The 55,482-nt window shown below is 67.0% G+C and carries 52 protein-coding genes (2 of these 52 cut by a window edge); 27 read left to right on the top strand and 25 right to left on the bottom strand.

What is annotated here, in order from left to right; genetic code table 11:
• Nucleotides 1-568 carry the 3' portion of a cytochrome c oxidase subunit 3 gene (locus tag JLDANKMP_RS11815; protein ID WP_005412024.1) on the top strand. It extends 308 nt beyond the left edge of the window, so only the last 568 of its 876 coding nucleotides appear in the window; the start codon falls outside the window, past its left edge; the stop codon is at nt 566-568.
• Between the two features lie 20 nt (nt 569-588).
• On the opposite strand, the gene JLDANKMP_RS11810 is transcribed toward JLDANKMP_RS11815, so the two are convergent.
• Nucleotides 589-807: a twin transmembrane helix small protein gene (locus JLDANKMP_RS11810; protein ID WP_005412025.1), complete on the bottom strand. Its 219-nt coding sequence runs from the start codon at nt 805-807 to the stop codon at nt 589-591.
• A gap of 57 nt (nt 808-864) precedes the next feature.
• On the opposite strand from JLDANKMP_RS11810, the gene JLDANKMP_RS11805 reads away from it, so the two are divergent.
• From JLDANKMP_RS11805 to JLDANKMP_RS11785, 5 genes are all read left to right on the top strand, one after another.
• Nucleotides 865-1,578 carry an SURF1 family protein gene (locus JLDANKMP_RS11805; protein ID WP_212561173.1) on the top strand — a complete coding sequence of 238 codons (714 nt, stop codon included), beginning with the start codon at nt 865-867 and terminating at the stop codon, nt 1,576-1,578.
• Nucleotides 1,579-1,686: 108 nt separating this feature from the next.
• A complete protein-coding gene (locus tag JLDANKMP_RS11800; protein ID WP_212561172.1) occupies nt 1,687-2,256 on the top strand; it encodes a hypothetical protein in 570 nt (189 codons plus the stop codon).
• A 10-nt stretch (nt 2,257-2,266) separates the two neighbouring features.
• Nucleotides 2,267-3,430 carry a COX15/CtaA family protein gene (locus JLDANKMP_RS11795; protein ID WP_150359408.1) on the top strand — a complete coding sequence of 388 codons (1,164 nt, stop codon included), beginning with the start codon at nt 2,267-2,269 and terminating at the stop codon, nt 3,428-3,430.
• A gap of 4 nt (nt 3,431-3,434) precedes the next feature.
• Nucleotides 3,435-4,328, top strand: coding sequence for a heme o synthase (gene cyoE / locus JLDANKMP_RS11790; protein WP_005407798.1), 894 nt, complete (start codon nt 3,435-3,437; stop codon nt 4,326-4,328).
• Between the two features lie 146 nt (nt 4,329-4,474).
• The gene (locus JLDANKMP_RS11785; RefSeq protein ID WP_005407799.1) at nt 4,475-5,281 is read left to right on the top strand and encodes a hypothetical protein; all 807 of its coding nucleotides are present in this window, start codon (nt 4,475-4,477) and stop codon (nt 5,279-5,281) included.
• A 107-nt stretch (nt 5,282-5,388) separates the two neighbouring features.
• On the opposite strand, the gene JLDANKMP_RS11780 is transcribed toward JLDANKMP_RS11785, so the two are convergent.
• From JLDANKMP_RS11780 to rpsU, 6 genes are all read right to left on the bottom strand, one after another.
• Nucleotides 5,389-6,360: a bile acid:sodium symporter family protein gene (locus JLDANKMP_RS11780; protein ID WP_005407800.1), complete on the bottom strand. Its 972-nt coding sequence runs from the start codon at nt 6,358-6,360 to the stop codon at nt 5,389-5,391.
• Between the two features lie 31 nt (nt 6,361-6,391).
• Nucleotides 6,392-6,892, bottom strand: coding sequence for a sulfur transferase domain-containing protein (locus JLDANKMP_RS11775; RefSeq protein WP_212561171.1), 501 nt, complete (start codon nt 6,890-6,892; stop codon nt 6,392-6,394).
• A gap of 29 nt (nt 6,893-6,921) precedes the next feature.
• On the bottom strand, nt 6,922-8,661 hold the full coding sequence (dnaG, locus tag JLDANKMP_RS11770; protein ID WP_212561170.1) for a DNA primase: 1,740 nt from the start codon (nt 8,659-8,661) through the stop codon (nt 6,922-6,924).
• A 61-nt stretch (nt 8,662-8,722) separates the two neighbouring features.
• Nucleotides 8,723-9,643: a YihY/virulence factor BrkB family protein gene (locus JLDANKMP_RS11765; protein ID WP_049396179.1), complete on the bottom strand. Its 921-nt coding sequence runs from the start codon at nt 9,641-9,643 to the stop codon at nt 8,723-8,725.
• A 105-nt stretch (nt 9,644-9,748) separates the two neighbouring features.
• Nucleotides 9,749-10,192 (bottom strand): GatB/YqeY domain-containing protein, encoded by a 444-nt coding sequence (locus JLDANKMP_RS11760; protein ID WP_005412032.1) that lies wholly within the window; start codon nt 10,190-10,192, stop codon nt 9,749-9,751.
• Between the two features lie 134 nt (nt 10,193-10,326).
• A complete protein-coding gene (gene rpsU / locus JLDANKMP_RS11755; protein ID WP_002808376.1) occupies nt 10,327-10,542 on the bottom strand; it encodes a 30S ribosomal protein S21 in 216 nt (71 codons plus the stop codon).
• 166 nt (nt 10,543-10,708) lie between these two features.
• Between rpsU and tsaD the strand changes: the two genes are divergently transcribed.
• Complete coding sequence (gene tsaD / locus JLDANKMP_RS11750) at nt 10,709-11,734, top strand: tRNA (adenosine(37)-N6)-threonylcarbamoyltransferase complex transferase subunit TsaD (protein WP_032966370.1); 1,026 nt, start codon at nt 10,709-10,711, stop codon at nt 11,732-11,734.
• A gap of 33 nt (nt 11,735-11,767) precedes the next feature.
• Here the strand turns inward: tsaD and JLDANKMP_RS11745 are convergent, their stop codons facing one another.
• Complete coding sequence (locus JLDANKMP_RS11745) at nt 11,768-12,304, bottom strand: hypothetical protein (RefSeq protein ID WP_100437257.1); 537 nt, start codon at nt 12,302-12,304, stop codon at nt 11,768-11,770.
• Nucleotides 12,305-12,775: 471 nt separating this feature from the next.
• On the opposite strand from JLDANKMP_RS11745, the gene folB reads away from it, so the two are divergent.
• The 4 genes from folB to JLDANKMP_RS11725 all read left to right on the top strand — a co-directional run bounded on the left by folB (nt 12,776) and on the right by JLDANKMP_RS11725 (nt 17,471).
• Nucleotides 12,776-13,129, top strand: coding sequence for a dihydroneopterin aldolase (gene folB, locus JLDANKMP_RS11740; protein ID WP_005407807.1), 354 nt, complete (start codon nt 12,776-12,778; stop codon nt 13,127-13,129).
• 91 nt (nt 13,130-13,220) lie between these two features.
• Entirely contained in the window at nt 13,221-14,492 is a 1,272-nt protein-coding gene (locus tag JLDANKMP_RS11735) for a mechanosensitive ion channel domain-containing protein (RefSeq protein ID WP_005407808.1), read from the top strand.
• A gap of 128 nt (nt 14,493-14,620) precedes the next feature.
• Complete coding sequence (locus JLDANKMP_RS11730) at nt 14,621-16,795, top strand: glycoside hydrolase family 3 N-terminal domain-containing protein (protein WP_212561169.1); 2,175 nt, start codon at nt 14,621-14,623, stop codon at nt 16,793-16,795.
• Between the two features lie 130 nt (nt 16,796-16,925).
• A complete protein-coding gene (locus JLDANKMP_RS11725; protein WP_005407810.1) occupies nt 16,926-17,471 on the top strand; it encodes a hypothetical protein in 546 nt (181 codons plus the stop codon).
• A gap of 64 nt (nt 17,472-17,535) precedes the next feature.
• On the opposite strand, the gene JLDANKMP_RS11720 is transcribed toward JLDANKMP_RS11725, so the two are convergent.
• Complete coding sequence (locus JLDANKMP_RS11720; protein WP_005407811.1) at nt 17,536-18,705, bottom strand: PQQ-dependent sugar dehydrogenase; 1,170 nt, start codon at nt 18,703-18,705, stop codon at nt 17,536-17,538.
• Nucleotides 18,706-18,873: 168 nt separating this feature from the next.
• On the opposite strand from JLDANKMP_RS11720, the gene yiaA reads away from it, so the two are divergent.
• Nucleotides 18,874-19,326 (top strand): inner membrane protein YiaA, encoded by a 453-nt coding sequence (gene yiaA, locus JLDANKMP_RS11715; protein ID WP_012478947.1) that lies wholly within the window; start codon nt 18,874-18,876, stop codon nt 19,324-19,326.
• A gap of 87 nt (nt 19,327-19,413) precedes the next feature.
• On the opposite strand, the gene JLDANKMP_RS11710 is transcribed toward yiaA, so the two are convergent.
• The 6 genes from JLDANKMP_RS11710 to JLDANKMP_RS11685 form a co-directional block, all read right to left on the bottom strand.
• Nucleotides 19,414-19,737 carry a hypothetical protein gene (locus tag JLDANKMP_RS11710; protein ID WP_212561168.1) on the bottom strand — a complete coding sequence of 108 codons (324 nt, stop codon included), beginning with the start codon at nt 19,735-19,737 and terminating at the stop codon, nt 19,414-19,416.
• A gap of 110 nt (nt 19,738-19,847) precedes the next feature.
• Complete coding sequence (locus tag JLDANKMP_RS11705; protein ID WP_212561167.1) at nt 19,848-21,149, bottom strand: amino acid permease; 1,302 nt, start codon at nt 21,147-21,149, stop codon at nt 19,848-19,850.
• Nucleotides 21,146-21,907, bottom strand: coding sequence for a L,D-transpeptidase family protein (locus tag JLDANKMP_RS11700; protein WP_212561166.1), 762 nt, complete (start codon nt 21,905-21,907; stop codon nt 21,146-21,148). Before JLDANKMP_RS11700 ends, JLDANKMP_RS11705 begins: the two co-directional genes overlap by 4 nt.
• 15 nt (nt 21,908-21,922) lie before the next feature.
• Nucleotides 21,923-22,771: a MurR/RpiR family transcriptional regulator gene (locus JLDANKMP_RS11695; protein ID WP_212561165.1), complete on the bottom strand. Its 849-nt coding sequence runs from the start codon at nt 22,769-22,771 to the stop codon at nt 21,923-21,925.
• 598 nt (nt 22,772-23,369) lie between these two features.
• Nucleotides 23,370-24,464 carry a dipeptide epimerase gene (locus tag JLDANKMP_RS11690; protein ID WP_005412042.1) on the bottom strand — a complete coding sequence of 365 codons (1,095 nt, stop codon included), beginning with the start codon at nt 24,462-24,464 and terminating at the stop codon, nt 23,370-23,372.
• Complete coding sequence (locus JLDANKMP_RS11685) at nt 24,465-25,901, bottom strand: SH3 domain-containing protein (protein ID WP_212561164.1); 1,437 nt, start codon at nt 25,899-25,901, stop codon at nt 24,465-24,467.
• A gap of 132 nt (nt 25,902-26,033) precedes the next feature.
• On the opposite strand from JLDANKMP_RS11685, the gene JLDANKMP_RS11680 reads away from it, so the two are divergent.
• From JLDANKMP_RS11680 to JLDANKMP_RS11640, 9 genes are all read left to right on the top strand, one after another.
• Nucleotides 26,034-27,506: a transglutaminase-like domain-containing protein gene (locus JLDANKMP_RS11680; protein WP_212561163.1), complete on the top strand. Its 1,473-nt coding sequence runs from the start codon at nt 26,034-26,036 to the stop codon at nt 27,504-27,506.
• A gap of 51 nt (nt 27,507-27,557) precedes the next feature.
• Nucleotides 27,558-30,581: a TonB-dependent receptor gene (locus JLDANKMP_RS11675; RefSeq protein ID WP_012478953.1), complete on the top strand. Its 3,024-nt coding sequence runs from the start codon at nt 27,558-27,560 to the stop codon at nt 30,579-30,581.
• 55 nt (nt 30,582-30,636) lie between these two features.
• Complete coding sequence (locus tag JLDANKMP_RS11670; RefSeq protein WP_212561162.1) at nt 30,637-32,190, top strand: serine hydrolase domain-containing protein; 1,554 nt, start codon at nt 30,637-30,639, stop codon at nt 32,188-32,190.
• Nucleotides 32,123-32,836 (top strand): M15 family metallopeptidase, encoded by a 714-nt coding sequence (locus tag JLDANKMP_RS11665; protein WP_212561161.1) that lies wholly within the window; start codon nt 32,123-32,125, stop codon nt 32,834-32,836. The genes JLDANKMP_RS11670 and JLDANKMP_RS11665 overlap by 68 nt, the downstream gene beginning before the upstream one ends.
• Before the next feature lie 398 nt (nt 32,837-33,234).
• A complete protein-coding gene (locus JLDANKMP_RS11660) occupies nt 33,235-33,606 on the top strand; it encodes a hypothetical protein (protein ID WP_049403718.1) in 372 nt (123 codons plus the stop codon).
• A gap of 232 nt (nt 33,607-33,838) precedes the next feature.
• Nucleotides 33,839-34,255, top strand: coding sequence for an EF-hand domain-containing protein (locus JLDANKMP_RS11655; RefSeq protein ID WP_005407824.1), 417 nt, complete (start codon nt 33,839-33,841; stop codon nt 34,253-34,255).
• Nucleotides 34,256-34,339: 84 nt separating this feature from the next.
• The gene (locus tag JLDANKMP_RS11650) at nt 34,340-35,092 is read left to right on the top strand and encodes an HAD family hydrolase (RefSeq protein WP_012478958.1); all 753 of its coding nucleotides are present in this window, start codon (nt 34,340-34,342) and stop codon (nt 35,090-35,092) included.
• A gap of 31 nt (nt 35,093-35,123) precedes the next feature.
• Nucleotides 35,124-35,612: a hypothetical protein gene (locus JLDANKMP_RS11645; RefSeq protein WP_212561160.1), complete on the top strand. Its 489-nt coding sequence runs from the start codon at nt 35,124-35,126 to the stop codon at nt 35,610-35,612.
• A 166-nt stretch (nt 35,613-35,778) separates the two neighbouring features.
• Complete coding sequence (locus JLDANKMP_RS11640) at nt 35,779-37,140, top strand: VOC family protein (RefSeq protein WP_212561159.1); 1,362 nt, start codon at nt 35,779-35,781, stop codon at nt 37,138-37,140.
• 144 nt (nt 37,141-37,284) lie between these two features.
• Here JLDANKMP_RS11640 and JLDANKMP_RS11635 read toward each other — a convergent pair whose 3' ends face one another.
• Nucleotides 37,285-38,799 carry an acetyl-CoA hydrolase/transferase family protein gene (locus tag JLDANKMP_RS11635; RefSeq protein WP_212561158.1) on the bottom strand — a complete coding sequence of 505 codons (1,515 nt, stop codon included), beginning with the start codon at nt 38,797-38,799 and terminating at the stop codon, nt 37,285-37,287.
• Nucleotides 38,800-39,220: 421 nt separating this feature from the next.
• On the opposite strand from JLDANKMP_RS11635, the gene glnE reads away from it, so the two are divergent.
• Nucleotides 39,221-42,016 carry a bifunctional [glutamate--ammonia ligase]-adenylyl-L-tyrosine phosphorylase/[glutamate--ammonia-ligase] adenylyltransferase gene (glnE, locus tag JLDANKMP_RS11630; protein WP_212561157.1) on the top strand — a complete coding sequence of 932 codons (2,796 nt, stop codon included), beginning with the start codon at nt 39,221-39,223 and terminating at the stop codon, nt 42,014-42,016.
• A gap of 857 nt (nt 42,017-42,873) precedes the next feature.
• Here the strand turns inward: glnE and JLDANKMP_RS11625 are convergent.
• The 6 genes from JLDANKMP_RS11625 to JLDANKMP_RS11600 all read right to left on the bottom strand — a co-directional run bounded on the left by JLDANKMP_RS11625 (nt 42,874) and on the right by JLDANKMP_RS11600 (nt 46,812).
• Nucleotides 42,874-43,434 (bottom strand): queuosine precursor transporter, encoded by a 561-nt coding sequence (locus JLDANKMP_RS11625; RefSeq protein WP_005412055.1) that lies wholly within the window; start codon nt 43,432-43,434, stop codon nt 42,874-42,876.
• A gap of 75 nt (nt 43,435-43,509) precedes the next feature.
• Complete coding sequence (locus JLDANKMP_RS11620) at nt 43,510-44,022, bottom strand: hypothetical protein (protein ID WP_212561156.1); 513 nt, start codon at nt 44,020-44,022, stop codon at nt 43,510-43,512.
• A gap of 32 nt (nt 44,023-44,054) precedes the next feature.
• On the bottom strand, nt 44,055-44,549 hold the full coding sequence (locus JLDANKMP_RS11615; protein ID WP_043035716.1) for a hypothetical protein: 495 nt from the start codon (nt 44,547-44,549) through the stop codon (nt 44,055-44,057).
• Between the two features lie 19 nt (nt 44,550-44,568).
• The gene (locus JLDANKMP_RS11610) at nt 44,569-45,420 is read right to left on the bottom strand and encodes a DUF2145 domain-containing protein (RefSeq protein WP_005412057.1); all 852 of its coding nucleotides are present in this window, start codon (nt 45,418-45,420) and stop codon (nt 44,569-44,571) included.
• A gap of 48 nt (nt 45,421-45,468) precedes the next feature.
• Nucleotides 45,469-45,699 (bottom strand): hypothetical protein, encoded by a 231-nt coding sequence (locus JLDANKMP_RS11605; RefSeq protein WP_005407834.1) that lies wholly within the window; start codon nt 45,697-45,699, stop codon nt 45,469-45,471.
• A gap of 153 nt (nt 45,700-45,852) precedes the next feature.
• Nucleotides 45,853-46,812 carry a mitochondrial fission ELM1 family protein gene (locus JLDANKMP_RS11600; RefSeq protein ID WP_049417673.1) on the bottom strand — a complete coding sequence of 320 codons (960 nt, stop codon included), beginning with the start codon at nt 46,810-46,812 and terminating at the stop codon, nt 45,853-45,855.
• A 126-nt stretch (nt 46,813-46,938) separates the two neighbouring features.
• On the opposite strand from JLDANKMP_RS11600, the gene JLDANKMP_RS11595 reads away from it, so the two are divergent.
• The gene (locus tag JLDANKMP_RS11595) at nt 46,939-47,529 is read left to right on the top strand and encodes a malonic semialdehyde reductase (protein WP_212561155.1); all 591 of its coding nucleotides are present in this window, start codon (nt 46,939-46,941) and stop codon (nt 47,527-47,529) included.
• 86 nt (nt 47,530-47,615) lie between these two features.
• Nucleotides 47,616-48,314 (top strand): YceI family protein, encoded by a 699-nt coding sequence (locus JLDANKMP_RS11590; RefSeq protein WP_212561154.1) that lies wholly within the window; start codon nt 47,616-47,618, stop codon nt 48,312-48,314.
• Nucleotides 48,315-48,512: 198 nt separating this feature from the next.
• Here JLDANKMP_RS11590 and JLDANKMP_RS11585 read toward each other — a convergent pair whose 3' ends face one another.
• A complete protein-coding gene (locus tag JLDANKMP_RS11585; protein ID WP_049397243.1) occupies nt 48,513-48,914 on the bottom strand; it encodes a hypothetical protein in 402 nt (133 codons plus the stop codon).
• 182 nt (nt 48,915-49,096) lie between these two features.
• On the opposite strand from JLDANKMP_RS11585, the gene JLDANKMP_RS11580 reads away from it, so the two are divergent.
• A complete protein-coding gene (locus tag JLDANKMP_RS11580; RefSeq protein WP_212561153.1) occupies nt 49,097-49,918 on the top strand; it encodes a hypothetical protein in 822 nt (273 codons plus the stop codon).
• A 411-nt stretch (nt 49,919-50,329) separates the two neighbouring features.
• Here JLDANKMP_RS11580 and JLDANKMP_RS11575 read toward each other — a convergent pair whose 3' ends face one another.
• Together JLDANKMP_RS11575 and JLDANKMP_RS11570 are read right to left on the bottom strand one after the other, a co-directional pair.
• Complete coding sequence (locus JLDANKMP_RS11575; protein WP_212561152.1) at nt 50,330-51,127, bottom strand: siderophore-interacting protein; 798 nt, start codon at nt 51,125-51,127, stop codon at nt 50,330-50,332.
• Between the two features lie 59 nt (nt 51,128-51,186).
• Nucleotides 51,187-51,747, bottom strand: a complete 561-nt coding sequence (locus tag JLDANKMP_RS11570; RefSeq protein ID WP_024957161.1) for a PadR family transcriptional regulator — start codon at nt 51,745-51,747, stop codon at nt 51,187-51,189.
• A 568-nt stretch (nt 51,748-52,315) separates the two neighbouring features.
• Between JLDANKMP_RS11570 and aceE the strand changes: the two genes are divergently transcribed.
• Nucleotides 52,316-55,003, top strand: a complete 2,688-nt coding sequence (gene aceE, locus JLDANKMP_RS11565; RefSeq protein ID WP_212561151.1) for a pyruvate dehydrogenase (acetyl-transferring), homodimeric type — start codon at nt 52,316-52,318, stop codon at nt 55,001-55,003.
• 63 nt (nt 55,004-55,066) lie between these two features.
• Nucleotides 55,067-55,482, top strand: partial view of a dGTP triphosphohydrolase gene (dgt, locus tag JLDANKMP_RS11560; RefSeq protein ID WP_212561150.1) — the 5' portion only. Its footprint extends 1,129 nt past the window's final position; only the first 416 of its 1,545 coding nucleotides appear in the window; it begins with the start codon at nt 55,067-55,069; its stop codon lies beyond the right edge, outside the window.

Raw genomic sequence — 55,482 nt, 5'->3', positions numbered from 1 at the left:
CGCGCTGTTCTACACCCGCAACCTGGGCCTGTCGTGGCTGAGCGGCGAAGGCCGCGGGGTGATGACCAACGAGCTGCTCTGGCAGGGCTATTCGGCAGGTTGGCCGACTAACGGGCCGGCGGCGATCGGTGGCGCGTTCCAGACCATCCCGGCCTGGGGCCTGCCGCTGATCAATACGCTGATCCTGCTCACCTCCGGCGTGACCCTGACCATCGCCCACCACGCGCTGAAGGCCGGCAACCGTCGCCAGCTGCTGATCTGGCTGGGCCTGACCGTGGTGCTTGGCCTGGGCTTCCTGACCCTGCAGGCGGAGGAGTACATCCACGCCTACAAGGAACTGAACCTGACGCTCGGCTCGGGCATCTACGGTTCAACGTTCTTCATGCTGACCGGCTTCCACGGCGCGCACGTGCTGCTGGGCACGATCATGCTGATCGTGATGTGGCTGCGTTCGGCCAAGGGACACTTCACCCGCGACAACCATTTCGGTTTTGAAGCGGCCGCGTGGTACTGGCACTTCGTCGACGTGGTGTGGCTGATGCTCTTCATGTTCGTCTACGTACTTTGACCGCGCACGCATCGGTGGCTTCAGCCGCCGATGCCGTGCGGTTTGATCCAGCCCATGTAGATGCTCACGATCACCAGCAGGATCAACGCAACCGACACCGCGATGCGGCGCGTCAGTGCGTTGACCGTGCGCTTGGTCTGGCCGCGGTCGACCAGCAGGTAATACAGGCCGGCGCCCAGATTCCAGACGATGACGATCAGAAACGCGATTACCAGCAGGGTCTTCAGCGAATCACTCATGCGCGGCTCGAGGGCAGGGTGGATGCGCCTATCTGACCGCGTTTGCGCGGACTTGTCATGATGCGCCAGCACACGCGCGTGATCGGATGGCTGCTGGCGGTGCTGGCAATGGTCGGTTTCACCGCATTGGGGCTGTGGCAGCTGCAGCGCATGCATGCCAAGCAGGCAATGTTGGATGCACAAGGTCCAGCCGCAGCGCAGGCACTGCCACTGGCGCAGGCCCTGGCTGCACCTGGCGCCTTGCACGGCGTGGCCGACCACGGTCGCTTCCTGCCCGGCGTGGTGCTGCTGGACAACCAGACCCGGGACGGCCGCGCGGGCGTGAAGATCTATCGCCCGTTCCGCAGTGACGGGGGCAGCGTGCTGCTGGTCGATCTGGGCTGGCGCGCGCTGCCGCCCGATCGCACCCTGCCGGAGCTGCCGGCACCGCCTTCGCCGGTGGCGGTGCGTGGCCTGCTGGCGCCGCCGCCGTCGGCGGGGCTGGCCCTGGGCCCGGCGTTCTCCGCTACCGATGAGGCCGGGCGTTGGCTGGCCAGCCGCTTGCCCGCCGAGGGCCTGGCGGCGGCGCTTGGCCTGCCGGCATTGCCCGATCGCGTCCTGCGACTGGACCCGGCGCTGCCCTTCGGCGACGAACGCGACCTGGACCTGCTACCGAACACGCTGCCGCCGCAGCGCCACCTGGGCTACGCCGTGCAGTGGTTCGGCCTGGCCCTGACCGTGCTGGTGGTCGCGCTGGTACTGGAGTGGCGCAGGCGACGTGCTGCCCGGTAGTGCCGGCCGCTGGCCGGCAACCCCCGCATTCCTGGATGCCTGCCGGCGGCCGGCACTACCGCGGCGTCACACCCGCATCCCTCACCCAACCATGAGAAAATGCCCCGCATGAACACTGCTACGTCCCCGCAGGCGCGCGGCTCCGGCCGCCGGACCCTGGTGCTGCTGTTTGCCGTGTTCTTCGGGGCGATGGCGCTGGCCGCCGTGCTGCGCTTCACCGGCTGGCAACCGACCGGGCACCGCAATGCCGGCCAGCTGCTGAAGCCGCCGGTGGACCTGCGCCAGCAGGCGCCGACCCTGGCCAACGGCCAGCCGTACCCGTGGAACCCCGAAGCCCGCACCTGGCGCCTGCTGGTGGCGCCGGCCGGTGCCTGCGACGCCCAGTGCGTCACTTTGTCGCAGGGACTGGGCAAGGTGTGGCAGCTGTTCGGCCATAACGCCGATAATGTCGAAATCCTGTGGCTGGGAACGCCACCGGCGTCGATCGCCTCGCTGCCCGCGCTGCGGCCGCTGGCTCCGTCGCCAGCACTGCGCGCGGCCCTGCCCGGCGTCGACGATCCGGCTGGCCTGCCGGTCTACGTGATCGATCCGAACGGCTTCGTGATCATGCGTCATGCCCCGGGCACCGACCTCGGTGGCCTGCGCAAGGACATGGCCACGTTGCTGAAACTGAAGTGAGTCCCGTTTGATGAGCCTTTCCGCGCGTCCGGCGCTGCACCGCAATTTCCACCGCCTGGCGTGGTTCGCCATGATCATGACCGCGAGCACGATCATGTTCGGCGCCTTCGTGCGCCTGTCCGATGCCGGCCTGAGCTGCCCGGACTGGCCGACCTGCTATGGCCAGGCCACCTGGCCGCAGCACGTGGAAGAGACCATCGGCCACCCGGCGGCGGAGATCCGCCCGCTGGAGACCCACAAGGCCTGGCGTGAACAGGTGCACCGCTTCCTGGCCGGCGCACTGGGCATCGAGATCCTGACCCTGGCGCTGCTGGCCACGCGCAAGCGGCGATTCGGAAGCACGGCGGTGGTGACCGCCTGCGTGCTGGTGGCCGCCGGCATACCGCTGTACATGATGGGCTGGCATGGCACCGCCAGTACCCTGGCTCTGATCGGCGAGGCGATCCTGCTGATCGCCGCGCTGCGCTGGAGCAACATCGACCTGGCGCGCGCTGCACTGCTGACCCTGGCCGTGGTGATCTTCCAGGCCCTGCTGGGCATGTGGACGGTGACCCTGCTGCTCAAGCCCATCGTGGTGATGGGGCACCTGCTGGGCGGCATGCTGATGTTCGCGCTGCTGGTCTGGATGGCCTGGCGCGCCACGCACATGCCGATCACCCTGGCCGAAGCACCGAAGCTGAAGTGGGTGCTGCGCATCGGCGTGGCGGTGCTGGTCACCCAGATCGCACTGGGCGGCTGGGTCAGTGCCAACTACGCGGCGCTGGCCTGCGGCGGCGGCAGCGCCTCGCTGGACAACTTCCCGCGCTGTGCCAACCAGTGGTGGCCGCAGCACAACTTCGTCGAAGGCTTCACCCTGTGGCGCGGCATCGGCGTGGATTACGAAGGCGGCGTGCTGGATGGCGCCTCGCGTATCGCCATCCAGATGGCGCACCGGCTGTTCGCGGTGGTGGTGGCCGTCTACCTGCTGTGGCTGGGCGTGCGCCTGTTCCGCTTGCCGAGCATGCGTGGCTGGGCCAGCGCGCTGATCGCGCTGCTGCTGCTGCAGGTCACCCTCGGCATCCTCAACGTGAAGCTGGCGCTGCCGCTGGAAGTGGCGGTGGCCCACAACGGCGTGGCCGTTGCCCTGTTGTTCGTGCTGGTCAGCCTGCTGGCCCGCCTGCGCGCCCCGGACTGACTCCATGTTTTCCAATTACCGCCAGTACTGGGACCTGACCAAGCCCAAGGTCGTTGCCCTGATCGTCTTCACCGCCCTGGTCGGCATGGTCCTGGCCATTCCGGGCGTGCCGAGCTGGGAGCAGGTGCGCGCCGGCGTGCTCGGTTTCCTCGGCATCTGGCTGGCTGCTTCGGCTGCCGCCGCCATCAACCAGTTGCTGGATGCGCACATCGATGCGCAGATGGCGCGCACCTCGTGGCGTCCGCTGGTGGTGGGCAAGGTCAAGCCGTGGCAGGTGCTGGTGTTCGCCGGCGTGCTGATCGTGCTGTCGATGACCATCCTGGTGCTGTGGGTGAACCTGATCACCGCCGTGCTGACCTTCGCCTCGCTGATCGGCTACGCGGTGATCTACACCGTGTACCTCAAGCGTGCGACCTCGCAGAACATCGTCATCGGTGGCCTGGCCGGCGCGATGCCGCCGATGCTGGGCTGGGCCGCGGTGACCGGCATGCAGGGTTCGTCGGACTGGGCGTACTCGTCGCTGCTGGTGCTGATCATCTTCATCTGGACCCCGCCGCACTTCTGGGCGCTGGCGATCTTCCGCCGCGAGGACTACGCCAAGGCGGAGATCCCGATGCTACCGGTGACCCACGGCGTGGTGCATACCCGCAAGCAGATCATGGTGTATTCGGTGGTGCTGGCGCTGGTCTGCCTGCTGCCGTACCTGGTGGGCATGAGCGGTGCGTTCTACCTGGGCGGCGCGATCGTGCTCAACGCGGTGTTCCTCTGGTATGCCTGGCGCATGCTCAACCCGCCGGACGAATTGTTCTCGATGAAGATGTTCTATTACTCCATCGTGTACCTGATGGCGCTTTTCGCCTTCCTGCTGGTGGACCACTGGATCCTGCCCTGGTTGTGAGGGGCTGCCCTTTGTAGAGTCGAGCCACGCTCGACTCAGGCCCGGTCTGATGGCGGGAGCATCCACGCACGGCGTGGATCTACTTGAACCGCGGTTGCTGCGTCGCCATTGCTGTTCCTGACCGCATAGGAAAGGAAGGCGCAGGGATGCATTCGATCTTCCGTTGGACCACCGCGCTGCTGCTGGCGCTGGGTGTGGCCCTCACCGCGCATGCCGATGACACCGCCGCGCAGATCCGCCAGCATGCCGGTGAGCACCGCCTGCTGGTACTGGGCGAATTCCACGGCACCCGCGAGACCCCGTTGCTGGTACGCCAGCTGGTGGACGACTACAGCCGCAACGGCCCGGTCCTGCTGGCGCTGGAACTGCCACGCGCCGAGAACCCTGTGCTGCGCGACTATCTGGAATCCGATGGCGGGGCCACGGCGCGCCGGCACCTGCGCGGCCGCGCGTTCTGGACCGTACGCGATGACCAGCATGATGGTCGCCGCAGCCGCGACATGCTGGCGATGATCGAAGGCCTGCGTGTGCTGAAGGCGCAGGGGCGCGTGATCGAAGTGGTTGGCTATGACGTCAATGCCAGCAGTGGCGGCAACCAGGCGCGCGATGACTTCATGGCAGCCGAATTGCGACGGCTCTATCGAGGGTTGCCAGACAATGCACGCATGCTGGTGCTGACGGGCAATGTCCACGCCATGCTGCGGCGGCCGGAAGGTATGCCGCCGGAAATGCAGAGGCGGCCGATGGCCTCCCAGCTGCGGGACCTGGATATCTACAGCGTGCGGTTGGGTGCGCTGCGTGGCCAGGCGTGGGCGTGCGCGGACCGTTGCATGGCGCGGCCACTTCCAGAGCAGGTGGCCCCGCGGCTGCGGGGCGATACCCATGCGGAACGGGCGTACGACCTGTGGGTGTGGATGCCGGAGCTGAGCGTCGGCACGCTCGTGGATCCGTAGCGTCAGGCAACCCATCCACGCATGGCGTGGATCTACTGGTGGTTCACGCCATCCGTGGTGTGGAGTAGATCCACGCCATGCGTGGATGATTTCCCCGTCAGGTCAGGTCAGGGCTTGCGCCGCGCATACCGCTGCGCGATCACGCCGCAGACGATCAGCTGGATCTGGTGGTAGATCATCACCGGCAGCACGATCGCGCCCAGGCTGCCGCCGGCGAACAGCACCTTGGCGATCGGCACGCCGGTGGCCAGGCTCTTCTTCGAGCCGCAGAACACGATGGCGATCTCGTCCTCGCGGTTGAAGCGCAGCCGGCGGGCGATGAAGGTGATCAGCGGCATGGCGATGCCGAGCAGCACGGCAGCCACCACGGCCACGGCCAGCAATGAGAGCAGCGGCGTCTTGCTCCACAACCCTTCGGTCACCGCTTCGCCGAACGCCGAATACACCACCAGCAGGATCGTGCCCTGGTCGGTGTAGCGCAGCAGCGCGCGCTGCTTCTCCACCCAGCCGGCAATCCACGGCCGCAGCAGGTGGCCGGCCACGAACGGCACCAGCAGCTGCAGCATGATGCCGCCGATCGCGTGCAGTGGGTCATGCACGCCGCCGGAGGTGCCGGCCAGCGCGGTCAGCAGCAGTGGGGTCAGGAACACGCCGAGGATGCTCGACAGCGAGGCGCTGCACACCGCTGCCGGCACGTTGCCGCGGGCCATCGAGGTGAACGCGATGGACGACTGCACGGTGGACGGCAGGGTGCACAGGAACAGCACGCCCAGGTACAGCTCCGGAGTCAGCAGCCAGCCCGACAGTGGCTTGAACATCAGCCCCAGCAGCGGGAACAGGAGGAAGGTGCAGGCCAGGATGGTCAGGTGCAGCCGCCAGTGCAGCATGCCGCCGATGATCGACTCGCGCGGCAGGCGCGCGCCATGCAGGAAGAACAGCGCGGCGATGGCGACCGTGGTGACGTCGTCGAGCACGATGGCGGCGGCGCCCTTCATCGGCAGCAGCGAGGCCAGGCCGACGGTGCACAGCAGGGCGAGGGTGAAGTTGTCCGGTCGCAGGCGCGACCACCAGCGGGTCATGGTGGGCAGAGTCCTTGGTGCGGAGGGTGGTTCAGGGCGAGGTGACCGGTGTGGCCAGGCGCTGGCGGGTGGCGGCTTCCAGCGACTTCAGGCCGGCGCGCTGGCCGAGCTGAAGCGCCTGCTCCGGGCTGGCATGTTCGTAGCGGGCATTGACCAGGCCGAGCACGGCACCGGCGCGGTTGCCGGAGGCGCAGTGCAGCAGCACCGGCCCCTGGCTCTGCTGCAGGGCCTGATGCACGGCGTGCACATTGGCCGCATCCAGCCCCTCGGCACCGGCCACCGGAATGCGCACATAGCGCAGGCCCAGCGATTCGGCCACGCGGGTTTCATCGAAACCGCGGTCCTCGCCGGGCTGGCGCAGGTCGATCACGGTGCGTACGCCCTGCGCGGCCAAGGCCTGCAGCTGTGCGGCGCTGGGCTGGCCACCGGCATACAGGCCAGGGCGGACTTCGTTGAGGGATGCTTCTTCGGCCAGGGCCGTCAGCGGCAGGCAGAGCGACAACAACAGCAGGCAGGTCAGGCGCAGCAGCATGGTCCTCTCCGTGAAAGCGTTCTGCCCCTCTACAGGCGCAGCCCGGCGCGGGCCTTCAGCAGCTCGCGCAGTTCGTATTTGTCAGTATCGTCCAGACCCTGCTGGCGCTGCTTTGCCAACAACTCCTCCAGACGTTGCACCAGCAGCTGTTTCTCCAGCTGGGCCACCGCGTCGTGCAGTTCCTGGGTCCAGCTGGTCTCGGTGCCGGGCAGCGTCTGTGCCGCCAGTGTATGCAGCGAGGCCTGCTCTTCGCGGCCGTCGAAGTGTTCCAGCAGGGCGCCCGTGCTGATGTCCGGGCGCTGTTCGACCAGTCCCAGCAGCTCCAGCAGCAGCTCCACGCCGGGCAGGCGCAGGCCCTGGAAGTGGTGCTGGCCGCCCAGGGTCAGCGCCAGTGAGGGCTGCTGCAGCAGCACGGCGATCGCGCCGCGCACCAGGCTGCGCCTGGCCACCGGCTGGATCGTGCGCGAAGGCTGGCGTTGCGGCATCGGCGTGCGTGCAGCCTGGGCGTTGCCGCCGAGCCCGGTCAGCTGCGCCAGCTGCTGCTTCATCAGGTCGCCGAAGGCACCGTCGGGAATCTGCGCCAGCATCGGCTTTGCGCGTTCGGCCAGGCGCGCCTTGCCGTCCAGCGTGCCCAGGTTGATCTCGCGGGTCAGTTCATCGAAGAAGAACTGCGACAGCGGCGTGGCCTGCTTCAGTCGCTCGTTGAAGGCCTCGGCGCCTTCCTTGCGCACGATGGTGTCCGGGTCTTCGCCATCGGGCAGGAACAGGAAGAAGGCCTGGCGGCCATCCTTCATGCGCGGCAGCACCGACTCCAGCGCCTTCCAGCCGGCGCGTCGGCCGGCGGCGTCGCCGTCGAAGCAGAAGAACACGTCCGGCGCGTTGCGGAACAGCAGCTCGGCATGGTCCGGCGTGGTTGCGGTACCCAGTGTTGCCACCGCCTGGGTGACACCGAACTGGAACAGCGAGACCACGTCCATGTAGCCCTCGACCACTATCAGCCGCTCGATCTTCTGGTTGGCCTGGCGCACCTGCCACAGGCCGTACAGTTCGCGGCCCTTGTGGAACAGCGCGGTTTCGGGCGAGTTGAGGTACTTGGGGCCGTCGTCCTTCTCGAACACGCGGCCACCGAAGGCGATCACCCGGCCACGGCGGTCGAAGATCGGGAACATCACCCGGTCGCGGAACTTGTCGTAGACGTGGCCGCGGTCATTCTTCGAGAACAGGCCGGCGCGGTCGAGCAGTTTCATGCGCCGCTCGTCCTTGCCCAGTGCATCGCGCAGCCCGCTGTAGCCATCCGGGGCGTAGCCGATCTGGAAGCGCGCGCGGTTCTCTTCGTCCACGCCACGCCCATCAAGGTAACTGCGTGCCTTGTCGCTGCCTTCCAGGTTCTTCTGGAAGAACCGGGCAGCGGCATCCAGTGCCGAATACAGCTCGCGGCTGTCGTCCTGCTGCTGGGGGCTGCGCGGGTTCTCGTTGCGCGGTACTTCCATGCCCGCGCGCTTGGCCAGCTCATCCACCGCGTCGAGGAACTCGAGGCGGTCGTAGTTCATCAGGAAGCTGATCGCGGTGCCGTGCGCGCCGCAGCCGAAGCAGTGATAGAACTGCTTGGTGGGCGAGACCGTGAACGACGCGGAGCGCTCGTCATGGAACGGGCAGCGCGCGGCGTACTCCTTGCCCTGGCGCTTCAACGGCACGCGGCTGCCCACCACCTCGACGATGTCGGTGCGGGCGAGCAGGTCGTCGATGAAAGCGTCGGGGATACGGGCCATGGGCAACAGGGCAGGGCGCGGTGCAGGACCACGCGACGGAACCGGGGGCGGTCGGCCTAGTTTACCCCCTGTCGGGCACCTGGCTGGCGGTTGCCGGATCAATGCCGGCTGCGGCCAGGTGATGACGCGCGCGCAGGCGCTCATCGATCACCGCCGTCATCAGGGCACCAACGAAGAACACGACGGTGGCGTAGTAGATCCAGACCAGCGAGATCACCAGCGCGCCCATCGAGCCGTAGGCACTGCCGGGGGCCACGGTGGCGATGTAGACGCCGATGCCGTACCGGCCCAGTGCGAACAGTGCCGAGGTGATGACGCCGCCGATGAAGGCCTGGCGCCACGCCACGCGACGGTCGGGCAGGTAGTGGTACATGAAGGCGAAGCCGACTGCGTACAGCAGCAGGCTCGTGACGTACCCCAGCGCGGGCAGGATCGAGGGCAGTTGCGCGAAGGCCACCTGCAGCACCGTGGTGGCGGTCATCGACAGGATCAGCAGGAAGCCCAGCGCCAGCACCACGCCGAACGAGAACACGCGCTTGCGCAGCCAGGCCTTGAGGCCTTCCAGGCGCTCGCCGCTGGTGCGGAAGATCAGGTTCAGTGCGTTCTGCAGCTGGGCGAACACGGCGGTGGCGCCGACGAACAGCAGCAGCGTGCTCCACACACCCGCCAGCGAGCCGACATCCGGCTGGTTGTCGGCGTTCTTCAGAACGGTTTCGGCCACGGTGGCCGCGCTGCTGCCGGCCACCGAGCTGATCTGGTCGATCAGTGCCTGCTGGGCCGGTGGGTACAGCGAGGCGGTCAGCCACAGCAGCAGCACCAGCAACGGTGCCATCGACAGCAGGGCGTAGAAGGAGACGGAAGCTGCCTGGGTCAGCACGTCGACGTCGATGAAGCGCTTGGCCACCGCCATCGGGAAGCTGTCCTGCAGGCGCTTGATGTACTTGTGCAGTGACACGGGAACGTTGGGCTCGGGTTCAACCATGTGTGCGGTTGTAGCAGGCGACCGACGAAGGTGCGGTGAAGCGGGTGCATCAATGGGGTCAGAACCCTTCCGCGTCGCGGAAGGGATCCGACCGCAAGTGCTGGATTACGCCAGCAGCTGCTTGACCAGCTTGGAGACCAGGCCCATGTCGGCCTGGCCGGCGAGCTTGGGCTTCAGTGCGCCCATCAGCTTGCCCATGTCGGCCGGGCCGGAGGCGCCGGTTTCGGCGATGGCGGCCTGGATGGCGGCCACGATCTCGGCTTCGCCCATCTTGGCCGGCAGGTAGGCTTCGATGACCACGATCTCGGCGCGCTCGATCTCGGCTAGGTCTTCGCGGTTGGCGGCTTCGTACTGGCTGACCGAGTCCTTGCGCTGCTTGACCATCTTGTCGAGCACGGCGATCACGGCGGTGTCGTCCAGTTCGATGCGCTCGTCCACTTCGCGCTGCTTGATGGCGGCATTGATCAGGCGGATCACGCCCAGCTTGTGCTTCTCGCCCGCCTTCATGGCGGCCTTCATGTCTTCGGTGAGCTGCTGCTTCATGCTCATGAGGAACCTCGTGGTGGTAGGTGGGGCGGGGGCGGATGCCCGAACCCGGAAACGCAAAAAGCCGGCGACGCTCGCGCGTGCCGGCTTCGGCTCCATCGCGACAGGCAGGCCCGCCGCAATGAAGATGCGTCCGATCAGTACAGGCGCTGACGCTTGGTGACGTCGCGCGACGAGCGGCGCAGCTGACGCTTCACAGCAGCGGCGGCCTTGCGCTTGCGCTCCTGGGTCGGCTTTTCGTAGAACTCGCGCTTGCGGGTTTCGGCCAGCACACCGGCCTTTTCGCAAGTGCGCTTGAAGCGGCGAAGAGCAAACTCGAAGGGCTCGTTCTCGCGGACTTTGACGCTGGGCATGGAATCTCCGGGACACAGTAGAACCGGGTCACGCCCGGCGAGCCGCACATTATAGCGGCGAATAGACAAACTGCAAGCGGCCAACCCTGAATACGGGCCGGAAGTTCGAAAGCAGTGAGATCTGCACATCCCCCGAGGGGGCGGCAGGGGCGTCATAATAGCAGGCATGCGAGTCCTTGGCATCGAATCTTCCTGTGATGAGACCGGCGTGGCGGTGTATGACACCGGCCTGTCCGGCAGCGCGGCCCTGCGCGCCCATGCGGTCTACAGCCAGATCGCCCTGCACGCCGAATACGGTGGTGTGGTGCCAGAACTGGCCAGCCGCGACCACGTCCGCAAGCTGCTGCCGCTGGTGCGCCAGACCCTGGCCGAAGCCGGTCTGGGGGTAGGCGATATCGATGGCGTGGCCTATACGGCCGGTCCTGGCCTGGTCGGCGCGCTGCTGGTGGGCGCGGGCGTGGCGCGTTCGCTGGCCTGGGCGCTGGAGGTACCGGCCGTGGGCGTACACCATATGGAAGGCCACCTGCTGGCCCCGCTGATGGAAGACGACCCGCCGGAAGCGCCGTTCGTGGCACTGCTGGTGTCCGGTGGCCATACCCAGCTGGTGGCGGTGGATGCGATCGGCCAGTACCGCCTGCTGGGCGAAACCCTGGACGATGCGGCCGGCGAGGCCTTCGACAAGACCGCCAAGCTGATGGGGCTGCCGTACCCCGGTGGCCCGCAGCTGGCCAGGCTGGCCGAGCAGGGCACGCCGGGCGCGTATCGCTTCGCGCGGCCGATGACCGACCGCCCGGGGCTGGATTTCAGCTTCTCCGGCCTGAAGACCCAGGTCCTGATGGCCTGGCGCGACAGCGACCAGAGCGAGCAGACCCGTGCCGATATCGCCCGTGGCTTTGAAGATGCGGTGGTCGAGACCCTGTCGATCAAGTGCGAGCGCGCGCTGGAAGCAGCGGGCACCAACGTGATCGTGGTGGCCGGCGGTGTCGGCGCCAACAAGCGCCTGCGCGCCCGCCTGCAGCAGATGGCCGAGCGCCTCGGCGGCCGTGCCTGCTTCCCGCGGCCGGCACTGTGCACCGACAACGGCGCGATGATCGCCTTCGCCGGCGCGCTGCGCCTGCAGGCCGGCCAGCACAGTCCGCCGAAGGTGGATGTGACCCCGCGCTGGGACATGGCGACCCTGCCGGCGGTGTGAACAGGTAGCGTCGGGCCACGGCCGGCGGACGCATTACCGATGCACTGCCAACGGCGACGCCGCCAGCACGGTTGTCGCCCGCTCATGGCGCTGCAGCCAGCCCAGCGTGTGTGGGCAGCGGGCATGGATCAGCCGCCCGATCGCGGCCAGGTCGGCGCCGATGTCGCGCTCGAGGATGGGCTCGTGATGGGCGATGCGGTTGCGCAGGTGGCGGATGCGGTCGAGGTCAGCATGGATGTTCGTGCGGACCACGCTGAGAGCATCCTGTGGCGCGTTCGGCAACGCAATCTTCAAGCCCCGCGCCCAGATGGCTCCCTCGAAGCGCCGCGTGAAAAGCTGCTGCCAGAAAGCGAGACGAAGACTGGCGATGATCTCCGGAGTGTCCATCCGAGGATCTGCCTGTCTATGGATATCCTGCAAGGCCGACAACGCGCCATCTGCTGGCATCCGCTGCAGCAGTGCAGGATGCCAGGGCCAGCGCGGCCCGAAGGTATGCGCCAGCGCCGCGGCCACCGCATTGCGGATTACGATTTCACAGACGTGCAGGGGAGATAGCAGCGCGCCGCACATCTGCATGTTCCATACGTAAAGTGAGGCGGCGTCCAAACAGTGCCGGTATGCAATGCGTTTGTACGTCGCCCACCGTGGGCGTGACAGCGCTGCCTGCAGGATTCGTTGCTCTCTCATCAAATACGGGACCACATGGCGGATCACTAGCCTGCGCTGGTTGCCGCAGGCGTGATATCGGGCAATGCCGCCGTGTCAGGCAGCAAAATTCCTGTATCGCCTTGGGCTTCCTCCAGTATGTCGTGATTGACTCTGGACCGTAGAGGAAATGAACGTCACGATCTGCATCGTGTGCTCCGGGACTCGCGGCTGGATTCCAGCTCCCCCCGGGGACGTTGAGAGGTACCAAAGGGCCCCGCTAGCAGGGCCCTTTGTTTTTTCCGGACCGCCCCACGCCGGTGGCCCGCCGCCCGTTCCGGGCAGGCTCACCGCCGTGCCGGTACCATGGCCGTCTGTATTCGGCTGGTAACCGCAATGGACAAGGTTTTCATCGAGGGGCTGACGATCGACGCCCTGATCGGCATCTACGATTGGGAACGACGGATCCGCCAGGACCTGGTGTTCGACCTGGAAATGGGCTTCGACAACCGTCGCCCCGCAGCCACCGATGACATCGCCCACACCCTGAACTACAAGGCGGTGAGCAAGCGCCTGGAACAGTTCGTGCGCGAGTCGGAGTTCGGCCTGGTCGAGACCCTGGCCGAACGTTGCGCGCAGATCGTGCTGGACGAATTCGACGTGAAGTGGCTGCGCCTGAAGCTGAGCAAGCCGGGCGCGGTGCGCGGCGCGCGCGCGGTGGGCGTGATCATCGAACGCACGCGGGACTGACCCGGTCGCGCCGGCCATTGGCCAGCAACCCCGGTAGTGCCGGCCGCTGGCCGGCAACCTTGGCAACAACGAAACAGACAGGAGACAACCGATGGTGGACGCGGTGGTGGCGGTACAGTGGCTGGAACGGCTGCAGAACACACTGGAACCCTATCCTGGCGCCTACCTGGCGTTGATGATCTCGGCGCTGCTGATCGCCGCTGGCCTGGCCAACTGGGTGACCAAGCGCATCCTGCTGCGCGGGCTGCGACGCCTGCTCAGCCGCCTGCCGGGCGCTGATACCGGCCGCGGCAGCCACCTGATGCGGGTGATCTCGCGTCTGTCCAATGTGGTGCCCAGCCAGGTGATCGCCTCGGGCATCCGCATCGTGCCGGACCTGCCGCCGGGGCTGGTGAGCTTCATCATCGGCGCCTGCCAGGCGTGGGCGATCCTGACCGTGGTGCTGGCCATCTCGCATGCGCTGGATGCGGCCAATGATCTCTACGAGCGCCGCCCCGAGGCACGCAACAAGCCGATCAAGGGGTACCTGCAGGTCGCCAAGATCGTCATCTTCGTGATCGCCGGCCTGTCGATCGTTGCCACCCTGGCCGGCGTCGACCTCCGCTATCTGGTCACCGGTCTCGGCGCCGCCACCGCAGTGCTGATGCTGATCTTCCAGGACACCATCCTGTCGCTGGTGGCCAGCGTACAGATCAGTGGCGATGGTCGCGTGCGCATCGGTGACTGGATCGAGATGCCCAGCCAGAACGCCGACGGTGATGTGATCGACATCGCGCTGCATACCATCACCGTGCAGAACTTCGACAAGACCATCACCACCATCCCCACCAAGAAGCTGGTGACCGAGTCGTTCAAGAACTGGCGCGGCATGCAGGAGGCGGGTGGGCGCCGGATCAAGCGCGCGCTGTACCTGGACCAGCACAGCGTCGGCTTCCTGGATGAGGGCGACCTGGCCTTCCTCGGTGAATTCGCGCTGCTGCGCGACTACCTGCAGGCCAAGGAGCAGGAGCTGGGGCAGTGGAACGGGCGCCTGCGCGAGCAGGGCGTGGCCGAGGTCAACAGCCGCCGGGTGACCAACCTGGGTACCTTCCGGGCCTATGTGGAGCGTTACCTGCGCAGCCACCCGGGCATCCATACCGACATGACCCTGCTGGTACGCCAGCTGCAGCCGACCACCGAAGGCCTGCCGCTGGAGCTGTACTGCTTCACCCGCAGCACCGCCTGGGGCGAGTACGAGGCGGTGCAGTCGGACATTTTCGACCACCTGCTGGCGATCCTGCCGGCCTTCGGCCTGCGGGTGTTCCAGGCCTCCAGCGACGCCATGTTGATGGCCGGGCAGCGCCAGTTGGCCGGCTCGGAGTAAGCTGCGGTGCCCCCGGCGGGGCCATACGGACCCCGCTGGTGGCTGAAACTGAATGAACAAACCCCTCGCCAAATCGCCCGGGATCGCTAGAATGCCGGGCTTGTAAACGTTTTCATCAAGGACTGCCGGTGGCCTCCGATCGCATCGAATCCCTCATTGCCCAGATGACCGTCGAGGAAAAGGTCGGCCAGCTGGGTGTCTTCGCGGACATGGTCCGCCCGTTCGCCCCGGACGTGAACCCGGAAGCCAACGTGCGCAATGCCGACCAGGTGCTGCAGCAGGTGCGCGAGGCCAAGGTCGGCTCGCTGTTCAATGGTGTGGGCGCCGAACTGGGCCGCCGGATCCAGCAGGTCGCCACCGAAGAGAGCCGCCTGGGCATCCCGGTCATCCTGGCGGCCGACGTCATCCACGGCATGCGCACCGTGTTCCCGATTCCGCTGGGCGAGGCCGCCAGCTTCGAGCCGGACCTGGCCGAGCGCACCGCGCGCGCCACCGCCATCGAAGCCACTGCCGCTGGCCTGCACTGGACCTACGCCCCAGCCGTGGACATCGCCCGCGACCAGCGCTGGGGCCGTGGCGCCGAAGGTGCCGGTGAGGACGTGGTGCTGGGCTGTGCGTTCGCCGCCGCCCGCGTGCGCGGCTTCCAGGGCAGCGACCTGCGCGCGGCCGATTCGCTGCTGGCCACGCCCAAGCACTTCGCTGCCTATGGCGCGGTGATGGCCGGCATGGAATACAACATGGTGGACATCTCGCCGCAGACCCTGCGCGACGTGCACCTGCCGCCGTTCAAGGCCGCCTTCGACGCCGGCGCGATCACCGTGATGTCCTCGTTCAACGACATCAACGGCGTGCCGGCCAGCGCCAACGCCGAACTGCTGACCGACATCCTGCGCGGTGAGTGGAAGTTCCCGGGCGTGGTGATCTCCGATTACACCGCCGACATGGAACTGGTCGCCCACGGCTACGCCGCCGACGACCGCGACGCCACTGCCAAGGCGTTCACCGCCGGCCTGGACCTGAGCATGCAGAGCGGCTTCTACGCCGAGCACCTGCCGGGCCTGGTCGAGAGCGGCGAGGTGCCGATGGCGGTGCTGGATGAGGGCGTGCGCCGCATCCTGTGGCTGAAGGAAACCATCGGCCTGTTCGACGACCCGTACCGTTCGCTGGACCCGGCGCGCGAAGCCGATACCTCGTACCTCGCCGCGCATGACGAACTGTCGCGCGATGCCGCGCGCCGTTCGATCGTGCTGCTGAACAACCGTGACAACGTGCTGCCGCTGCAGAAGACCGGGCAGAAGATCGCGCTGATCGGCCCGTTCGTGCAGGACCGCGAGAACATTGAAGGCTGCTGGACCCTGTTCGGCGACAAGCAGCGTTACGTGGATCTGGAAACCGGCGTACGCGCCGCCATCGGCGATGAAGCGCTGCTGGAGATCGTGCCGGGCTGCGAACTGGAAACTGCCATTCCGGGCGGCACCGAAGCCGCCGTGGCGGCCGCGCTGCGCGCCGACGTGGTGGTGCTGGCGCTGGGCGAACCGCAGCGCTACAGCGGTGAAGCGCAGTCGCGCGTGGAGATCACCCTGCCGCCGGCACAGCAGGCACTGGCCGAGGCGGTGGCGATGACCGGCAAGCCGCTGGTGGTGCTGCTGCGCAACGGCCGTGCGCTGGCACTGCAGGGCGCGGTGCGCAACGCGCATGCGGTGGCGGTCACCTGGTACCTGGGCACGCAGACCGGCCATGCCGTGGCTGATGTGCTGTTCGGCGACTACAGCCCGTCCGGCCGCCTGCCGGTCAGCTTCCCGCAGGTGTCCGGCCAGCAGCCGTACTTCTACAACCACCCGCGCACCGGCCGCCCGGAACTGCCGACCATGTCTGAGTTCAAGGCTCGCTGGCGCGAGATCCCGAACGAGCCGCTGTACCCGTTCGGCCACGGCATCGGCTACACCACCTTCGCCTACGGCGTGCCGCAGCTGAGTGCGGCGCAGCTCGGCTGGGACGACACCCTGACCATCACCACCACGCTGACCAACAGCGGCGACGTGGCCGGCGAGGAAGTGGTGCAACTGTACATCCACGACCGCGTGGCCAGCCGCGTGCGTCCGGTGCGTGAACTGAAGGACTTCCGCAAGGTGGCACTGCAGCCAGGCGAGTCGACTAACGTGGTGTTCACCCTCACCCGCGAGCAACTGGCCTTCACCGGCCGTGACGGCGTGCTGCGTGCCGAACCGGGCCACTTCGACCTGTGGGTCTGCGCGTCCTCGGCGGCCGGCGAAGCCGTGCAGTTCGAGCTGCTGAAGGCCTGATCGAAGAAAAAGGGGACGGAGGGGATTAAGTCGTTTGTGCCACTAACGACTTAATCCCCTCCGTCCCCTTTTTGTTGTCCTCACCGCGGCGGCGCTACCATCGGGCTCCCTGTTTCGATGGAGTGCGCGCATGCGCCGGATGGCTTGTCTGATTCCCGCCCTGATGCTGGCCGCCTGTTCGCAGCCGGCGGCACCGCCGGCCGAGCCTGCGGCGGATGCACCGCCGCCGATGGAGGCCAGCGCCCCGGCAACGCCTGCGGCATCTGCCACTGAACCCGCTGCTTCGGCACCGGCCGCGCCCGCAGCGGAAGCGCCCGCCGAAGACGCACGCGCGCGCATCGAAACGCTGCTTGGCGATGCGGCGCAGTTCGAGAAGGTCTTCAATGCGTTCAAGGCCGCCGTGGTTGGCGGCGATCGCGCTGCGGTGGTCGAGGAAGTGCGCTTTCCATTGAACGTCGGTGGCGGAAAGAAGATCACCGGCCCCGGTGAGTTCCAGCGCAACTACGAGAAGATCATCACCCCGGCGGTGGTCAAGGCGGTGTCCGAGCAGGATTTCGGCAAGGTGTTCGTCAACCAGCAGGGCGTGATGATCGGCAGCGGCCAGGTGTGGTTGAACGGGCAGTGCCTGGATCAGGCCTGCACGAAGACCGAGGTGAAGGTCATCACCATCCAATGAACGCAGACGGCCCCGCGTGCGGGGCCGTTGCGGACAAACGTGCCGGCCAGCGGCCGGCACTACCTCAGGTCTTCGGCGTGAGTTTCAACAGACGCGCCTTGCTGCCATCTTCCAGCAGCCACAGGGCGCCATCCGGGCCCTGTTCCACTTCGCGGATCCGCTCGCCCATGTTGAAGCGTTCGGCTTCGCGCGCGCTGTCGCCGTCGAAGGCCACGCGCACCAGCGAGGTGGAGGACAGGCCGCCGATGAAGCCGCTGCCCTTCCACTGCGGGAACAGGTTGCCGCTGTAGATCACGAAGCCGGCCGGCGAGATCACCGGCGTCCAGGTCACCTTCGGCGCGGCGAATTCCGGGCGGGTGCTGTGGTCGGGAATCGGCCGGCCGTCGTAATGGTCACCATTGGAAACGATCGGGTAGCCGTAGTTGGCGCCGCGCACGATCAGGTTCAGTTCGTCACCGCCGGCCGGGCCCATCTCGTGTGCCCACAGCTTGCCGTTGGCATCGAAGGCCATGCCGAGGATGTTGCGGTGGCCCAGTGACCACACCTGCGCGGCCACGCCGCCCTGCGAGGCGAACGGGTTGTCGGCGGGCAGGCTGCCATCATCGTTGAGGCGGATGATCTTGCCGAGGTTGCCGCCCATGTCCTGCGCCGGATCGAACTTCTGGCGCTCGCTGGAGCTGATCCACAGCTTGCCGTCCGGGCCGAAAGCAAGGCGATGGCCGTAGTGACCTTCACCACTCACCTTCGGGCTCTGTCGCCAGATCACCTTCAGGTCCTTCAGCTGGCCGGCACCGTTGGCATCCAGCGCCAGCGTGGCACGGGCCACGGCAGCGCCGCGGGTGTCCAGCGTGCCTTCCTCGGCATAGCTGAGGTAGATCACGTGGTTGCTCGCGAATTGCGGGTGCAGGATCACGTCACCGAAGCCGCCCTGGCCGCCGTAAGCGACCTTCGGAACGCCGGTGATCTCATGCTTCTGGCCGCTGGCCAGGTCCAGGTGCTGCAGCTTGCCGCGCTTTTCGGTGACCAGCAGGCTGCCGTCCGGCAGGAAGGTCATCGCCCACGGCTGGTCGAACCGGCTGATTTCGGTGGCGGTGAACGGGCGCTGGTCGGCAGTGGTGGAGGCTGCGGGCGCTGCGGTCTGGGCGCCGTTGGCGGCCGGGTCGGCGGCATTGCAGGCGGAGGTGGCAAGGATCGGCACCAGGCCGAGGGCGAGCAGCAGGGGCGTGCGGGTCATGGGTATCTCCAGTGCGGGGATGCGGATGGCCGGGCTGTCCCTTGTATACCACTGGCGCCGTGAGCGTCGTGGCCCGAAGGTCCTGCGACCCCTGTGCGAGCGCGGCGGGATCGTCTAGGGTGGGCACGCCCGGGCAAAGCGTGCCCGTCTGCCTGCCAAGGATCTGCAATGAACACTGCCATGCCCCACAAGCCCTCCACCGCCTTCATCGCCGCCTCATGGGTGGCCCTGCTGCTGGGTGCGGCGGCCTACCTGATCGGTCTGTTCAACGCCACGATGGCGCTCAACGAAAAGGGCTACTACCTGACCCTGCTGCTGTTCGGCCTGTTCGCGGCGGTGTCGCTGCAGAAGAGCGTGCGTGACCGCGTCGAGGGCATTCCGGTGAGTGGCCTGTACTACGCGCTGTGCTGGTTCGCACTGCTGTCGGCGTTGATGCTGCTGCTGGTGGGCCTGTGGAATGCCACGCTGGCACCGAGCGAGAAGGGTTTCTACGGCATGGCGTATGCACTGTCGCTGTTCGGCGCGGTGGCGGTGCAGAAGAACACCCGCGACCTGATCGCCGCCGGTGGCGGTGAGAGCAAGCGCAGCGCGGTCGCGCCGCCGCTGCCGGAACAGGAGTGAATGCGTAGAGCCGGGCCCATGCTCGGCTGTCCTGCGGGGTTTGTTGAGTCGAGCCGAGCGTAGGCTCGGCCCGACAAAAGCGTGGCGCTATCGCTTCAACAACGGATCCGCTTGCTGCGCGTCCTCCCAGCCACGGCGCACGGCATTGCGTGCCTGCGCCCATTCCAGCCGGCTGCGGCCACGCTCGCTGGCCCAGCGCGGCTCCAGTTCAGCTTCGACCTGTTCGTAGGCGCGGATCATGTCCTGCGCACGCGCGGCATGGCCGATGCGGTAGGCCGGTTCATAGTCCTCGAAGAACAGCTGGTCGTCGTAGTACGGTTCGGCGGTGTAGCGTTCGCGCCAGTAGTTGCTGACCGCATCGCGCGGCGTGCTGTCGTCCGGTACGCGGCCGGGGATCTGGTACTCGGTCATGGAAGGCTCCGTTGTGGACGAAGCCTGATCCTGCCTGTGTGGCGGTTAACGGCCCGGTCCGGCAGCGTGATCACCAGATCAATCCGCCGGGCATGGCCCGGCGCTATCGGTCATCCGGCGTCGGCATCTTTTCGCGGCAGCTTGTAGATCACCGCGCCGATGGCGAACGCCACCAGCGCAGCAGCGATGTTCTGCCAGCTGGCACTGGCGAACAGCGCCAGGCACAGCAGCAGCGCGAGTACCGGAATCAGCGGGCCACCCGGCAGTTTCAGTGCGCCCGGCCGGTCCGCATAGCGCTTGGCCAGCACCAGTACCGCAGCGGCCGTTCCGATGTAGGCGAACAGGCGCGTGGTCATCGACAGCAGGGCCAGCTGCACGAACGAACCGGACAGGGCCAGGCCCAGCGCGATCAGGCCTTGGCACAGGATCGACGCGGCCGGCGTGTGGAAGCGCGGATGCACCTGCGCCAGGATCTTCGGGCCATAGCCATCACGGGCCAGTGCGAACAGGAAGCGTGGGCCCATCATCATCGTGTTGCTGTTGGTGCCGAGGATGGAGATGGTCGCGCCTACGGTGAGGATCAGCGCCAGTGCTTCGCCGCCGAAGCCGGCAGCGGCGTCGGCCAGCGGCGTGGCCGAGCTGGCCAGGCCGGCCAGCGTGCCCTGCGCCACGACCTGCACCGCGCCGTAGATGATGGTGACGGTGATGATCATGGTGATCAGCGCGAACGGAATATCGCGGCGCGGATTACGGTACTCGCCGGCGGCGGCCGGGATGTTCTCGAAGCCGGCATAGGCGTACAGCAGCAGCAACGCGGCCTCGCCCATGCGCTGCAGGTCGTGCGGGTCGGGGCGCTGGCCGGAGAAGGCCAGCTGCGGGTCGATGTAGAACGCGCCGATGGCCACGAACAGCAGCAGCGGCAACATCTTGCCGATCACCAGCACCACGCCGGTACGCGCGGCCGAGCGCACGCCGATGATGTTGACGCCGGTGAGGAAGCCCAGCGACACCACGATCACCGCGATGCGCCCCATGCCGGCACCGGCCCACGGCCAGAAACGCGCGACGGCATCGGCCAGCGCGTTGCTGAGTGCGGCCGCCGAGCTGATGCGGGTCAGCCAGATCATCCAGCCGATCTCGAATCCGGCGAAGCGCCCGAACGCCTCGCGTGCATACAGGTAGCTGCCACCGGGTTCATCGAAGTAGCTGGCGGCCTGCGCGTAGCACAGCACCAGCAGGGCGACCACGATGCCGGCAGCGACCACGCCCCACAGGCTGAAAGGGCCGAGCAGGGCGACGGTGGCGGCCGGCAGCAGGTAGATGCCGCTGCCGATCACATCGTTGATCGACAAGCCGACGATCTGCCAGCGGCTGACCGCGCGCTGCAGCTGCGGTTCGTCCTGCGCGCTCAACGGGCGTCTCCACGCAGTGCGGGCAGTTGCCACTGGGCCTGCAGGCGCGTGTACTCGGCGCGCGGCAGCAGCACGAAGCGCGGCGCATCCTGCGGCCGCAACCAGTCCAGCAGGGCCTGCATGCGGGCCTGCGGCATGGCCGTGCAGCCGGCAGTGGCCTCACCCGGCTGGCGCCACAGATGGGCGAAGATGCAGCTGCCCTTGCCAGGCTGGTTGTCCGGGTTGTGGGCGATCACAAAGCCTTCCTGGTAACGCACGTCGCCCTTGTCGTGCAGGTCCAGCCGCATCGGCTCGGTGGAGCCCTTGACCGCTGCACTGCCGACCTTCTTCTCATCGACGATGCGGTTGTAGAACGGCGAACCGGGCACGTCCATGCAGTAGCTGCTGTCCAGCATCGGCTGGTAGGGCATCGCGGTGCCGGGGCGGGTGATGGCATAGCCGAATGCACTGCCGAGCGCGAATATGCCGGCCGGGCTGCGGCCGTCCCCTTCCTGTTTCTGCGGGCCATCGGCCTGTGCAGGATGCAGGCCCAGTCCCCAGGCACTGCCGGTACGGCCGAGCGCGACCGGGAACGCCTGTCCGTGCGTGTGCCAGCCCTTGCCGTCGCGTACATAGGCCTGCAGCTGCCCCTGGGTGCTGTCCCAGCCATCGCTGGTGACCACGATCAGCTGGCGCGCGCCATCCAGCGGCGCGGCGTGGACGAACACCGCCGCGGCAAGCAGCAGTGCAGTGGTGGCAAGTCGGACCAGCGATCTCATCAACAGGTGCTCCGGTCAGGAATCCAGCAGGTGGTCGATCCGCTCCAGGTTCACCGCAAGCTGCTGCTGGCGATCCGGATTGGTATGGCAGAGCAGCACGAACAGGAAATCGAGCAGGGCGTGCATGGCGCTACGGTACAGCAGCTGCGCCACCTGCGGCGTGCGGTCATGCGCGCACACCACCAGCGCCGCATCAGCATGCGCGCGCAGCGGGTTGGCGGTGTGGCGGGTGATGGAAATCACCTTGCCACCCATGTCCTGGAACTGCCGTGACAGCTGCGAAAGCTGCGGCAGGTTGCCGAACTCGGAGAACATCAGCAGCGCATCGCCGGGGCGCGCGGCCGACAGGTTGGCCAGCATCAGGATCGGATCGGTATGCGGCACCACCAGCAGGCCGAGCAGTGACAGCCGCATGGCGAACTCGCGTGCGAACAGGCCGTCGTCACCCAGGCCGTACACGAACAGCTTCGGCGCGCCGTCGAGCAGCTGCACGATGCGCTCGATTTCCTCGCGTGGATTGGCCTGGCGGGTTTCCTCTTCGGCCTGTGCCTTGCTGCGGCGCAGGGCCTCACCCAGGCGCAGGTAGTCGTCGCCGCTGTCGGGTTCGCTGGGTGCCTGCTGCGGGTCGGCACCGGCGCGGGCGACATCCTGGCCGATGGAGTACTTCAGGTCCGGGTAGCCCTTGAAGCCGAGCTTCTGGCTGAACTTCACCACGCTGGACTGGCTGATGCCCAGCGCGCTGGCCAGCTGCTGGGACGAGTAGTCGCGCAGCAGGTGGGCGTTGTCGAGGATGAAGTCGGCGATGCGGCGCTCGATGGCCGACATCTGCCCGCGCTCGGTGCGGATTTTCAGCAGGGGCGGCATGCGGGGCGTCCGGGTGTCTGCAAAGGCGTTGCGGTTGGCAGCGTAGAGCGTGTCATGGAATGGGTCGGGCGGGTGGGGTTTGCAGGGGACGCCGTGAATCCGTCCATGGAGGCTTGGCCGCGCTTGCTCGTTTGCGCTGTCCTGCGCAAACGGCAAGACCGGGGTTGGGCGTCCTGCCCAACCCGCCCGAGGCATGCCTCGGGCCCATGGCGCGGACACCCCTGCAAACCCCACCCGCCCAACCCCGGACAGATCGCGCGCGTGCCAGCCGCGAAGAGAATACGAGGTAGAGCAGAAGCAGGAGCATCCACGCATGGCGTGGATCTACCCGGAGCTGCCGTTGAGTCCGCCTTCAAGCGAGCCGAGCACCGCAGGTCCGGCGAGGGCGAAGAGGCGCGGGTGTCTGAGCGCAGCGAGTTCCGCGCCGTCCCTCGGCGGGCCGAGGAGCGCAGGGCACCGGCGTGCGCAGCCCGTCGGCTTGCGGCCGGCGGAGCGTTTCTTTTGGTTACTTTTCTTTTCGCGAAAAGAAAAGTAACGCCCGACCAAGCGTCAGTCACCCGTGGCCGCTGTAGAGTCGAGCCATGCTCGACTGCGCGGTTCAACCCAGCATCTCCAGCCCGCGTACTTCGGTGATGCCCAGCCCCGGCACGTCGCTGATGCTGATCTCCGATTCGTTGAAATGCACGCCACCGCTGACCGGGTCGAACTGGCCCAGCGACGGGCCGTCGAGGTCGACCTTGGTGATCACATCGCTCTTGGCCACGGCCAGATGCACGGCGGCGGCCACGCTGATGCTCGATTCGATCATGCAGCCGATCATGCACGGCACGCCGTAGATGCCGGCGATGTCGGCGATGCGGATCGCGTTGGACAGGCCGCCGGTCTTCATCAGCTTGATGTTGATGATGTCGGCCGCGCGCTGCTGGATCAGGTCCATCACCTGGCTGGGGCTGAACACGCTTTCGTCGGCCATCACCGGCGTGTTGACGCGGTCGGTGACGTACTTCAGGCCGCTGATGTCGGCGGCCTTCACCGGCTGCTCCAACAACTCCAGTACCACGCCGGCTTCTTCCAGGGTGCGCATCGCATGCACCGCCTGCTTGGCGGTCCAGCCCTGGTTGGCGTCCAGCCGCAGCAGGGCGCGGCCTTCCACGGCGGCGTGGATCGCCTTGACCCGTTCAATGTCCAGGCCGATGTCCTTGCCGACCTTGATCTTCAGCGACTCGAAGCCGCGTTCGATCGCTGAAAGCGAGTCGGCCACCATCTTGTCGATGTAGTCCACGCTGATGGTGATGTCGGTGGTGATCACCGGGTCGCCACCACCGAGCATCTGGTAGAGCGGGGCGCCGTGCAGCTGCGCCCACAGGTCGTACAGCGCGATCTCCACCGCTGCCTTGGCGCTGGTGTTGCGCTCCATCGCGGTCTGCACCAGCGTGCACAGATGGTTGAGGTTGACCACGTCCTGGCCGATCAGGCGCGGGGCGATGAAGTGGCGGATCGCTTCGATGATCGAGCCGTGCGTATCGCCGGTGATCACCGCGGTGGCCGGGGCTTCACCGTAACCGGTGTTGCCGGTGTCGGTGCGGATCAGTACGACCACGTCTTCCACGGTTTCCACCGTGCGCAGGGCAGTCTTGAACGGCGTCTTCAGCGGCACGCGCAGCATGCCCAGTTCGATGGCAGTGATCTTCATTCAGGGGGTCTTGGCCCGCAGGCGCTGGATGTTGGTGATGCGGTCGATGTAGCGGACGGTATCGCTGGCCATCATCGGCTCCAGCGGCGTGACCGAAACACCATTGAGATGGGCCTGCACACGTCTGCCGTCGGCACCGAACCAGCTGCCGCCCGCCGTATCGTGGATCACCCAGGTGCGGCCGTCGACGTGGCCGATGGCCATCATCACGTGGCCGGGGATGTAGACCAGGTCGCCGACCCGTAGTTCGGTGACCGCACGGTCGCGCGCGGCCTTGCCGACCTTGTCGGTGAACGGCAGGCGATCCAGTGCCGGGCTGACCGCCTGTGCACTGGTATTGCGCGGCAGCAACACGCCGAAGCTGCGGTAGATCTCGGAGACGAACCCGCTGCAGTCACGGGTGTCGTAGTCATGGCCCCAGCCGTAGCGTTCGCCCAGGAACTTGAAGGCCTGCTGCAGCAGCAGGCGCGGGGTCAGTGGCAGGTAGTCGGCGGCGGTGTCCTGCGAGCGCGGCAGCAGCGCCGGTACGAGCTTCAGACGCCCATCGGCCTCGCGCACCGGCAACTGCACCACCCACGAGGCATGCGCCTGCTGGCCGTTCACCGGCTCTGACGCAGGCCAGTCGGCCAGCACCGGCAGGCGCACGCCCATGTCCAGCTGCAGGCGCGAAACGCGCGGTTCTTCCGGGGTGTAGACGGTCTGCGCGGTGGCGCCGGTGACAATGCGGTACGGGCCCTTCGTGCCATAGCCAAGCACCGTGGCCTTGTCGCCGCTGGCAATGGCATCGGCTTCGATCCACGCGCTGTAGCGCTCGCTGTGCACGAACAGCCAGCGGCCGTCGGCACTGCGGTGAACCACCGCGACCTTGTCACCGGGGAACAGCGCCGATTCCTGGAAGCGGTCGATGTCGGTGTCACCGGCGGTGCTGAAGACGCGCTCGCGGGTGGGGAAGGTACGCAGTGCCGCGCGCTTCACCACCAGCCCATAGGCCGGTGCCACCTGGGCAGGAATCGCATCGAGGCCGAGGTTGGCTTCGATGCCGCTGCGCAGCGCGGGGGCGATGGCCTGGCCCGTCTCGTTGAACAGTGCACGCGTGGGCCAGCTGGACAGCGCGCTGATGCTGGCACGCACCGTCGCCGCATCAAGCTGGGCGGGCAGTGTGGCGATGTCCTGGATATGGTTGTCCTGCGCCCGCATCCGCGCGTTCTGCGCCTCGATCTGTGTGCGATCCAGAATCGGCGCATCAGCGTTGTCCAGGCGCGCGGCCCAGTACTGCGGGGTGAGGTAGGCCTCGTGCAGGCCGATCACATAGGGCAGCGGCGCACCCGGGTCGGGCGGTGGTGCCGCCTGTGCAAAGGCCGGTGCGGCCAGCAGGCACAGGGCCAGGGTCAACCGGCGCGGCCAACGCCGGTGCGGTTCGCGGGAAGCCAGGCTCATGCGGTGCACACCCTCCTCGAATGCCTGTTGGAATATTTATTCCTTTTGGCATCGAAAGCAAGAATAAATTATTGACCGGCATCCCGGCCCGTGTTACACAGCCGTTACCACCCGCGCTGGGGAAGTGTCGCTGTGGATCCTGCCGTTCGCAAACCGCGTCTGCCTGCTGCTGCCGGCCTGTGTGCCGCGCTGCTGCTGTGGGTGTCGGCCACGCAGGCGGCAGACGGGCGCAGCAGCCAGCAGCGTGCGCGCGAAACGCAGGTGATCGACCTGATCGACAGCGGCCGCTTCAGCGACGCCGATGCGCTGCTGGCGACCGGGAGCGATGCTGCCGAAGGCGCGTTCCAGCGTGAGCGCATGCGCCGCATCCGCCAGGATTTTTCCCTCGACGAAACCGCCGCCAAGGCGGCCGTGCGCCGCTGGATTCCCGACCTGACCGACGAGGAGTTCGCGCGCTGGGATCAACTCGGCCTGATCGAGCATCTCGATATCGATGGTACGCGTTGGTATTTCAAGCGCGCACCGTCGAACCTGTTCCTGCTCAGTGACGAAGCACGCGCACGCCGCCGCGCGGATGCACCGATGCCGGCGCCGGGCCCGAACGAAGTGCTCAACGCGCACCACGCGCGCGTGCTTGCCGCAGCCGAACAGAGTGGCCAGGTGTCCGTACTGCCGCAGCGCATTGAGTTCACCCAGTCGCTCACGGTGAAGGCCGATGCCGTCCCGGCGGGTGAAACCGTACGCGCCTGGATTCCATACCCGCGCGAGATCCCGGGCCAGCAGGAACAGGTGCAGTGGCTGGGCAGCGCCCCGGGCAAGGCACGGGTGGCACCGGCCAGTACCCTGCAGCGCACCGCCTATCTGGAAGCCAAAGCCGTAGCCGGCAAGCCGACCCGGTTCGAGATCCGCTATGCGGTAACGGTCTTCGCGCGACACACCGCGATCGATCCCGCGAAGGTGCAGGCCACCCCGAATGATCCCGCATTGAAGCCCTATCTGGCCGAGCAGCTGCCGCATGTGCGCTTCACCCCGGCGCTGAAGCTGTTCTCCGACCAGGTGCTGCAGGGCGAGACGCGCCCCTATGAAGTGGTGCGCAAGCTGTTTGCCGCCGTGGACCGCATTCCATGGGCCGGTGCGCGTGAATACTCGACGCTCAGCAACATCAGTGATCATGCGCTGCGCGCCGGCCATGCGGATTGCGGGCAGCAGACCCTGCTGCTGATCGCGCTGCTGCGCATGAACGGCATTCCTGCACGCTGGCAGTCGGGCATGGTGTTCTCCGACGATGGCAGCGGCTACAACAACCTGCATGACTGGGGACAGGTCTACCTGGCGCCATACGGCTGGCTGCCGATGGACGTGACCACCGGCGCGCTTGCCAGCGATGTGCCTGCACTGCGCGATTTCTATCTGGGTGGCCTCGACGGCTACCGCATTGCTTTCAACGACGATTTCGGCCAGCCCTTCGTGCCGGCCAAGCAGCACTTCCGCTCGGAAACGGTCGACTCGCAGCGCGGCGAGGCCGAGTGGGCAGGCGGCAACCTGTACTTCGACCAATGGAGCTACGACTTCCAGTGGCGGGTACTGCCAGCCAGGCAACGCTAGCGCGACACATCGCATTCCACACCATTCAATTCTTGCAGGAGAGAGCAGGGGATGAAGGCTTACAGCATCAAGCGGGCGGCGTTGTGCGTCGCCCTCGGGGCGTGTCTGGGCGTAGTGCTGCCCGGCATCGCGATGGCACAGAACGTGAGCGGTGCAGTCGCCGGCCGTGCAACCGCCGGTGACCAGGTGACCGTGGTCAGCAGCAGCACCGGCCTGACCCGTACCGTCACCGTAGGCGCCGATGGCAGCTACCGCCTCGGCCAGCTGCCGGTGGGCGACTACCAGCTGCAGCTCAGCCGCGATGGCCAGAAGCTGGGCGACCAGGTATCGGTGAGCGTTGCCGTCGGCGGTACCACCACGGTCAACCTGGGCAGCGGCGGCGGTGTCACCAACCTGGATGCACTGCAGGTGGTTGGCACCCGCGTGGTCAACCGCGTGGATGTGTACTCCACCGAAACCTCGTTCAACATCAACCGCCAGGAGATCTCGCGGCTGCCGGTGGCGCAGGACCTGTCCGCGGTCGCGCTGATGGCGCCGGGCGTGGTCGGCGGCAACTCGTCATTCGGAGGCCTGTCGTTCGCCGGTTCATCGGTGGCCGAGAATGCGGTCTTCATCAACGGCCTGAATGTCACCGACATGTATACCCGTCGTGGCTTCAGCACCGCGCCGTTCGCCTTCTTCAAGGAATTCCAGGTCAAGACCGGTGGCTACTCGGTCGAGTTCGGCCGCTCCACCGGTGGCGTGATCAATGCAGTGACCCGTTCGGGCAGCAACGAGTTCGAAGGCGGCGTTGAAGTCACCGCCGAGCCTAGTGCGTGGCGCGCCAGTGGCGGCGATCATTTCCACCGCGACGGCACCCCGCATTCCTACGGAAGCCGCGACAACAACTCGTTCCTGAAGACCAACGTCTGGGGCTCGGGGCCGATCGTCAAGGACAAGCTGTTCCTGTTCGCGATGTACGAGGACCGCAGCGACAAGGGCCACAACACCTCATCCGATGGCAGTACCTGGTTCAAGAACGACTCCGGCAACGGCTTCTGGGGCACCAAGCTGGACTGGAACATCAACGACAACCACAGCCTGGCGCTGCTGGCGTTCTCCGACGAGGGCGATGTCACCAACGCGTCGTACGGCTACAACTGGAATGCGGACCGGATCGGTTCCTGGGGCGGCGACTCGGTCACCGAGACCGGCGGCCGCAACTGGTCGGCCACCTACACCGGCCACTTCGGCCAGAATTTCACCGCGCGCGCCATGGTCGGCCAGAACAAGCAGCGTGCCTTCACCAACTCGTCGCTGGACCAGGCCTGCAGCCCGGTGTTCACCGACAGCACCTACGGCCCGCGGCTGGGCAAGCTGCAGGGGCTGCGCGCGGGCTGCCACCCGACCGGCGCGGCGGTGGCCGAGCGCGATGACACCCGCGATGTCGCGCGCCTGGATTTCGAATGGCAGCTCGGTGATCACCTGCTGCGCTTCGGTGTCGACCGCGAACTGATGACCACCAAGCAGTCCACCCGTTATCCAGGGCCGACCGAGCTGAGCTACACCGCCTACGTGGCGCGCCCCGGCGATGAAGTGTGGGATGGCGCCAACGCCTACGTACCGGCTGGCGTCACCGAGATGCTGCGCGCTCGCAACCGCCGCTCCGGCGGCACCTTCGAGACCGAGGCCAATGCCTTCTATCTGGAAGACATCTGGAACATCACCCCGAACCTGATGCTGAACCTCGGCGTCCGCTGGGACCGCTTCGAGAACCGCACCGCCGCCGGCAAGGCGTTCATCAAGATGGACGACCTGATCGCGCCACGCGTCGGCTTCTCGTGGGACATGCGCGGCGATGGCAGCACCAAGCTGTTCGGCAACGCCGGCCGCTATTACCTGCCGGTCACCAACAACATCAACGTGAACTTCGCCGGTGGCCTGACCGACGAATACAGCTATTACGTGCTGAATGGCTGGGAGCAGAAAACCTCGCCGACCGGTTCGCCGTACATGGCACCGATCGTCGGCCAGCAGATCGGGCCGACCGACACCCGCATGAATACCGGCGGTGCCGACCTGCGCCAGAGCGTGGACCGCGACCTGAAGGCGGTCTACCAGGACGAATACATCCTGGGCTTCCAGAACATGATCAACCAGGCCTGGTCGTGGGGCGTCAATGCCACCTACCGGCGCATGACCCGCGCGCTGGATGACATCCGCATCAACTACACCCCGTGCGGCCCGACCCCCAGCACACTGTGGCCGATCGCCAACCCGGGCGAGAGCCTGACGATCTGGGGCGACAAGAGCATCGGTTGCGCCAACGAAGGCTGGATCACCATCGACACCGCCAACAGCGGCTATCGAAAGGGCGGCAGTGGCGAGGTGATCGGTTACTCCAAGCCCAAGCGCACCTACAAGGCGCTGGAGTTCCAGATCGACCGTGCGTGGGACGAGAAGTGGATGTTCAACGCGTCCTATCTGTGGTCGAAGAGCGAGGGCAACTTCGAAGGCCCGGTGAACTCCGATACCAACTACGGCGACACCGGCATGGTGCAGTTCTGGGACCACCCGGCCACCAATGAACGCTATGGTGTTCTGTTCAACGATTTCCGCCATCAGTTCAAGCTGCGTGCCGCGTATGCGCTGAACAAGCAGTGGTCGTTCGGCACCACGCTGCAGGTGCAGTCCGGTGGCCCGATCACCGCCTATGGCGTGATGTGGCCGAACGACTCCATCGCCGGTGGCAGCACGTCCAGTGAAGGCAGTGGTGGTGGCACCGGTTGGCTGTGCGTGGCCAACTGTTCGGGCCCGTACAACCAGCGCCAGTTCGAGTACAGCCCGCGCGGCGCGTTTGGTCGCCTGCCGTGGACCTGGACCATGGGCGCCAACGTGACCTGGCGCCTGCCGGTGGAGGGAATCGACCTCAGCGCCCGGTTGTCGGTGTACAACCTGTTCAACAACCAGAAGACCATCAACGTGCACCAGCGCTACGAGGCGCAGCCCGGCCAGTATCGCGAGGCGACGTTCGCTACCGGTACGCGCTGGCAGGCACCGCGCTACACCCAGCTGGTGGTGACCTGGAACTTCTGAGGCCACGATCCGCGCCGTCCACCGTGACGGCGCGGGCAATGGAGGGGCTGCCCGCATGCACCACCTGCTGATCCTCGCGGCGGCACTGGCCGCACCGTCCGCTTCGTCGGTCGACAGTGCAGCCATCGATGCCGACATCGCGACCGTGGTCCGGACCGAGCATCTGCCCGGGCTGGCGATGGCGGTGGTCGAGGATGGACGGGTGGTCCATCGCCATGCAGAGGGGGCGCGCGGCGATGGCGGCCGCATCAACGAGGACACGCTGTTCAAGATCGCCTCCAACAGCAAGGCGATGACCGCCGCGCTGCTGGCGCGGCTGGTGCAGCAGGGCAGGCTGCACTGGGATGATCCGGTGCAGCGACACCTGCCGGGCTTCCGCATGCATGATGTGTGGGTGGGCGAGCAGATGCAGGTGCGCGACCTGCTGATCCACAACAGTGGCCTTGGCCTGGGCGCCGGTGACCTGATGCTGTGGCCGGAGCCGAACGCGTTCACCCGTGCCGACATCATCGCCGGCTTGGCGCATCTCAAGCCGGTCAGCAGCTTCCGCAGTCACTACGCCTACGACAACCTGATGTATGTGGTGGCCGGCGAAGTGGCGGCGGCAGCGGGTGGCAAGCCGTATGACCAGCTGATGCGCGAGCAGGTGTTCGAACCACTGGGCATGACGCGCTGCCAGGTGGGTGCGTGGTCGGTGAAACGCGTGGGCAACGTGGCACAGCCGCATGCCTGGCATGGTGAACGCAACGAGGTGGTGAACGCCGATGCTGCGATCAGCCCGGACCTGCCCTCGATGGCGGCGGGAGGCATCCGTTGTTCGCTGCGCGACATGACACGTTGGATGCAGGCGCTGCTCGATCCCGCGCTGGTGCCGGACTGGCTGGGCAGCGAGCAGCGGCGCACGCTGTGGACCCTGCACATGCCGATGCCGTTGGGTGAACGCCAGCGGCGCTGGGACAACGCGCATTTCTACGGCTATGGATATGGCTGGCGGGTGTCGGACATGGACGGGCAGTGGAAGGTGGCGCATACCGGCACGTTGTCGGGCATGTACTCGTCGCTGGCATTGCTTCCTGACCGCAGGGTCGGCGTGGTGATGCTGATCAACGGCGAAGGCGAGGATGCACGCACGGCGCTGATGCAGGCCATGCTGAAGCGCTTCACCGCACCAGACGATGCGCGCCCTGCGATGGAGTACCTGGCCGAACTGAAGGCTGACCGGGCAGCGCAGGCAGCGTCTGGCCATCAACGGCCAGCGACCACCGCCGCACAGCCGGCACGCGGCAATGACCTGCCGCGTTGGCAGGGCCGCTACTCCGACCCCTGGCTGGGCCCGGCTTCGCTGTGCCCGGGCAAGGACGGCCTGCGCTTCAGCGTGGACAAGTCGCCCCGGCTGCAGGCCACGGTGCTGCAATTGCAGGGGCGCTGGCTGCTGCGCTGGGATACGCTGGGTGACGAGGCGCAGGCGTGGCTGCAGCCGGGCCAGGGCCCGGCGCCGACACTGGACCTGCGCGCCATCGATCCGGACATCGACTTCAGCTATGACTTCCAGGACCTGCATTTCACTCGTACTGGCGACTGCCCTGGCGGCGACCGCCGACGCCGCTGAGCCACCGCGCGTTTCGCCGGCCACCGATGCGGCCAGCGCCGGATTGGTGGAAATCCGCACGTTGTCGCCAGGCATCGACATGGACATCCGATACGCCAATGCCAACAACTTCACCGGCGCGCGCGTGCCCGGCTATGAGGCGCCATCCTGCTACCTGCTGGCGCCCGTGGCGAAAGCGCTGGCGCAGGTAGAAAAGGATCTGCGCGCGCAGGGCTTTGGCCTGCGTCTCTACGACTGCTACCGGCCGGTGCGCTCGGTGCAGGCCTTCATGGCCTGGGTGAACGATCCGCGCGAACTCTCGCGCAAGGCACAGCAGTACCCGGACCTGGACAAGCCACGGCTGCTGGCCGACGGCTACATCGCCGAGCGTTCTGGCCATAGTCGTGGCGCCACGGTTGATCTTGGCCTGCTGGATTGCCGCACTGGCGCCTGCACGCCGCTGGACATGGGCACCGACTTCGATTTCTTCGGCCCGCGCGCGCATACCCGGACGAGCGGGCTGAGCACTGTGCAGCAGGCGAACCGCCAGCAGCTGGTGCAGGCGATGGCACGGCGTGGTTTCGTGAACTACCGGCAGGAGTGGTGGCATTACACCCTGCAGCCCGAACCGGATCCCGGCACCGCGTACGACGTCCCGGTACGGTAGGGGTATCGGCAGGGCTGCGCCCTGCACCCGCGGTAGTGCCGGCCGCTGGCCGGCAACATCAGACGCAACAGCAACAGCGTGCGTTCCGTGGGTTGGCTGGGCGGTGCCGGAGTGCGGGGACGCCGTAAATCCGTCCATGGAGGCTTGGCAGCCGCATCCATGCGGCTGACACCCCGCACTCCGGCACCGCCCAGCCTCTGACAGTTTCCCGCGCGGTCCGTTGTAGAGCCGAGGCCATACTCGGCTGCTCTTTGTTCATCGGCTGCTTTTTGTTCAATCGTCGAGATACTCGATTTCGATGAAGATTCATCCACGCATGGCGTGGATCTACTGTGGCTACCGGATTGGGTCCGGGGCAGATCCCTTACACTGGCCGCCTCTTCATCCCTGCCCACCCGATGAACCTTCCCCTGCACTTCGGCCTGCTCGGTACCCTGGAAGCCGGCGCCATCGCCCTGCTGGTCGGGCTGCTGGTGTACTCCCTGTGGTCGCAGCTGTGCCGGCTCCTGCACTGGACCGCGGGTCACGCGATCGGGTGGTCCTGTGTCATCGCCGTGATCATCTCCGCCGGCATCGATGCATGGAAGCTGTTCTACATGGGCATCGTGCGGCTGGAGTCGCCGCTGTACGCGCGCCTGTTCCTGGCCACCATCCACGATCCGAACGAACTCGGCAGCCGCGTGGTGCTGGAAATTGCCGGTGCGCTCGCCGGAGTTGCGCTCGGCTGGGTGTTGTTCAGTTCGCGGTCATCGGAAAAAACCGTCGACTGACGCAGGTTTTTCGTTGGTTGCCGGTTAAATCCGGCAGCGCTGAATGCGCATCTTATGAGCTGCTCACTTGCTGCTAACCACCGTGCTAATGCATGCGCGGGGGCGAGTGGTTAATGGTGCGTGTTGACGCCGGTCGCGGGGCAAAATCGATTCAGAAACGGGGTGGCAGAGTAGGTGCCGTGCGGAGACAACACGCCGCGCAACACCACCCAATTGGCAGGAGACACCCCTGATGACTATTCGCAACCGCAAGCCCCTGATCGCCCTGATCGTCGCCGCTGGCAGCGTGCTGGCCATTCCGGCGATGGCCCAGTCGGCCAAGCAGCAGGCGGCGCATGCGCAGAACGAGGCCGCACAGGCCCAGCAGGCGGCTGCACAGGCCGGCCAGGCCGCCGACCAGGCGACCAACGCTGCCGCAGCCGCATCGGCGCAGGCCAACGGCGGTGGCCAGACCTGGGCCAGCATCGATACCGATGGCAACGGCACCATCAGCAAGACCGAGGCGCAGGTGAACGCGGGCCTGGCCCAGGTGTTCGACCAGGCCGATACCAACAAGGACGGCGAGCTGAGCGCCGATGAGTACAAGGCCTATGTGGCCGCCCAGCAGGCCGGCGCCGGCGGCGCAGCGCAGGGTGCGCAGGGCAGGTAAGACCTGTATCGGGGCGTATGGGAACCCGGGCGGCTTCGGCCGCCCGGGTTTTTTTCGTCACCACGGCCCCTGTATCCTTGCGCGATGAACACCTCCACGCCTGCGCCGTCGCGCGCCATCGGCCTGGTCGGTTTTGACGGTGACGATACGCTGTGGAAGAGCGAGGACTACTACCGCAAGGCCGAGCAGGACTACCTTGACCTGCTGTCGCGCTACGTCGACGTGCACGACACCCAGACTGCGCGCCACCTGCTGGAAGTGCAGCAGCGCCACCTGGGCACCTTCGGCTACGGCGTGAAGAGCATGACGCTGTCGATGATCGAAGCGGCCATCGACATCACCGGGCAGCGCATCGAAGCGAAGGACATCCAGCGCATTCTGGATATCGGCCACGACACCCTGCGCCACCCGGTCGAACTGATCGACGGTGTGCGCGAAGCCGTGGCGGCCATCGCCGAGCACTACCCGGTGGTGCTGATCACCAAGGGCGACCTGTTCCACCAGGAAGCGAAGATCAAGGTCGCCAACCTGGGCGAGCTGTTCCCGCGCATCGAGATCGTCTCGGAGAAGGACCCGGAAACCTACGCCCGCGTGCTGGCCGAATTCGATCTGCCCATGCAGCGCTTCGTGATGGTCGGCAACTCGCTGCGTTCGGACATCGAGCCGGTGGTTACCCTGGGTGGCTGGGGCGTGCATACCCCGTACGCAGTGACCTGGGCCCACGAGACCCAGCACGGCGTGGCCGATGATGAACCGCGCATGGTCACCGCCGACACCGCCCACGACTGGCCGGCCGCACTGGCCGCGATCGAAGCCAAGGCCGCTGCGGCGGCCTGACAGGCCCCGGCGGCTGCGGCAGAATCGGGGCATGAATTACCGACTGCGCGCGTTGCTGTTGTCCCTGCTGCTGGCGCCGGCCACCGTGCTGGCCCAGCAGACCGCCGAGCGTTCGGCTGCGTATGAGGTGGCAACCGGCGACAGCTGGGTTGATGCCCAGCTGCAGGACATCAACCATTACGCCGAACGCTACCCGGATGCCTTTCTCGATGAGGTATCGCGCTATGCCGACGTGCCCCGTGGCTACATCAGCGCGCTGTTCACCACCCATGGCTGGCAGGCCGGGGACATCTATTTCGCCTGCTTCTGGGCCAAGGCCAGCGGCCAGACCTGCCGCGACAGCGTGCGCGCCTTCAGCCAGGACCCGGACGGCGGCTGGGAAGCGGTGGTGAAGCGGATGCCCACCAAGCCGGACAACCTGCATTACCGTGCCGTGCGCCACGCCATCGTGGCCAGCTACCAGCACTGGGACCGGCCGATCACCCTGGATGCCACCCTGAAGCGCCAGCTCAAGCGGTAGTGCCGGCCGCTGGCCGGCAATCGCACCCTTCCAGGCATCCGGAGATTGCCGGCCAGCGGCCGGCACTACCGGTTTGTTTCATGTTGCTCTGCATATCGCCGCCGCGCCGCGCTCCGGCGACAATACGGGTCCGAGCTGTTCCCCCGTTCCCGTAATCGAGTGACTGATGAGCGCCTCTTTGGTTTCGCCTGATGTGATCCGCCGCCTGTTCGCACAGGCCATGTCCCGCATGTACCGCACCGAAGTGCCGCTGTACGGCACGCTGGTGGAACTGGTGGAGCGGATCAACGCGCAGGTACTGGAGCAGGATCCGGCGCTGGCCGCGCAGCTGCAGCGCAACGACGAGCGCGCACGCCTGGATGAAGAGCGCCACGGCGCGATCCGCGTCGGCACCGTGCAGGAACTGGCGACGCTGCGCCGCCTGTTCGCGGTGATGGGCATGCACCCGGTCGGCTACTACGACCTGTCGGTCGCGGGCGTGCCGGTGCATTCCACCGCGTTCCGCCCGCTCACCGGCGCCGCGCTGGCACAGAATCCGTTCCGCGTGTTCACCTCGCTGCTGCGCCTGGAGCTGATCGAAGACGAAGCGCTGCGTGCCGAGTCCGCGCGCATCCTCGAACACCGCCGCATCTTCACCGAGGGCGCCCTGGCGCTGATCGACCAGGCCGAGCGTGACGGTGGCCTGGCGCAGGCCGATGCCGAGCGCTTCGTCGAGGAAGCACTGGGAACCTTCCGCTGGCACGGCGATGCCACGGTCGACCTGCCGACCTACCACGCGCTGCACAACGCGCATCGGCTGGTGGCCGACGTGGTCAGTTTCCGTGGCCCACACATCAATCACCTGACCCCGCGCACGCTGGACATCGACGCTGCGCAGGCGGCGATGATCGAACACGGCATGGCGGCCAAGGCGGTGATCGAGGGCCCGCCGCGCCGCGCCTGCCCGATCCTGCTGCGCCAGACCAGCTTCAAGGCACTGGAAGAGGCCGTGCATTTCCCGGATGCGGACGGTGGCGATGCCGGCACCCATACCGCGCGCTTCGGCGAGATCGAACAACGCGGCCTTGCGCTCACCCCGAAGGGCCGCGCGCTGTACGACCAGCTGCTGTCGCAGGCACGCGATGCCGGTGGCGAAGGCAGTACCGGTGGCGACTACGGCCAGCGCCTGCAGGCGGTGTTCGCCAGCTTCCCGGATGACCATGACACGCTGCGCCAGGAAGGACTGGGCTACTACCGTTACCAGCTGACCGACGCCGGCCGCGCCGCGCCGGAACGCGTGGCCGATCTGCCTGCCGAAGTGCTGGTGGCCGCCGGCCTGGCCACGGCCGACCCGATCGTCTATGAGGATTTCCTGCCGGTCAGTGCCGCGGGCATCTTCCAGTCGAACCTGGGTGGTGAAGAACAGCGCGCCTATGCCGCACATGCCAACCGCGAGGCCTTCGAGCAGGCGCTGGGCGTGGCGGTGCATGACGAGTTCGAGATCTACGAGCGGCTGCAGGCCGAATCGCTGGATGCGCTGCGCACCTGATCGGGACCGCTTGGGTGCGTGTGGTGGGTGCGGACCTTGGTCCGCACTGATGTATCCGGGCTCCAGAGCAAATGCAGTGCGGACCAAGGTCCGCACCCACCGGAAGCTGGCGGCGCCGGGCCATGCCCGGCGAACCGACAATAATCAGCCCTTCATCGTTCCGGTATCCAGCCAACGCTGGTGCCACGACAGCGCTTCCGGCAGCAAGTGCGGGGTGTGCTTGCCGTAGCTCTCGCGGCTGGCGCGGTCGAAGTAATCCTGCAGCTGCGGACGGAAGTCCGGATGCGCGCAGTTGTCGATCAGCACCTGCGCGCGCTTGCGCGGGGTCAGGCCACGCAGGTCGGCCAGGCCCTGTTCGGTGACGATCACCGACACGTCGTGCTCGGTGTGGTCGACATGGCTGGCCATCGGCACGATCGCCGAAATGGTGCCGTTCTTCGCGGTGGACGGGCTCAGGAACGCCGACAGGAAACCGTTGCGGGCGAAGTCACCGGAACCGCCGATGCCGTTCATGATCCGTGAGCCCATCACGTGCGTCGAATTGACGTTGCCGTAGATGTCCACCTCGATCATGCCGTTCATGCCGATGCAGCCCAGGCGGCGCACCAGTTCCGGATGGTTGGAGATTTCCTGCGTGCGCATGATGATGCGCTCGCGGTAGAAATCGATGTTCTCCTTGAACGTCTCGTTGGCCTGCGGGCTCAGCGCGAAGCCGGTGCACGAAGCGTAGCTCAGCACGCCGTCGCGCAGCAGGTCGAGCATGCCGTCCTGGATCACTTCGGTGAACGCGGCCAGGTCGCGGAAACCGCTCTTGGCCAGACCGGCCAGCACCGCGTTGGGAATGTTGCCCACGCCCGACTGCAGCGGCAGCAGGTTCGGCGGCAGGCGGCCCTTCTTCACCTCATGCTTGAGGAACTCGATCAGGTGCGAGGCGATCTGTTCGCTGGTCGCATCGATCGGGCTGAACGGGCTGTTGCGGTCCGGGCCGTTGGTGCGCACCACGGCCACGATCTTGTCCGGGTCGCAGCGCAGCGCGGTGTCGCCGATGCGGTCGTTGGCGTTCACCAGCGGAATCGGCTTGCGGTGCGGCGGCAGCGCGGTGCCGTAGTAGATGTCATGCATGCCGTCGACGCCGGCCGGCTGCCATTCGTTGACCTCGACGATCACCTTCCTGGCCAGGTCCAGCCAGGTCTTGTTGTTGCCGACCGAGGTGGAAGGCACCAGCGAGCCGTCCTCGCGGATGGCCGAGACTTCGATCACGGCGGTATCGATCTCGCCGTAGAAGCCGAACCACACGTGCTGGGCAACGTGGCTGAGGTGGATGTCGATGTAATCCAGCTTGCCCTCGTTGATGCGGTTGCGCGCATCCGGGTCGCTCTGGAACGGCATGCGCATGGCGATGCCATCGGCCTTGGCCAGCGCGCCATCGAGTTCCGGCGCGGTGGAGGCGCCGGTCATCAGCTTGATCTGGAAAGGGTTGCCCTGGGCATGCACCGCTTCAATGCGGCGGGCCAGTTCGACGGGAACGGCCTTGGGATACCCGGAGCCGGTAAAGCCGCTCATGGCCACGGTTTCACCGGGCTGGATCAGCGCGGCTGCGGCCTCTGCGGAGACCACGCGGTCACGGAGACGCGCGTTGGCGATGCGATCAACAGACATGACGACACGTGTTGCTGGGGGGAATTCCGATTATCGGCCATCCTCATCCGTACGGGGGGTTCTACCTTCGTGGAATGGCTTTTCCCCAGGGGCTCACCCAAACCCGTCGGTTTTGTTTTGCAGTGCAGCGTGCAAAGTGCTTTCGCAGCCCGCACGATGGCCCTGCATCCCGACGTGGGGGAGGGAGCAGAGCCCGCTGGCAGTTCGCTGCAAGCGGGCTTTTTTATTGCCTGTCGCCCAGTATGAATACGCGGCCTCCATTGTTGGTAATGCCGGCCGCTGGCCGGCAGATCCGTTGACTTGGTAGTGCCGGCCGCTGGCCGGCAGATCCGATGATGCTGCCGAAGGTTACCGAGGTTGCCGGCCAGCGGCCGGCACTACCGGGTCCGTTGCGTCCCGACCGGGTCGATACAATCAGCCCATGACCCTCGCCCCCGCTGATCTGCCCGTCTCCCTGCAGCCTCTTGTCGACCGCGCCCTGGCGCGCCTGGCCCAGGTCCTGACCGAGCCCATCCCGGCCGACCTGCTGCCGTTGCTGACCCGGCTGGCGGTGGCCAGCGACTTCGCGCTGGACACCCTGGTGCGTCAACCCGCGCTGCTGGCGCAGCTGGCCGCGCCCGGCTGCCCGCCGATCCCGGCGCCGGTGCTCGACCCGCTGCAGCCCAGCGACTGGCCGGCACAGCTGCGGCGCTGGCGTGCGGCGATGTCCACACGGCTGATCTGGCGCGACCTTGCCGGGCTGGACGACGTGGCGCAGACCCTGGCCGGCGCCACCACCCTGGCCGAAGACTGCCTGCGGCTGGCGCTGGAGGCCCTGCAGCAGGAATTCGCCCAGCGCCACGGCGTCATCGCCGATGACCAAGGCACGCCGCAGCAACTGGTCGTGTTCGGCCTCGGCAAGCTGGGCGGCGGCGAGCTCAACTTCAGTTCCGATATCGATCTGGTCTACGCCTATCCGCACGGGGGCGAATCCGATGGCCCGCGCGCGCTGGCCGCCGAAGAGTATTTCGCCCGCCTCGGCCAGCGCCTGGCCAAGCTGCTGGACGAAACCACCGTCGATGGCTTCAGCCACCGTGTCGACCTGCGCCTGCGCCCGTTCGGCAGCGCCGGCCGCGTCGCGCTGTCGTTCGCGGCGATGGACCAGTATTTCCAGCGCGAGGGCCGCGACTGGGAACGCTATGCGTGGCTGAAGGCGCGCGCGGTGGCCGGCGACATCGCCGCCGGTGAAGCGTGGCTGCAGACCCTGCGCCCGTTCGTGTACCGCCGCTATCTCGATTTCACCGCGCTCGATGGCCTGCGCGAAATGAAGGCGGCGATCACCGCCGAGGTCGCGCGCCGCGAGTTGCACGAGGACATCAAGCGTGGCGCCGGTGGCATCCGCGAAATCGAATTCCTGTGCCAGGCACTGCAGCTGATCCGCGGTGGCCGTGAACCGGCACTGCGCGAGCGTCGCCTGCTGGTGGCGCTGGATGCACTGGTTGCCGCCGGACAGATCGCGCCCGAGGATGGCGCCGCACTGCGCGAGGCTTACCTGTTCCTGCGCCGGCTGGAGAACCGCTTGCAGATGCTGCGCGACGCGCAGACCCACGTACTGCCCAGTGACGCGCTGGACCGCGAACGCATCGCCGTCGGCCTCGGCTATGCGGACTGGGACGTGCTGCGCGCGGCGTTGGCCGAACAGCAGCAGCGGGTCAGTACTGAATTCGCCGCGCTGCTGGCGCCGCGCAAGGGCCAGGCCGCGCCCGACGCGCTGGCCAACTACTGGCGCAGCCTGCCCGAAGGCAGCAACGCACCACTGCTGGCCGAAGCCGGCTTCCTCGATGCCAACGGCGCAGACCAGTCACTGCGCGATTTCGCCCAGGGCACCGGCGTGAAGTCCTTGTCCGATGCCGCGCGTGCGCGGCTGGATCGCGTGCTGCCCGCACTGCTGCATGCGGCCACGCGCTCGCCACAACCCGACGCCGCGCTCAAGCGTGTGCTTGGCCTGCTGCAGGCGGTGCTGCGCCGGACCAGCTATCTCGCGCTGCTGGACGAGCAGCCCAGCGCGTTGGCGCGGCTGGTCGATGTGCTGGCGCGCAGCGCGCTGCTGGCCGAGCGCCTGGCGGCGTATCCGCTGCTGTTGGACGAACTGCTGGACGTACGCGTGTCCGGTCCGATGCCGGATGCCGCCGGCATGCTGGCCGAGTGCCAGCAGGTGCTGGCGGTGGAAGATCCCGAATCCGCGCTGCGCTGGCTCAACGAGACGCGGCTGGCGCTCAGCTTCCGCATGGCGATGGCTACGCTGGATGGCCGCCAGGGCGCGGTGGACAGCACCCGGCAACTGGCCGAACTGGCGCAGGCGGTGGTGGTCACCGTGCTGGCGATGGCTGAAGCGGACATGCACGCCGCACACGGCGGAATTCCCGGCGGACGTTTCGCGATCATCGGCTACGGCAGCCTGGGTGGGCTTGAACTGGGCTTCGGTTCCGACCTGGACCTGGTATTCCTGCATGACAACCCGGCCGGCGTGGATGCCAGTGATGGCGCGCGCCCGCTGGAGCCTGCCCGCTGGTATGCACGCCTGGCGCAGAAAGTGATGGCGCTGCTCGGTGCAGTCACGGCTGCCGGGCGCCTGTACGACATCGACGTGCGCCTGCGCCCGGACGGTGGCAAGGGTTCGCTGGTGTCTTCGCTGGCCAGTTACACCGAGTACCAGCGCGAGCGCGCGTGGACCTGGGAACACCAGGCCTTGGTGCGCGCACGCGGCGTGGCCGGTGATGCCAGCCTGCTGGCCGACTTCGAGCAGGTGCGTGCACAGACGCTGGGGCGTGAGCGCGACATGGGTGTGCTGTATGCCGACGTGCTGAAGATGCGCGGCCGCATGCGCACTGAACTGGACCGCAGCGATGCCGCGCGGCTGGACCTGAAGCAGGGTGCCGGTGGCGTAGTGGACCTGGAGTTCCTGCTGCAGACCGGCGTGCTGGCGCGCAGTGCGCAGCATGCGGTGCTGCTGCAGCCGCGCGATACACCGTCGTTGATCGATGCGTTGGCGGTTGCCGGTTTCCTGCCGGAAGGCACCGCGCAGGCACTGCATGGAGCGCATGCCACGCTGCTGGACGTGGGCCTGGCCTGCACGCTGGACCGGCGCCCGCGGTTGGCGCCGACCACGCCCGCGATTGACGACGCGTGTGCCGCGATTACGGCAGCGTGCAGAGCGGCGGAGCTGCCGTTCGCCTGAGCGGGGGCAAATGCTGCAACCACTTTGGGTGGGTGCGGACCGTTGGTCGGCACCCACCGGATCAATGGCCCTGAGATGGCCCGCTTCTGGTAGGTGCCGACCGTTGGTCGGCACAATCTGTCGGCAGCGATGAGTTCTGCAGGGCGTGCCGACCAACGGTCGGCACCCACCGGATCAATGGCCCTGCGATGCCCGCTCCTGGTAGGTGCCGACCGCTGGTCGGCACAATCTGTCGGCAGCGATGAGTTCTGCAGGGCGTGCCGACCAACGGTCGGCACCCACCGGATCAATGGCCCTGCGATGCCTGCTTCTGGTAGGTGCCGACCGCTGGTCGGCACAACCTGTCGGCAGCGATGAGTTCTGCAGGGCGTGCCGACCAACGGTCGGCACCCACCGGATCAATGGCCCTGCGATGCCCGCTCCTGGTAGGTGCCGACCGCTGGTCGGCACAATCTGTCGGCAGCGATGAGTTCTGCAGGGCGTGCCGACCAACGGTCGGCACCCACCGGATCAATGGCCCTGCGATGCCTGCTTCTGGTAGGTGCCGACCGTTGGTCGGCACAATCTGTCGGCAGCGATGAGTTCTGCAGGGCGTGCCGACCAACGGTCGGCACCCACCGAATCAATGGCCCTGCGATGCCCGCTCCTGGTAGGTGCCGACCGCTGGTCGGCACAATCTGTCGGCAGCGATGAGTTCTGCAGGGCGTGCCGACCAACGGTCGGCACGCACCGGATCAATGGCCCTGCGATGGCCCGCTTCTGGTAGGTGCCGACCGTTGGTCGGCACAATCCGCCAGCGGTAATGAACCCCGATGGAGCGTGCCAACCAAGGTCGGCACCCACCAGAGCATGTGCGGTCAGCTGGTGGCCCGCAGCGGCGCCATCTTCCACAACAACGCGCGGAACGGGGCCAGCAGGCAGACGCCGATCGCCAGCTTCACCGCCAGGTCGCCGGCGGCCCAGCTCACCCACGGCAGGGCGGAACCGGCAAACGCGATCGACCAGAAAATGGTGGTATCCACCGTCGCGCTGCAGGTGGTGGCCACCATCGGTGCGCGCCACCAGCTGCCACGACGCAGGCGGTCGAACACGGTGATGTCCAGCAGCTGCGCCACGATGAAGGCCGAGCACGAGGCAATGGCGATGCGCGGCGTGGCCACCCACACCGACAACACCACCGCCACCAGGAAGCCGATCCACGCCACGCGGCGCGCCGGGCCCGGGCCGAAGCGGCGGTTGATCAGGTTGCTGACCAGGAACGCGACCGGATAGCTGAAGGCACCCCAGGTCAGCCAATCGTTGATCGGGTACTGCACCAGTACGTTGGACAGCAGCACCACCGCGCCCATCGCCAGTACCGCCAGCACCAGGGCGCGGGCGGTCAGCGGGGCAAAAAGAGGGGCAGGACGCACGGACATGGCGAGCCAGGGGGACAAAGGAGATCGCCCATTATCCGCCCGGCCCGCGGCAAAGCCAAAACCGGTCGTTCAGCTTTACAGCGCTTCGCTCATCACATCGCCAGCGGCGTAGGCGGTGGGCACGTAAGCCAGTGCCTGGCCCTGCGCGCTTTTCACGGTCCAGCCGGCACCGGCTTCGGTGGGGTCGAAGTGCACCTGCTGGCCGACCACGAAGCCTGCCGCCTGGTCTTCACGCACGCGCGCCGGCCAGCGCAGGGTGGCGGTCTGGTCGGCCTTGTCCGGCACCTGCAGCTGTACCTGGCGCTCGCCCTCCGGCGTGGTCTCCACCTTCTTCACCTCCATCGGCGGCAGCGGCACTGCCTTGGTGCGCGTGGCCCGGCCGTTGCGTTCGCTGGCCTTGAACGGCGCCTTGGACAGTTCTGACAAGCCCATCGAGGCCGCCAGTGGCAACGACAGCACCACGAACGACGTTACGATCACGCTGGCCTCGCTGCTGTTCAACTGCGGCGCGGCGCCAGCATGGACAGTGGGCACCAGCAGCGCCGAGAGCAGCAGGGCGGACGCGGGAATGCGCAGGCAACGGAACATGGAGACCTCCTGGTCAACGTGGGGGCGGCGGCTCAGCGCCGGGTATCGAAGATGTCGCGCGGGCCGGTGGCCTCGGGCAGGTATTCCAGTGGGCGGCCCTGGTTGTCCTTCACCTGCCAGCCCTGGTCGGTGCCGGTCGGCTCGAAGTTCACGGTCTGGCCCACGGTGAACTGCACGGCGGGATCGCCGGGGCGCTTCGGCCACTGCATCGACGCGGTGTTCTGCGGGTTGCTGGCATCGCGCAGCAGTACTTCGCGGCGGCCGTCGACGGTGGTGGCGATGGCGCTCACCTGCATCTGCGGCAGCTTCACCGATGCGCCGTGGCCGGGCGGCAGCCCGGCATCCCGGGCTTCCTTGGCAGCGGCGGCGCGCGCGGAAGCAACCAGGGGCGCGGACATTTCCAGGCTCGGCCCCTGCGGACCCGGGTCCTGCAGGATGATGATGCGGCGTTCGGCATGGGCGGTGTTCGCGCCGAGCAGGCCGGCAATGATCACCATCGACATCAGGGAAACAGGCAGCGGACGCATGTCGTTCTCCTCGCGGGATTCAGGGCGTGGCGGCAGCAGCACCGGCCACCGGCACATGGGGGATCACCAGTTCCTGTTGCAGCTGGCTGCGCTGGTGCAGGAAGTCGAATACCGATTCCACCGTCACCACCGAATAGTTGCCGGAAATGCGTTCGCCGGCGGGGTGGTCGGTGGTGGTGGCGTTTGCAATGAACAGGCGCGCACCCACGCGCTTGCCCAGGCCGATATGCAGCACGCTGGGCTGGTACTTCTGCTGGCGCAACCACTGCTGCGCCTGTTCGCGCTTGACGATGGCCGGCGCGCCATCGGCCTGCGCCATCGCCGCGCCCAGCACCTCCAGTACCCACTGGTTGGAGTTCTGGTAGTCGGTGGCGAACGGATAGGCGACCACGTTGTACCTGGTCTCGTGCAGCGCCTTGGGCTGGATCGACGGCGACACCAGCATCGCCTTCAATACAGCACGCAGCGGCGCCGACGGCACGCCGATGCGCAGGTCGGTATGCCCGCCGCTCTCGCCGACGAAGTTGCCCAGGCCCTCGTGGTACAGCTGCGAGCTGTCGGTCTTGCAGCGGTTGAGCAGGTGCATCGCGCGCCAGCGGCCGTCGTCCTCGCGCAGCAGGAAGGCCAGGTGGCTGTGACGCAGGCCGTAGCGGCTCAGGTCCTGGCCACCGCGCGCGGCGATCACCACGTCCACATCAGGCAGCGCATCGAGACGCTCGGCGGTGGTCCAGGCCACGTCCAGCATCGCCGCCTGCGCGGCCACGCTCGGGTAGCGCTCGCGGCATTCGGTGCTGTTGGCCCAGGCCGGTGCAGTCGCCAGCAGGCTGGCGATCAGCAGCGCGGCGCGGGGCAGACGGGAAAAACGATCCATGTCGATACCTTCAACGGCGGGCAGGCCCGCGCGCCGATCATACGCCGGTCAGCGCAGCGGGCGGTCCAGGCCCTTGCGCTGGAGTTCCTTGTCGCAGGCGTCGCTGATCGGGGCCACCGGCAGCGGCGGGCGCTGACCAGTCTTCGGATCGCGCAGCGCCGGCTGTTCGCGGTACGCGTCCAGCTGCTGCTGGCATTGATACGAGATCGGATCCAGCTCGGTGGGCGTGGTCGAGCAGGCGGCGAGCAGGGCCAGGGGCAGCAGGAGCAGGGTGCGCATGAAGACGTTCAGCGTGATGGGGGACGCTGGACTCTAACCGCACAGTCGGATCGAAATGTTCAGAAAACGCTGCGCACCCGGTAGTGCCGGCCGCTGGCCGGCAACGTCAGGATCTTCGTTAGCGCGTAGAGCATTGCCCGCCAGCGGCCGGCACTACCCCAATGCCAGACGCTGTTTCACTTCCGCCGCCACCCGCGCGGTCTCGCGCAGTGGTTCGATGCGGTCGTACTGCCAGTCCAGCCAATGCGCCTGCAGCCGCCCGCGCTCGCGCAGCTGCTGCTGGAAGCGCGCCAGCCGGCCTTGCGCGGTCTCGGCCAGCGCCACCATCACCGGCATGCGCGTGGCGCAGGCTTCAGACAGCAGGTTCACCGAATCGGGCGAGACCACCACGCGGTTGGCCCAGCCGAGCAGGCCGCCATAAGGATTCGTACCGTCGCCGCCGTCGCCCCAGATCACATGCGGCAGGTCGGCGAACGTCGCGCGCAGGATCTCGGCCAACGCCGGCGGCGTGCGTCGCGAGGTGGTCGCCAGCAGGCTGCCGCCTTCGCTGCGGATCTGCCCGGCCAGCGCCTGGAACACGCCCACCATCGCCGTTTCATCCCACGGCGCCAGCGGCGTCGGTCCACCGACAAGCAGCGCGGTGCGCGGGCCGGGCAAGGTACTGAAGCCGGCAAACGCGGCGCGGCCCCAGGCCAGCCAGTCGTCGTCCACCGGGTTGAGGCTGCCGAGCAGGGTCAGCACGTTGCTGCCACGCAGGGCATCGTGTTCGGGCACCACCACCACATCCCAGTGGCGTGCGCCGATGCGTGGGTCGAGGATCTGCACCACCTGGCTGCCACGTGCCCGCAGGACGCGCAGTGCGCCGGCGGCCTGGCGGCCACAGCCGATCGCCAGCGCCGGGGCCTCGGCGGCCAGTGACGCGAAAGCCTCGCCATAGCCGTTCACATCACCCGGCAGGCGCCGCGGCGACAGCCAGCGCCAGGGTGCGCGGGGCTGCAGGACCAGCGGTCGGTGGGTGCCCTGGCGCAGCGCCGAGGCCAGCGCGACCGCCTGGCGGACATTGCCCGCACGGCCGTCAGTGACCGTCCATGGCGCGCTCGATCGTTTCACCATTGGCATTAATTCGTTTCAGCCCTGCTGGGTGTTGCAACAGTCGCGACACTCTACACTGCGGCTCGTCGTTTCGCCCCGCGCCGCCCGCGGGCACTGACTTCCCTTAGCCGCCCTGGAGATCCACCGATGTCCCACGTGCTCGACGCTGCTGCCCTCGACCAGCTGTTCCGTACTGCCCGCACCCAGAACGCCTTCCTCGACAAGCCGGTCCCGGCCAGCCTGCTGCAGGAACTGTACGACCTGGTGAAGTGGGGCCCGACCGCCGCCAACACCACGCCCGCCCGCTTCGTCTTCGTCACCTCGAAGGAAGCCAAGGCCAAGCTGGCCCCGGCTCTGTCCGAAGGCAACCACGACAAGACCATGGCCGCTCCGGTCACCGCCATCATCGGCTTCGACCTGGATTTCCACGAGAAGCTGCCGTACCTGTTCCCGCACACCGATGCCAAGGCCTGGTTCGACGGCCCGCAGGAAGGCCGCCACGAAGCCGCCCTCCGCAACGGCAGCCTGCAGGGCGCCTACCTGATCCTGGCCGCACGCGCGCTGGGCCTGGATGCCGGCCCGATGTCCGGCTTCGACCCGGCCAAGGTCGACGAAGCTTTCTTCGCCGGCACTTCGATCAAGTCGAATTTCCTGGTCAACCTGGGTTACGGTGACCCGGCGGGCCTGTTCCCGCGTCTGCCGCGCCTGTCGTTCGACGAAGCGGCGCGCATCGCGTAAGTCGTTGTATCGGTTTCGGGCCTGCTGTCCCGTGGCAGGCTCTTGCTGCACCGTGTACCCACCCTACGATCCGGAGAGTTCCTCAGATGAGCGCCACCCGTAAACTGCTGCTGCCGCTGGCCCTGACCCTGGCCATCGCCGCCTGCTCCAAGCCGGCCGACACCGCTGCCCCGGCTGCCGATGCCGCCGCCCCGGCCACCACCGAGCAGGCCGCCACCCCGGCCGCCGCTGCCGCGCCGGCCGCCGAAGCGATCAAGATCGCCTCGGGCACCTACAAGCTGGACCCGACCCACACCGACGTGCTGGCTCAGTGGAGCCACTTCGGCTTCTCGAACCCGAGCGCGCACTTCGGCAACGTCGAAGGCACCCTGGTGTACAACGCCGAAGACGTGACCAAGTCCACCGTGGAAGTGAAGCTGCCGCTGAGCGGCCTGAACAGCTTCACCGCCAAGTTCGACGAGCACCTGAAGAGCGCCGACTTCTTCGACGCCGCCAAGTTCGCCGATGCCACCTTCAAGAGCACCAAGGTGGAAGCGGCCGGCACCAACAAGCTGACCGTCACCGGTGACCTGACCATCAAGGGCATCACCAAGCCGGTCACCCTGGACGTGACCGTCAACGGCGGCGGCGAGCACCCGATGGCCAAGGTTCCGGCCGCCGGCTTCGATGCCACCACCACCCTGAAGCGCAGCGATTTCGGCGTCGGCGCGTATGCCCCGAACGTCAGCGATGAAGTGAAGATCCGCATCACCACCGAAGCCACCGGCGAAAAGCCGGCGGCTTGATGCACCCCGCTAACTCGTCGTGAGAAGGCAGAAGGCCCGCTGAAAAGCGGGCCTTCTTTTTGGGCTCCGGTAGAGCCGGCCGCTGGCCGGCTGCATGCGGGGTGCCCGATGATGAGGGGTTGCCGGCCAGCGGCCGGCACTACCCGGTAGACGCCAACCTGCATCTGGTGGGTGCGGACCGTTGGTCCGCACGATCCCTCAGCGCAGCGCGCCCAACCATGCCACGCACGCTTCGCTCGGGCTCTGCTTGGCCTTCACCGCCAGCCCGCTCACGCGCACGAAGGTCTGCGCGGCCTGCGCCACCACCTGGCGTGCGATCAGCGCCGCCTGCTTGGTCGCGGCCTGCTGCTTGCGCAGCTGCACGATGTGCACCGACGGCCGGCCCACCGGCGCGTATTTCTGGTCGCGGCGCAGTACATCGGCCACCTGCGCTACCTCGAATTCGGCCTGCAGGTAGCGGTGCTGTGCCTCCACCAGCTCACGCAGCGGCGTGCGCAGTGCGGCGGTGTCGGCGAAGGCGGCCAGTGCCGCATCGCAGGCGGCGTCATCGGCAAAGCGGGTACGCAGCGCGTCCACGCTGGCCAGGGTCAGTTTGGCCATGTGGGCCTCGTCGCTGCAGGAAAGAGCGCGATTGTCGCATTGCCGGCTCGGTCGTGCCGGCCATCGGCCGGCAATCGCATGGGAATGTGCGGACCAACGGTCCGCACCCACCGAGGGCAGAGAGCAGCCGAGCGTGGGCAGGCCCCTACAATGGCGCAGCCGCAACCACGGAAGGAAGACCCATGCAGGACGCGCAGTACTGGTTGAACGAATTCTGGTCGGGCCTGAGCGTGCTCGATCTGCTGGGCGGTAGCCTGCTCGGCACGCTACTTGGCCTGGTGCTGGGCATCCTCGGCTGGCGCTGGCTGCATCACCGTGGTTGGTTGCAGCGGTGCAAGCGCTGGCATCACTGGCTGCTGGCCAGCTACGTGGTGGTGCTGCCGCTGGCCACCGCCTTCTTCGGGCTGCAGCTGGGCTTCACTGCTGGTGCGCATCGCGCGCTGTTCAAGCAGCTCGATCATTTCCAGCCGCACCTGCAGACCCTGGTGGAAGGCTGGAGCGAAGGCTTCACCGACTCGCTGGACGACCCGCGCATGCGCGAGGCCTTGCGCAGCCAGGGCACGGTGGGTGATGTCGCCGACACCATTGCCTCGGCCTATCTCAGCGAACATCCGTTGCCAGGCCTTGATCGTCTTGGCAACGGCCCGTTGGCGCGCGGCACCGGCTGGGTGATCGGCAAGGTGCGCGAAGGCCTGCTGCGCGGCATGGTGGAAGACACGCTGGTGGACAAGGCCGGCACGGTCGGGCTGGAGCCCGAGGTGGTGCGTGAAGCGCTGACCATGCATGTGGATGAGCTGCTGCACACCCGTGGTGTGCTGCGGCTGGTGAAGGCGCAGATCAACGGCATGATGCCCGGCGTGTATTTCGGGTTGCTGTTGCCGTTGTTGATCATCGCGCTGTTGGTGGCGCTGGAGATCTGGGCCGCGCAGCGGTTCGGGTGGGCGCAGCAGGTGGTAGTGCCGGCCGCTGGCCGGCAATTGCAGGTTCCTGCCGAAGGTTCATGAGGTTGCCGGCCAGCGGCCGGCACTACCTGTCGGAGGGCGTGCGGATGCTGGCGCTGGAGATCTGGGCCGCGCAGCGGTTCGGGTGGACGCGGCGGGAGGTAGTGCCGGCCGCTGGCCGGCAATTGCGGGTTCCTGTTGAAGGTTCATGAGGTTGCCGGCCAGCGGCCGGCACTACCTGTCGGAGGGCGTGCGGATGCTGGCGCTGGAGATCTGGGCCGCGCAGCGGTTCGGGTGGGCGCGCCGGGTGGTAGTGCCGGCCGCTGGCCGGCAATTGCAGGTTCCTGCCGAAGGTTCATGAGGTTGCCGGCCAGCGGCCGGCACTACCTGTTGCAGGGCGTGCGGACCAACGGTCCGCACCCACCAAGCAGGGGCCGCACCCACCAAGCAGGGTCCGCACCCACCGTCTTTGGATCAATCGCCGTCGGTTTCGTCCGGGTGGGCCTTCCAGTAGCCGGTCGAACGAATCCAGTCGCGCGGCACGCCCAGGTGGCCTTCGATGAACTTGCGCATCATCCGTGCGCGGCGCGATTCGGTGGCGATCCAGTAGAAGACATCGCCGTCCGGGGCCTCGAAGTCGGTCAGCATGTCTTCCAGCAGCGTGCTGGTGGCCGCCGGGAAGCCATTGCGCTCCAGCCAGTGGATGCGCACATTCTCGTACTGCGGCAGGTCCTGGCGTTCGGCCTCATCGCTCACTTCAATGAAGGCCTGCACCTCGGCACCGTCCGGCAGCACGTCCAGCCAGCGGGCGATGGCCGGCAGCGCGGTTTCATCGCCGATCAGCACATAGGCATCAAAGCTGTCGGCCACCACGAACGAGCCGCGCGGGCCGCCGATCACCAGCACGTCGCCCGGCTGGGCCCGCTCGGCCCACGGCCCGGCAATGCCCTGGTCGTGCAGTACGAAGTCGATGGCCAGCTCGCCGGTCTCGTGGTCCCACCAGCGTGGGGTGTAGTCGCGGGCCGGCGAGGGCTCCTTGCCGGCCGGATAGCTGCGGCCTTCGGCGGTGGCCACCGGCAGCACCATCTCGCCGCTGGCGTTGGGGAAAAACAGCTTGATGTGGTCGTCGGCGCCGGGCGAATCGAAACCGGCCAGCTCGGCGCCACCCAGCACGATGCGGCGCATGTGCGGGGTGACCTCTTCGGTGCGCAGCACGGTCAGTTCACGGAAGCGCACATCCAGGCGCAGGCGCGTGTTGTTGTGTTCGGTCATGGGGTTACCTGCAAAGGTGTCGCGCGGGGGCGCGCGGCGTAGGGGAGACCTGGCTGGAGTCAGTCTGGCTGGGTCGTTGAAATGGGTGGGCTCTCGCTACCGGCCGTACCGTTGAGCAGCGCGGATGCCCGCGTCAGCAGCGCCGCCACTTCTTCCGCCTCACCCTCGGCCCAGCGGCCGTGGTGATGCACCAGCGCCCGCTTGAACTCGCGCAGGGCACCGGCCAGCGGCGGCGGCAGCGAGGCCTTGGTGATCTCGCGGGCGCGGTCGAAGGCACGTCGCTGCGCCAGGCGCACCTGGGTGCGCTGCACCTTCAGCTCGAACTCGCCGGCGGCGGTGATGCGGAAGATCCGCTTGCCGTCCACTTCCTCGGCCTCGATCCAGCCGGCCTGCTCGAAGCTGGCCAGCAGCGGGTACATGGTGCCGGCGCTGGGCGTGTAGGCCTGCATGAACTGGTTGCTGATCAGCTGCATCAGCTCGTAGCCATGGCGGGGTTGCTCGCCGATCAGGGCCAGCACCAGCAGGCGCAGGTCGCCGCGGCTGAGCACCCGCGGCTGGCCGTTGCGGCGCGGCACTTCCGGATTGGTGGAACGGGCTCTGGGAGAAGCGGTACGGCTCATTTCGATATATCGGTAAACGAGTGTGCAAACGATATATCGATATATCGAAGCCGGCAATCATCGATCCGGCCACAAGCGGGTCAGTTTTGGGCCACGGCCAGCCCCGCGCACAGCAAAAGGGGCGCCCCTTGCGAGGCGCCCCGGGCAACGCTGTGGAAGGGAGCGAGGCAGGGCCAGACGGCGGACCGAAGCGGGCGAGGCCAACACTCGAGGCCTACCCTGAGGGCAGGGTGGGGGCCAATCCAGAGGCAGGTGCGACACGTTGTCGCCGGTTCAGCGCCGGCACGCGCAGCCGATACAGGTGGGCATGGCGCTGCCCTACAACCGTCATCGGCAGCGGTAACACTGCGTCCTGCACATGGGCGCAGCGGCCCGCAAGCGACAGCCCGCGCAGCCACCAAGGCCCGCCGCAGGGCCTTCAGCGGCCCCGGCAAGCCCCTTGCGGACACTGGCCGGTTGCATCCATACGCCTGCGTAGCCAAGTGACGAAAGCCCTTGGTGCGCTACACTTTGCGGTCTAGAAATCTATACAACAGTCGCGCGCGTGCGTGCGGTTATGGGAGCGCTAATGAACTGGTTGAACGAGGTGCTGAACAACGACCCGAATCCTGTGGAAACCCAGGAGTGGATCGAGTCGTTGAAGGCCGTTATTGATGTCGAGGGCTCCGAGCGCGCGCATCAGCTGCTGGAAGGCATGGTGGAACTGACCCGTCGTTCGGGCGCCTACCTGCCGTTCTCTCCCACCACCGAATACGTCAACACCATCGAACCGCAGTTCGAGGCCAAGAGCCCGGGCAATGCCGAGCTGGAATGGCGCATCCGTTCGATCATCCGCTGGAACGCGATGGCCACCGTGGTCCGCGCCAACCGCAAGCCGGGTGACCTGGGCGGCCACATCGCCTCGTTCGCCTCCGGCGCCACCCTGTACGACGTGGGCTTCAACCACTTCTGGCGCGCCCCGAGCGAAAACCACCCGGGCGACCTGCTGTTCATCCAGGGCCACAGCGCCCCGGGCATCTACGCGCGTTCCTTCCTGGAAGGCCGCATCAGCGAAGAGCAGCTGGACAAGTTCCGCATGGAAGTGGACGGCGGTGGCCTGTCCTCGTACCCGCACCCGTGGCTGATGCCGGACTACTGGCAGACCCCGACCGTGTCGATGGGCCTGGGCCCGCTGGCCGCCATCTACCAGGCGCAGTTCATGCGCTACCTGGAAAACCGTGGCCTGATCGAGAAGTCCGACCGCAAGGTGTGGTGCTTCATCGGCGACGGCGAGAGCGACGAGCCCGAAACCCTGGGTGCCATCGCGCTGGCCGGCCGTGAAGGCCTGGACAACCTGATCTTCGTGGTGAACTGCAACCTGCAGCGCCTGGACGGTCCGGTGCGCGGCAACGGCAAGATCATCCAGGAACTGGAAGGCGTGTTCCGTGGCGGCGGCTGGAACGTGATCAAGCTGCTGTGGGGCGGTTACTGGGATGCCCTGCTGGCCAAGGACACCAACGGCGTCCTGAAGAAGCTGATGATGGAAACCGTCGACGGCGAATACCAGAACTGCAAGGCCTTCGGCGGCGCGTACACCCGCGAGCATTTCTTCGGCAAGTACCCGGAAACCGCTGCGATGGTCGCCGGCCTTTCCGACGACGACATCTGGCGCCTGAACCGTGGTGGCCACGACCCGCACAAGGTGTACGCCGCCTACCACCAGGCCGTGAACACCAAGGGCATGCCGACCGTCATCCTGGCCAAGACCGTGAAGGGTTACGGCATGGGCAGCGCCGGTGAGGCACTGAACCCGACCCACCAGACCAAGAAGCTGGACGACGAGGCGGTGCGCCACTTCCGCGACCGCTTCAACATTCCGGTGACCGACGCGCAGCTGGCCGACGGCCAGGTGCCGTTCTACCACCCGGGCCCGGATTCGCCGGAAGTGCAGTACCTGCAGGAACGCCGTGCCGCACTGGGCGGTTACCTGCCGCAGCGCCGCCGCAAGGCCGACAAGACCTTTGTTGCCCCGAAGCTGGAAGCCTACGAGCGCCTGCTGAAGAGCAGCGGCGAGCGCAGCTACTCGACCACCATGGCCTTCGTGCAGAGCCTGAACATCACCCTGCGCGACAAGGAACTGGGCCCGCACATCGTGCCGATCGTGGCCGACGAAGCCCGTACCTTCGGTATGGAAGGCCTGTTCCGCCAGATTGGCATCTACGCGCCGTTCGGCCAGAAGTACAAGCCGGTCGACGCCGACCAGCTGATGTTCTACCGCGAAGACCAGAGCGGCCAGGTGCTGCAGCAGGGCATCAGCGAGCCGGGTGCGATCAGCTCGTGGATGGCCGCCGGTACCAGCTACTCGGTCAGCAACGTGCCGATGCTGCCGTTCTACATCTACTACTCGATGTTCGGCTTCCAGCGCGTGGGCGACATCGCCTGGCAGGCCGCCGACATGCGTACCCGCGGCTTCCTGCTGGGTGGCACCGCCGGCCGCACCACGCTGAACGGTGAAGGCCTGCAGCACGAAGATGGCTTCAGCCATCTGGTGGCCGGTGGCATCCCGAACGTGCGCAGCTATGACCCGACCTTCGGCTTCGAAGTGACGGTGATCCTGCAGCACGGCACCAAGCGCATGATGGAAGACCAGGTGGACGAGTATTACTACGTCACCCTGATGAACGAGAACTACATCCACCCGGAAATGCCGGAAGGTGCGGCCGAAGGTATCGTCAAGGGCATGTACCTGCTGACCGACGCCGGCAAGCCGAAGAAGGGCGAGCTGCGCGTGCAGCTGCTGGGCTCCGGCACCATCCTGCGCGAAGCCATTGCCGCCGCCGAGCTGCTGGACAAGGACTTCGGCGTGACCGCCGACATCTGGAGCTGCCCGAGCTTCAACGAACTGCGTCGCGATGGTTTCGACGTGGAGCGTGCCAACCGCCTGCATCCGGAAGGTGAGCAGCGCAAGGCCTACGTGACCGAGCTGCTGGAAGGCCGCCAGGGCCCGGCGATTGCCGCTACCGACTACGTGCGTGCGTATGCGGACCAGATCCGCGCGTTCGTGCCGATGAGCTACACGGTGCTGGGTACGGATGGGTTTGGTCGCTCGGATACGCGTGCGAACCTGCGCCGGTTCTTTGAGGTGGATCGCTACTACATCGCGCATGCCGCGATTGCGGCGCTGGCGAAGGAAGGGAAGATGACCGCGAAGGATGTGGCCCGGGCGATCAAGCAGTACAAGATTGATCCGGAGAAAGCTAATCCTGTTGGGGTTTGACTGAGATAGAAACTCGAGGGCCGAACGAGATGCTTCGGCCCTCTATACATGAAGGGGTAAGGAATGGAAATCCAAGATGTACAGCAAGGTGGCGATAGTGAATTGACGGCTGACGGCGATCACGATTCCGTCGCGGCTTGGGCTTGGGAAGAATTACTGAATCCGAAGCGGCGCAAGGAGATCGCGCGATCCACTGATACCTCCAATAATGAAGCTTCAGCGGCCAAGGACGCCTCTGGGCGAAAAGAGGTGCGGACTGCAATTGAGAGGGATCACGACCGTATTCTCTTCTCAACGCCGGTACGTCGTCTTGCCGACAAGACCCAAGTTTTCCCGTTAGATAAAAACGACAGTGTTCGTGATCGTCTAACTCATTCGATCGAAGTATCCAACTTGGCTCGTAGCTTCGGTACTATTCTTGCTGAAAGGCTGGATGTTTCCGGTTTTCCGACGGCGCACCGCGATCTGCCTGCGCTTTG

This window comes from Stenotrophomonas sp. PE591, assembly GCF_018320795.1.
Taxonomy (GTDB): Bacteria; Pseudomonadota; Gammaproteobacteria; order Xanthomonadales; family Xanthomonadaceae; genus Stenotrophomonas; species Stenotrophomonas maltophilia.
Note: the sequence above shows the minus strand (reverse complement) of the source record. Positions and strands in the feature narration are given on the sequence as shown.

What these genes read in the sequence shown, in the direction of transcription:
- dnaG (WP_212561170.1), bottom strand. Translation starts at nt 8,661, where the DNA reads ATGGCCCGTATCCCCGACGCTTTCATCGACGACCTGCTCGCCCGCACC.
- JLDANKMP_RS11640 (WP_212561159.1), top strand. Translation starts at nt 35,779, where the DNA reads ATGAGCGCCTCTTTGGTTTCGCCTGATGTGATCCGCCGCCTGTTCGCA.
- JLDANKMP_RS11690 (WP_005412042.1), bottom strand. Translation starts at nt 24,464, where the DNA reads ATGAAGATCACTGCCATCGAACTGGGCATGCTGCGCGTGCCGCTGAAG.
- JLDANKMP_RS11700 (WP_212561166.1), bottom strand. Translation starts at nt 21,907, where the DNA reads ATGAGATCGCTGGTCCGACTTGCCACCACTGCACTGCTGCTTGCCGCG.
- rpsU (WP_002808376.1), bottom strand. Translation starts at nt 10,542, where the DNA reads ATGCCCAGCGTCAAAGTCCGCGAGAACGAGCCCTTCGAGTTTGCTCTT.
- cyoE (WP_005407798.1), top strand. Translation starts at nt 3,435, where the DNA reads ATGTTTTCCAATTACCGCCAGTACTGGGACCTGACCAAGCCCAAGGTC.
- JLDANKMP_RS11600 (WP_049417673.1), bottom strand. Translation starts at nt 46,812, where the DNA reads ATGGTGAAACGATCGAGCGCGCCATGGACGGTCACTGACGGCCGTGCG.
- JLDANKMP_RS11655 (WP_005407824.1), top strand. Translation starts at nt 33,839, where the DNA reads ATGACTATTCGCAACCGCAAGCCCCTGATCGCCCTGATCGTCGCCGCT.
- JLDANKMP_RS11580 (WP_212561153.1), top strand. Translation starts at nt 49,097, where the DNA reads ATGCAGGACGCGCAGTACTGGTTGAACGAATTCTGGTCGGGCCTGAGC.
- glnE (WP_212561157.1), top strand. Translation starts at nt 39,221, where the DNA reads ATGACCCTCGCCCCCGCTGATCTGCCCGTCTCCCTGCAGCCTCTTGTC.
- JLDANKMP_RS11620 (WP_212561156.1), bottom strand. Translation starts at nt 44,022, where the DNA reads ATGTTCCGTTGCCTGCGCATTCCCGCGTCCGCCCTGCTGCTCTCGGCG.
- JLDANKMP_RS11760 (WP_005412032.1), bottom strand. Translation starts at nt 10,192, where the DNA reads ATGAGCATGAAGCAGCAGCTCACCGAAGACATGAAGGCCGCCATGAAG.
- JLDANKMP_RS11585 (WP_049397243.1), bottom strand. Translation starts at nt 48,914, where the DNA reads ATGGCCAAACTGACCCTGGCCAGCGTGGACGCGCTGCGTACCCGCTTT.
- JLDANKMP_RS11695 (WP_212561165.1), bottom strand. Translation starts at nt 22,771, where the DNA reads ATGCCGCCCCTGCTGAAAATCCGCACCGAGCGCGGGCAGATGTCGGCC.
- JLDANKMP_RS11675 (WP_012478953.1), top strand. Translation starts at nt 27,558, where the DNA reads ATGAAGGCTTACAGCATCAAGCGGGCGGCGTTGTGCGTCGCCCTCGGG.
- yiaA (WP_012478947.1), top strand. Translation starts at nt 18,874, where the DNA reads ATGAACACTGCCATGCCCCACAAGCCCTCCACCGCCTTCATCGCCGCC.
- JLDANKMP_RS11605 (WP_005407834.1), bottom strand. Translation starts at nt 45,699, where the DNA reads ATGCGCACCCTGCTCCTGCTGCCCCTGGCCCTGCTCGCCGCCTGCTCG.
- JLDANKMP_RS11660 (WP_049403718.1), top strand. Translation starts at nt 33,235, where the DNA reads ATGAACCTTCCCCTGCACTTCGGCCTGCTCGGTACCCTGGAAGCCGGC.
- JLDANKMP_RS11590 (WP_212561154.1), top strand. Translation starts at nt 47,616, where the DNA reads ATGAGCGCCACCCGTAAACTGCTGCTGCCGCTGGCCCTGACCCTGGCC.
- JLDANKMP_RS11685 (WP_212561164.1), bottom strand. Translation starts at nt 25,901, where the DNA reads ATGAGCCTGGCTTCCCGCGAACCGCACCGGCGTTGGCCGCGCCGGTTG.
- JLDANKMP_RS11785 (WP_005407799.1), top strand. Translation starts at nt 4,475, where the DNA reads ATGCATTCGATCTTCCGTTGGACCACCGCGCTGCTGCTGGCGCTGGGT.
- JLDANKMP_RS11775 (WP_212561171.1), bottom strand. Translation starts at nt 6,892, where the DNA reads ATGCTGCTGCGCCTGACCTGCCTGCTGTTGTTGTCGCTCTGCCTGCCG.
- JLDANKMP_RS11765 (WP_049396179.1), bottom strand. Translation starts at nt 9,643, where the DNA reads ATGGTTGAACCCGAGCCCAACGTTCCCGTGTCACTGCACAAGTACATC.
- JLDANKMP_RS11645 (WP_212561160.1), top strand. Translation starts at nt 35,124, where the DNA reads ATGAATTACCGACTGCGCGCGTTGCTGTTGTCCCTGCTGCTGGCGCCG.
- JLDANKMP_RS11650 (WP_012478958.1), top strand. Translation starts at nt 34,340, where the DNA reads ATGAACACCTCCACGCCTGCGCCGTCGCGCGCCATCGGCCTGGTCGGT.
- JLDANKMP_RS11570 (WP_024957161.1), bottom strand. Translation starts at nt 51,747, where the DNA reads ATGAGCCGTACCGCTTCTCCCAGAGCCCGTTCCACCAATCCGGAAGTG.
- JLDANKMP_RS11780 (WP_005407800.1), bottom strand. Translation starts at nt 6,360, where the DNA reads ATGACCCGCTGGTGGTCGCGCCTGCGACCGGACAACTTCACCCTCGCC.
- JLDANKMP_RS11745 (WP_100437257.1), bottom strand. Translation starts at nt 12,304, where the DNA reads ATGTGCGGCGCGCTGCTATCTCCCCTGCACGTCTGTGAAATCGTAATC.
- JLDANKMP_RS11795 (WP_150359408.1), top strand. Translation starts at nt 2,267, where the DNA reads ATGAGCCTTTCCGCGCGTCCGGCGCTGCACCGCAATTTCCACCGCCTG.
- JLDANKMP_RS11610 (WP_005412057.1), bottom strand. Translation starts at nt 45,420, where the DNA reads ATGGATCGTTTTTCCCGTCTGCCCCGCGCCGCGCTGCTGATCGCCAGC.
- folB (WP_005407807.1), top strand. Translation starts at nt 12,776, where the DNA reads ATGGACAAGGTTTTCATCGAGGGGCTGACGATCGACGCCCTGATCGGC.
- JLDANKMP_RS11615 (WP_043035716.1), bottom strand. Translation starts at nt 44,549, where the DNA reads ATGCGTCCGCTGCCTGTTTCCCTGATGTCGATGGTGATCATTGCCGGC.
- JLDANKMP_RS11735 (WP_005407808.1), top strand. Translation starts at nt 13,221, where the DNA reads ATGGTGGACGCGGTGGTGGCGGTACAGTGGCTGGAACGGCTGCAGAAC.
- JLDANKMP_RS11800 (WP_212561172.1), top strand. Translation starts at nt 1,687, where the DNA reads ATGAACACTGCTACGTCCCCGCAGGCGCGCGGCTCCGGCCGCCGGACC.
- tsaD (WP_032966370.1), top strand. Translation starts at nt 10,709, where the DNA reads ATGCGAGTCCTTGGCATCGAATCTTCCTGTGATGAGACCGGCGTGGCG.
- JLDANKMP_RS11710 (WP_212561168.1), bottom strand. Translation starts at nt 19,737, where the DNA reads ATGACCGAGTACCAGATCCCCGGCCGCGTACCGGACGACAGCACGCCG.
- JLDANKMP_RS11805 (WP_212561173.1), top strand. Translation starts at nt 865, where the DNA reads ATGATGCGCCAGCACACGCGCGTGATCGGATGGCTGCTGGCGGTGCTG.
- JLDANKMP_RS11670 (WP_212561162.1), top strand. Translation starts at nt 30,637, where the DNA reads ATGCACCACCTGCTGATCCTCGCGGCGGCACTGGCCGCACCGTCCGCT.
- JLDANKMP_RS11625 (WP_005412055.1), bottom strand. Translation starts at nt 43,434, where the DNA reads ATGTCCGTGCGTCCTGCCCCTCTTTTTGCCCCGCTGACCGCCCGCGCC.
- JLDANKMP_RS11595 (WP_212561155.1), top strand. Translation starts at nt 46,939, where the DNA reads ATGTCCCACGTGCTCGACGCTGCTGCCCTCGACCAGCTGTTCCGTACT.
- JLDANKMP_RS11720 (WP_005407811.1), bottom strand. Translation starts at nt 18,705, where the DNA reads ATGACCCGCACGCCCCTGCTGCTCGCCCTCGGCCTGGTGCCGATCCTT.
- JLDANKMP_RS11575 (WP_212561152.1), bottom strand. Translation starts at nt 51,127, where the DNA reads ATGACCGAACACAACAACACGCGCCTGCGCCTGGATGTGCGCTTCCGT.
- JLDANKMP_RS11635 (WP_212561158.1), bottom strand. Translation starts at nt 38,799, where the DNA reads ATGTCTGTTGATCGCATCGCCAACGCGCGTCTCCGTGACCGCGTGGTC.
- aceE (WP_212561151.1), top strand. Translation starts at nt 52,316, where the DNA reads ATGAACTGGTTGAACGAGGTGCTGAACAACGACCCGAATCCTGTGGAA.
- JLDANKMP_RS11810 (WP_005412025.1), bottom strand. Translation starts at nt 807, where the DNA reads ATGAGTGATTCGCTGAAGACCCTGCTGGTAATCGCGTTTCTGATCGTC.
- JLDANKMP_RS11665 (WP_212561161.1), top strand. Translation starts at nt 32,123, where the DNA reads ATGACTTCCAGGACCTGCATTTCACTCGTACTGGCGACTGCCCTGGCG.
- JLDANKMP_RS11725 (WP_005407810.1), top strand. Translation starts at nt 16,926, where the DNA reads ATGCGCCGGATGGCTTGTCTGATTCCCGCCCTGATGCTGGCCGCCTGT.